This is a genomic window from Anaerolineae bacterium (assembly GCA_016931895.1).
GTDB lineage: Bacteria > Chloroflexota > Anaerolineae > 4572-78 > J111 > JAFGNV01.
Map to the genome: position 1 here is coordinate 1 of JAFGDY010000240.1, position 49,010 is coordinate 49,010.

Genomic DNA, 49,010 nt, shown 5'->3' on the forward strand with positions numbered 1-49,010 from the left:
GCCGGAATGGTGCCGCTGGCGATGTTCCACAGACGGGCATTGTCGGGATTAGCGGTTATAAACTTGGCAAAATCCCAGGCCACGTTTTGGTGTTGGCTGTTGGGTGAAACAACCAGGCCCCAGCCGGAATCGGCAACAAAAAGAGGCTCGTTGCCGGCCTGAGGCGGCAAGAAAAAGTAATCCCATTCGCTCTCGAAATCGGGGTAATTAGCGCGGCCTTCGGCAATGGCCCAGGCGCCCATTGTTCCGATGCCCACTTTGTCCTGGAAAAAGGCGTCAACAACCCAATTTTCAGAGTCGTTGAACAACACCGGGTCCACCACCCCGGCGTTGACCAGATCTACCATCGCCTGGAGCGTTGCTTTGGCTTCGGGTGTATTAAAGGTGAAGCCGGTCTGGTCGGCATTCCAATAATCGCCACCCCGCTGCAAGATACCGGCCAAAAAAGCAAACACAACCGGATCCATCGCGGTAAAGTGGAAGCCAGCCGTAGACATCATGCCGGCATCATCGTTTTTGGTCAGGGCCTTGGCGTCACTAACCACATCGGCCATGGTTTTCCACTGCGGCGGGTAAGTCAGGCCGGCTTCTTCGAATTTGGTTTTGTTCACCAACACCCCGCCGTATTCGCAGTTGAATTCTTGCGGCAGGCCGTACAATTTGCCATCGACAATATAACCACCCAGCGGAGCCGCGTAGAATAACTCTTCGGCTTCCGCAATTGACATGACGCTCTCCGGCAGGGGCGCCAGGCGCTCGGCGTATTCTGCCGTCCAGGTGCCAAATAATTGGATAACGTCGGCTTCCTGGCCGGCCGGCATTGAGGTTTGTAAGGTTTGAATGTAGGTGTCATAATCAAAGGTTTCAAGCTTAATCTCTACATTGGGGTGTTCTTGCTGGTAAGCTTTGATCAAGGTTTCAAAGCCGGCAATGAAAGGGGGATTCTGAAGCGCCCAAAACCGCAGCGTCACTTTTTCGGCTGGCGCCGGGGCGGCTTCCTCTTGGGCGGGTTCGGCTGGCGGGGTGGCTGCGTCGCCGCAACTAACTAATAACCAGGCGCTGATTATCAGTAAACTGATAATAAGGATGATATTTCTCTTCATTTTTTATCCTCCAGGTTATAATAAAAGACGAAATTGATTTTAATTGACCATCCTTAAATGAGTAAAAAATTATTGGGATTAACTCACCTCCTTTGATTGGCCTTGATCATCCTGTTATTAAAGGTTATACGGCCAAAAAATGGTAACTATGGGCCTGATCAACGCCCCCATCTTAACACTTGCCGGGCATTGCTATAATAAATTTTTTGCAACACCTCGTCGGGCAAAAACAAGCCGTAAATTCGCCAGCGACTCGGAGCGGGATTGTCGCCGGGTTCGTAGTTAAAATATTCGTCGTCGGTTTCAAGAAAACGATAATAGATACGATAAGTGTCCAGGTCGGCGCCCGCATCGGTGCCAAACAAAATCCGGTTGGCATGTTGAATAAAAAAGCGCCGGGCGGTGTAGGGTTGACGGCCTAATTCGTCAATGCGGGCAGAGATGTCAACGTAAAAATTGGGGCATTTATCCAGCAATTGACCCACCCAGTCCAGATTTTCGGCGTAGCAGCCTACATGCGCGCCGATAAAGGTGACGCCAGGGTGCTGCGCCACCAAATTCGCCAGTTGATTCATCAGAGTTATAAACGCGGGGAACGGCGGGCTGGGAAAATGCCAATCGGGGCGGGCGTGAAGCAAGGCCCAATGTTCGTTGGTGGCATCAAGGGGTTTAAAAAAGGCTACCGGGTCCGCCACATGAATCATCACCGGCAGATTTAACTCCTCGGCGGCTGCCCAAATTGGGTCCAGACGAGAATCATCAATAGGCACCAGCCGGTTATGGTGGTCGCGCACGTGCAGGCCCAACGGTTTCCAGATTTTTAGTCCTGCCGCGCCCCAGGCAACCTGCGCCCGCAGCCGCCCGGCTGCCCACTCGCCAAAACCGTCGCCGTGTTCAGACCAGGCTGACCAGTTAATCCCCCCAAACACGGCAAAGCGATCAGGCGCGGCGGCTTTGAGCTTATCAAGGTGCTGTTGAAGAACCTCTTCGCCCCAACCGCCATCCAGGTCTACAAAAAATCGCACGTTGGCTTGGGTCAGGGCGTCCAGCAGTTCAGACACGGGCCGGTTTATCCAGCCGTCGCCAAATTCTTCGCCTAGGTGGTTATGGGCGTCAATCACCGGATAGCGGGGCGTGGCAATGGGCGTGACGTTGGCGGTTAAAGTTGGGCAAGGGCGGTAGTCGCTCAATAACATCAAAAAAACTTACTTTCTATACCGCTAAAAAATCCTGACTTTTAGTGTCAAACCAATGTTTGAATTCCCGCCGACTATCCTCAATCAGGTTTAGGACAATTTTTTGTTCGGCTTGGTCGGGAGAAGCCACAGACCATAAGGGTTTTAGCCAGGTGGATAGGGGAATTGTTAAATCTAGTACAGTGTGGTTTATGGCCGAGCCTTGAGTAGACATGGTCAGCAGAGCGGCCACAACGCCCAGAGCATAACGACGCGGCGTAACTCGCTGTTGTAACGCCAGGCGGATTGTCCCCAGCAGGCGGTCGTCCCAACCAAGTTTCCGCTGCGGGTCGCGGGTCACCCGTTCTACCGTATCGCCCAGATAGGGGTTGGTCATCCGTTCCAGTAAATCATCGGCATATTGTTGGTAGCCGGCGGTGGTAAACAGAGGATCAAGATCACCATATTTGCGTATCAATGTCTGGCCCGATTCTTCGATGAAAGCGGCCCGCAGAAAATTCATTACCTTGGGATTAGCCCGTAAATCGGCTACGTAAGATACGCCCAGCACCGCGCCCAGGTAAGCGGCCAGGGCGTGGGTGGCGTTGTGGCCGTAGAGTTTGGCTTCCTCAAACGGCAGCAGGTTGGGCTTTTCTTCAAAAACCTCAATGCCACGTTCAAAACCATGCTCAAATCGGATATTTGAGATGAGAATGCGATTGAAACTCTCAACCAAAAAAGCATGGCTTGCGCCGGGGGTAATGGGGATCAGGTGGCGTTTAGAAATTTCATTCGGATCGCTCACAATGCCACTCATTTTGCCGATGACTGTGTTGAGAAAACAAACTCGGCTACAAACCGCTGCCTGTTCAACGTCCGGAATCTGGGCCAATATTGCCTCTTCCAGAATTTCGGCGGCATGATTGTGGTTTTCGGCGGTATAAACTACGGCCGGCGGGCCGCCATGCGCTGCTTTAAGCCGCAAGCCCTCGGCCAAAATATGATGCAAACTGGCCGGACCTTCCGAAAGGTAATAGGCTACGCCGGGAACAGCCGTGGCAATTTCTTCAGCCTCTGCAATGGCTTCAATCAGGCGTTGGCGGTCACGCTTGAGGGTGGGGTTTTCAATCTGAATGGGGCCGATGCCGGCTTGTTCCACCCGGTTGGCGTGGGCAATGTTCAGCGAAAAATGACCATTGGCTCGGCGAATAGCGCTAACAGCCTCCGGCTGCACTTCGGCCACCACCAGCCGGCCAAAATTGCCGGAGCGGAAAGCTTCACCAAGGAACAGGCCGGCCTGGATGGCGCCAAAGCCGAGGCCCACATAGATGCGTATTCCTGTTAGGGTCATTGCACCAAGTTCTCCCCTGCCAGATAACGCGGCGGCGTTTTTTAGCTAACCAGGAATTCCGGCAAATAGTCTCGTTCTGCGCCAACCATTTCGTCAAATAGCGCGCGGATTTCGGCCAGCGAGCAGACCGCCGCGGTGAGAGGGTCAACCATGAGGGCATGCACTGCCGCTTCGCGGTTCTGTTCCAAAATTGCCGTAGCCACCAGATCGTGGAAGGCCATATGCTGCTGATCCAGATTAGCCAAATGAGTAGGCAGCGGGCCAAAGTGGGTGGGCTGGATGCCTTTGCTGTCTACCAGGCAAGCCACCTCAACCACGCCGTTGCGGGGCAGGTTATCAATCAAGCCCGTATTGCCCACATTGCCGTAAATTACCGCCGGAACATTGGTGGTTATGGCCTCAATAATGTAAGAGGCAAATTCAAGGCCACGCTCCAGGGGGTATTCTTCTTTACCGGACAGGCAATCGCGGACACTCTGGTCGCCTTCAGCCCGTTCAAGGGGCCAAATGCGGGCATAACCACCACTTTCGCCCAGCAAATAGCCGGTACCCATATATTTTTCAACCAGGTTGGGCCGCTTGCGGAAATAGGCGGTATATTCTGAAACATGCCCGCTGGATTCGGTGGGGAAAGCGCCTAAATGGCGCATCATCTCAAAGCGCACCGGGTCTTTTTCGTAGATTTCGGGGATCTGGCAACGCTGGCGCAAATAAGGGTAAAGGTCCTGGCCGTCGTGCTCAAGCTTGACAAACCAGGCCAGGTGGTTAATGCCGGCCGCCCGCCAATCAATCTCCTCGTAAGGAATAGCCATATATTCGGCTAATTCGTGCGAGGTATTCTGAATAGAGTGACACAGCCCCACGATTGGCAGTGAGCAAGCCCGCAAGCCGGTTAGCACGGTCAGGGACATCGGATTGGTATAGTTCATCACCAGGCTGCGAGGGGCCAGGCGCTCAACATCACGCACAATATCTACCCAACTGGGTAAAGTACGCAGCGCTTTAAATAAGCCGCCCGGCCCTATTGTATCGGCAACCGCCTGGTCAATGCCGTATTTAAGAGGAATTTCGTAGTCGAGACGCACGTTGGGTAGGCCGGCTACTTCAATCATATTAATCACATAATCGCTGCCGGGCAGCATCTCGGCGCGATTGGTGCTGGCTTCAACCGTCCAATGCCGGCCGGTGCGCTCAATAAGAAATTCAGCCATTTGATGCGCCAATTCCAACCGCCCGGCGTCTATGTCTACCAGCGCAAACGTGCCTTGTTCCAGCGCCGGAGTAAGCAAGATGTCCTTCATTAATTCGGTTGAAAACACCATGCTTCCGGCGCCAATGAATGTAATTTTTACCATCGAATCATCCTTTCAAAGCAACAGGTAACATCAAGTCCAGAGAAGCATGCGTTGCTGGCTGCGGTTACAAAAGGTCAACAACTTCAAGTTCCAACTCATAGCGACAACTTTCACCGGGTATCAATTCAGGCAAATCGTTGTTGGCGCGGGCGGCGGCGCGGCCATGCATACCGCTGCTATTGGCCGGTTCTACGCCCAACACGTAGGTTCCCCGCCCCATCATCTTCCACTCAAACAAATGGGGCAGATTGGCTTTAGCGTAAGTCCAGCGTAATCCCAGCCCCAGAGCAGGGTTTTCTACCTCAATTTTGACCTGCCCTGCCGTATCGGCTGCCGCCGTATGGTGAAAAACCTGTTCCCGATACCCTTCGGTTGGCGGTTGAAAGTTCATCCAATCGGCCAGACCGCCCTCGGCCTCGGCGTCACGCGGAGCAGTTTTCTCTACTTCAACCCGCAAGTGGGCGGACTCGCTGAGCAAGGGAAAACCCAGATTAAAGTGGTATAAGATCATGTGCGGTTGGGGAACAAACCCTTCGTTTGCAACCACATCTTCAAGCCGTATTTTATTGGAATCTAACGCCGTTGTGATACGCCGCCGCAGCACAAGGTTTTCCCCGAACACTCGCGCCTGGCGCACCTCCCCGGTAATTTCCAACTCATATTGATCTCCCTGCCAGACGGCCCGATGGTTCACATAACGGGCGGGCAAATTACTGACCCGCCCGTGCAGACCGAATGTTTCACCTTCATCGCTGCAAGGGTAGCCAAACTGGTCCAGCCCGCCGGTTATCAGCAGCCCACCCTGAAAGGAACGCAGCCACCCTACGCCTTCAGGTTCGTAGTAGGCGGGGTGAACATCGCCTACCGGAGAGGCCCAGGCCAGGGAAATACCTTTGTAGTGACAGGCAGAGATGTCGAGCGCCCGGTCGGCCAGAACATTAAAGGACAGACCTGTGCCGGTCCACACCTGAAGCATACGGCTGCCGCGGGCCAAACCGTCGCCGGCCTCCATTAATTTAATTCCGGCCACCTGGTCGGGATGCCCCACATAGGGTAACAGCGCCGACCGGTGCAAATTAGACAGATATGACCGATTCATGATCACCTCCACTTTATAGAGCAATGGCCTTGATGTCGGTCAACTCGCAAAAAGCCAGTAAATCTTCATACAGATGAACTCCATAACCGAGGATGGCATACTCGTTACCCCAGGCTTGAATCAACTGGTCAATTTCACAGTGAACCGTCACAAAAGCGTGGGGCCAAAACGGAATGCCACATTCCCGGCGACGTTCTTCCAATTGTTCGGCTGGCGGCTCAAAAACAGAACACCTGGCTACAACCATTTGAAACTCGCCTTGATAGCGGCCCAGGTGAGCCAGTACTCCCTCACCGGGCTTGCACACCAACTTAACCGACAGCCCTCCCGCTTCCCCCTCGGTGGGGATACCGTGTTCGGCAAAACCGGCCGGGCCGGCCTTACCGGCCAGCGAGGGAGGGCATGTGCCGTCGCCAATGATCTTGATTTCTTTCCTGATTCGGTCAAAATGTTGCAGATCGCCGTAATAAACCCGTTCCTGGCTCAAGTCGGTGATAAGTTTTACAATCAAAAATGTGTTAAAGTCACTTAACGTAGAGGTGCCTACGCCTTGCTCCAGCATCAAACTCTGGGCCAGGCAAGTGGCGCTGTAATCATCGCCCAGGCCGGGGAAGGATTGAATGGTGTAACCTTCCCAACCTTCTTTTTTAACAATTTTCTTGACAGCCAGATAAAGCCGGATGGAGCGTTCGGCTGTTTCGTCATCAGGCAGGGGGTCTGCAAAAAGCGGCTGAATTTCCCGGCGGGCCTGCTCGATTTCAGACGGGGAAATTTTTTTAGCGGTTTCAATTAATTCGGTGGTATCATGGGTGTCAATATCTATGCCAAACATTCTCATCCATTGAGAGGGATCGGCCACGCCGCAAGTTTGGCCCATCCCGCGCCCGCCAAAAGCGCCAACCGTACTCATATTGAGTCGATTCTTTTCGTGGCCGGCCCGGCAATAGGAAACAATTCGGCCTATCTGTTCGGCATCGTTGCACACGCCATAAACAAAACGATGCTTAACGCCGATTTCCTTGAGCGCGCCGTGCATTACCAGGCCGCCCACGGGCCGCCACCCCTGCGAGCCGGGATGGGTCCAGATGACAATGCCTTTACCGGTCAGGGCAAAATCGCGCAGCGGTCCGGCCAAATGAGCCGCCCAAACCCATGTGCCCGAAAACAACACCAGAGCATCTACATCATCCATCTTTTTGAATTTAGAAAAGCAAGCCCTGGCCTCCAACCTGGAGGCGATAATGACATCGTGTTCAACCAATTCTAAGCCAGCCTGCCGCAATGCCTGCTTGGCCTGCTGAATGAGTTCATTATCAATAAAGGGCATCCCCAACGGGTCAAGTAAGCCATCTTTATGAACGCCATAAACTATAAAGCCAACTTTAGGTTTAATCATCACAATGTTCTCCTTGACTGGTACAATTTATGTTGTACTGCATAATAACAACTTCTTCGCCACGATATGAGGTATGTTCAAGAAATTGCCACCCCAAACGGTTATAAAAATTCATTTTGTTGGGGGTAAACAGGTAAATCCTGTCTAGCTTCAATACTGCTGCCTCTTGCATAACAGCGCGTACCAATCTGGACCCAATGCCTTTATGTCTAAATTCAGGCGCAACATATACGGCGGCCAACCACGGCGACAGGTCCGGTCGAGTGGTCATATCATGCGGATCAATACTGGCCATACCCACAAGTTGTTTGCCAACTACGGCGACAAAAGTTTCCGGAATGTGATGATAAAGGGTTCTTTTTTTAAAGGTTGAAACTATCATCTCAAAAGTGATTTCCGGTAACAGATGTCCCCATTCCTGTTGCGCCCAGCCCGCCAATAGGGGTATGGCCATTGTGTGTTCAGCCAGATGCTCTATTCTCACCTCGGCCAATTTTCTTTCCTCCAACGTTTTTATCTGTCAAAAACCAGATCCGTGTAAAAACGACAACGGTCGCCCCGCAAGAGGTTGGTCAGGTAGGCTGCCGGTTTATCTGCTACTTCAAAGGCAATATGCTCCACCCACAAGGCAGGAAAACCACCTTTGCTTCCCAATATTTTGGCTTCTTTGTCTTCTAAAATTACCGGCTCAAACGTTTCCCTTGCCCTGACAATTTTGACATCGTAATGTTTGGTTACAAATTTGTGCGGCTCTTCCAGGCCATCATAAGTTTCAAGCAAATCGGGAAAACGCGTTGCCGAAAAATAGGAAGTCTCAATCAAGATTGGTTCTTCATTAACCAGCAATAAACGTTGCAGCCAGACTGCTTGCTCTGTGTCAGCAAGGGCCAGTAACTTGGCAACATTTGGTGGTGGAACAATATATTGCTTACCTATTAGTTGGACATTGGGTTTCAAACCGTTTCTTTTGATAACATCCGAAAATTCCATCAAACGCAGCACGCCTTGCTCGATTTTTGGCGGGGCCACAAACGTTCCTTTTCCTTGCACCCGGTACAAAATACCTTCCTTAACTAGATTATCTATCCCCTGGCGTACGGTAGCTCGACTGACATTGAATATGTTCATCATCTCCCGTTCAGAGGGGATACATTGCCCAACCGTCCACTCGCCGCTTTGAATTTTGCTGCGGATAATATGTCCCAGACTATGGTAGAGCGAACTGGGGCTGGTATGCACCGCCGCAATTTCGTCCAATCTGATTTTTGCCTGTTGGCTCATTTTTATTCACCATCCTGTAGGGGTATTAGTTGTTTAATTGTTAGGTCATCAGGTCATTAGGTTGTCCGTACCAGTTATATTTTAGCATACTTGTATTTGGCTGTCAAGTCGGTTATTAGCCAGCAGTAATTCTCAATATGATTTTTTAGCGGGTATCAGGGTTGAGTTCAAGTTGTTGGATAATAAACTCCGGGAGGTGTTGCCAACTCTTGAAATAGAAGTAACGGGTTAAGACGCGGATATCATTGAAAAAGGTCTGGCGAGTAGCCAATTCTTGTCGTAACAAGTTAACGCATCCCATTGATTCTCAGCCGAAGTATTCGTACAATATTTGGCAATATGCCGAAATCTGGGGTAGAATACAACCAAATTCTATGCCCAAAAGGTATCATTGAAATGACCTCACAACTTCCCCCCCTTGCAGACATTCCCATTCCCGATAGCATCCCGGAGGATTCTCACTGGTGGTTTGCCAGCCGCACCCGCGCCCTGAATGCGGTGATTGAACCGCTATTGCCCAAAACGCCGGATTTCCGCTTGCTGGATGTGGGCTGTGGGGCCGGCAATATGATCCATCATCTCAGCAAATACGGCCGGGTCAAAGGATTAGAGATTGACGCCCGTCCGGTAAAAGTGGCGCGGCAAGAACGCGGCTACGATGTAGACCTGTTTGACGTGACCCAGCCCATGCCGTTTGATGATAACTCTTTTGACGCCGTGACCGCGCTGGATGTGATTGAACACAACGAAGATGATATGGCTATTCTGGCCGATAGCTATCGCATTCTCAAACCGGGCGGCCATATGATTATCACCGTGCCGGCTTTTATGTTTTTATGGAGCCACAACGACGACATCAATGCCCATGTACGCCGCTACACGTCGGATGAACTCAAACAGAAACTCGCCCAAACCGGCTTTGAGGTCAGCCGCGTTACCTACAACAACTTTTTTGTTTTCCCGCTGGCGGCGGCGCTCATTTTGCTGCGGCGCTCTTCCAAAGCCGAACCCGAATTGGCCTCGCATCACTTGAGTGAAGAAGAGTATCAGGTGGAAATGGAACCGGCCTCGCCGCCGGTCAACGCTGTGTTAACGGTTGTAGGCCAGGTTGAGGCCGGTTTGATCCGCTATGTCAATTTACCGTTTGGTACCTCGCTGATTGCGGTGGGCCAAAAGCCCAAGTAGTAACTGAGGAGGCGTAAAAATGGCTAAATTAAAAAACGGTCCCGTAGAAGATTTTGTACTGACCGATTGGCTCAAAGAAGGCGCAAAGGGAATGCACCACAAAATGGAAGAAAAGCGGGGGAAGATGAAGCGAAGATTCCAAAATCGTACCCGCAATTTTGATACAACTGAATTTCGCAGCCATCTGCGTCAAGCCCGTAAAGAACAGTTGCTGGCTGTGCGCAGTCTGGTTGATAGCGCTCTGGAATGCATCAAGGGCGAAGAGATTGGTCAGAAAGCGCCGCAGTAATCACACACTCAAAATTTTCTTCACCCACACCCGCAAATCTCTGATGCCCTGCACATGCATTTTATGCCCCACGTTGTACTCAGCGTAAGTCACTTCCGCCCCCAATTGGGTGTAAGTTTCACAGGCTTGCTGCGCCTCACTTAAAGGCACAATTTCATCGCGGGTTCCGTGCGCAATAAACACCGGCAACCCGTTCAAGGATATTGCTTGCGGAATCAACCCCGGCAACTGGAACCCCATTCCCAAAAGCAAAGCCACCCCCATCACCAATTCCGGCCGGGCCATCACCAGACTATTGGCTACGGCTGCACCCTGGCTAAAACCAATCAGCAGTAACCGGGAGGAGTCAACCGGATAAAGTTGGGACAAGCTGGTTAAAAAATCTTCCAATTTGGTAATGGCAGTTAATAGCGACTCCGGGTCTGTCAGGTGCAGGGGGTCGTCTCGGTAAAACCAGGCGTAGCCGCTATTTTTTAGTTCAAGTGGGGCGCGCGGCGTCACCACAGCCACATTGGGCGGCGGCACCTGCTTAAAAAGCCACATCGAACTTTCATCGCCGCCCCAGCCGTGCAGCATCACTATCACCGGCACGGGATGAGCCGAACTTGCCTCTTGCGGCAATCGCACACAGTGAACCAGGCCGCTGGTGGTGGATTCATGGCAGTCCGGTCCGGCCCAATCCACCGGGCCGGCGCTGGCGGGTAAGTCTGGTTTGTTTGACATTTCAGTCCACCCTAATGATCATCCAGTTGAAAGTAAAACCTTAAGCACGCCCGGCGCAGCGGCGCGTTCAAACGCGGCCACCGCCTCATCCAGGGGAAAGGTGTCGTGGATGAGCGACTCTACATCCACCAACTTCTGTTCCAGCAATCGCAGCGCCGGGGCAAACGGGCCGCAGCGCGAGCCGAGCAATTCAATTTCATCCACCACAACCATACTCATATTGAGCGATAGATCGCCATGATAGGTGCTTTTTAGAATCAACTTGCCGCGAGGCCGCACAAGCTGGCGGGCGGCGGCAAAACCTGCGGCGTTGCCGGTGGCCTCAACCACAATATCCGCGCCCGGTTCAAGTTTGTCATCCGTGGTTTGGGTACGAATGCCGCGTTTTTCCAAAATAGTCAATTTGTTGGGATACCGGCCCACCACCAGTAAATCGCAGCCGGTCAGTTGGAGCACTTGGGCAATCAGCAATCCCAACTTACCGTCGCCCAACACCACCACCCGGTCGGTGGGCCGAACGTGGCAACGCTCGGTGATTTCGCAGGCGGCGGCCAACGGTTCGGTAAATACGGCCCATTCATCAGGCAATGAGTCGGGCAAGGGGTACAGTAGGTGGGTGGGTAATGTGAAATAATCGGCAAAAGTACCGTTGCGCCGGTCAATACCCAAAGTGGTGCGCCGGGGACAATGGGTGGGGTCGCCCCGCCGGCAGGTGTCACACTCCCGGCAGTAGGCGTTGATCTCGCCCACAACGCGCTGCCCGATCAACTCTGGCGCATCAGCGGCGCGAATCACTTCGCCCACAAACTCGTGGCCCATCACGCCCTGAAAGCCCATATAGCCGCGCATGATCTCCAGGTCGGTGTTGCAGATACCGGCCAGACGGGTACGAATTAAGGCTTCGCCCGGCGGCGGTTCAGGCTCCGGCATATCCGCTCGATACTGCAAGGTTTGGTCAAAATAGAGCGCGCGCATGATCACCTCCCCATCATAAAGATTGGAGAGCAAACCGGCTCTCCAATCTTTTATCTCTTATTCGCCTACTTAATCTCAAGCAATTCTACTTCAAAAATCAAAGTGGCGTTGGGCGGAATAACACCCCCTGCGCCACTTTCACCGTAGCCTAATTCTGGGGGGATGACCAGTTGGCGTTTGCCGCCCACCTTCATCGTCGCCACCCCTTCATCCCAGCCGGGAATAACCTGCCCCATGCCCAGGTTAAAGTCAAACGGCGTGCCCCGGTCAAGCGAACTGTCAAACTTGGTGCCGTTTTCCAGCCAGCCGGTATAATGCACCACCACCTGCTGCCCTTGCTCCGGCGAGTCGCCGGCGCCTTCGGCAAAATCATAATATTTCAGGCCGCTCTCGGTGGCGGTGTAATCGGCTTCATCCACCTCGGTGGCAGCGGTAGGAGCGCCGGGCAAAATGTCAAGCAGTTCCACCTCAACAATCATGGTGGCGTTGGGCGGAATAAGGCCGGGCACACCCTCTTCGCCAAAGGCCAGTTCCGGCGGCACAACCAGTTGGCGTTTGCCGCCCACTTTCATGGCCGCGATTCCTTCATCGGTGCCGGGAATAAATTTTCCGGCCCCAAGCTGGAAGGTTATTGGCTGGGCTCTGTCCAAAGAGCTGTCAAACCGGGCGCCATCTTCCAGCCAGCCGGTATAATGAATGCTGACAATTTGCTCCATTTCACTTGTGTCGCCGCTGCCGGTTTTAAGGTCGTAATATTTTAACCCTGCCTCGGTAACCGTGTAATCCGATTCGGCGACTTCAGCCGGAGAGTCAGGGGCGCCGGGCAAAATGTCAAGCAATTCTACCTCAAAGTATAACCACGCGTTGGGCGGAATAACGCTGCCGTCGCCCTGCTCGCCAAATCCCAATTCTGGGGGAAGGATGAATTTGGCTTTGCTGCCCGCCTGCAATAAAGCAAACCCTTCATCCCAACCGGGCATGATCCTTTCTTCCCCTATTGGAAAAGCCAGGGGTTCGCCAAACTCGTATGAATTTCCCAACGAGGTGCCGTCGGCCAGCCAGCCATTAAAATGCACTTTAACCACTTCGCCTTTTTGCGGAGTGGGGCCAGAACCTTTGCTGACAATCATATATTGCAAGCCGCTATCGGTGGTGATCATGTCTGCTGCCGGGAAATTGGCTTCTATTTCGGGGTCGAGCGAGATTTCTGTTGACTCATCAACCGGCGCTATGGTTGCCACCGACTCAACCTCGGCGATTGCGCCGGCTTCTTCGGTGGGGGCAATCGCTTCAGTGGCTACATCCGGGGTGTCTGTTGGCTGCAATTCGGCTGTGGCCGGCGCGCCGCAGCCCGCCAGTAAAACAGCCAAAATTACAACAAGATAATAAAATTTCATAACAATCTCCTTGTGAAGTTAAAACATCCAGAAATAATAGCGGAAGGGGTCAAATTATCCAAATGCGTTTGACCCGAATCATTCTTCGTTCAGGCGCGCTTTTCAATTGCAGGCCGATTGAGGGAAAATGTTCAATTGGGCCATTGGTCAGGCCGCAGCGGCTATGGCCGGTGAAAGGCTAAAACAAACTCATCTGCTCCGCGTCGGCCGTGTCTGGTTTTTCAGACTGGCGGGCAATTGTTATTTCGGCCACAAGTTGGGGTAATTTTTGAAAATCTTCGGTGATCAGGGGACGCCACTTGGCCTGGTGCAAGGCTGCGGCCGGATGGAACATAGGCACCACCAGCCGGTTGCCGACCCGCCGGGGCTGGCCGTGAAGCTGGCTGATGGAAGCGCCGGGGAAATAACGATACATTGAAAAGCGGCCCAGGGTGACAATCACTTTGGGATCAATCAACTCAATCTGTCGATCCAGGTAATCTTTACAGGCCGCCAATTCTTCGGGCTGGGGATCGCGGTTGTTGGGCGGGCGGCATTTGACCACGTTGGCGATAAATACATCCTGGCGTTGATAGCCGGCGTCGTGGAGCAACTGGTTAAGAAATTTACCCGACGCTCCCACAAAAGGCCGGCCTTGTTTATCTTCGTGAAAACCCGGCCCTTCGCCAATGAGCATGATGTCGGCCTGGGGATTGCCTTCGCCGGCCACGGCTCGACTGCGGCCCTGTTGACTCAAAGGGCAGCGGGTGCAATCGTGCACGGCGCGGGCTATTTGGAGCAAATCCATTTCAGACACCGGCGGCAGGTCAGTCGGGTCTACCAGGGCGATGGGATAATCTCGCACCCATTCTTTGCTGCCGCTGGCTTGCCGAAACCACTCGCCCGCGGGGCTGAGCATCCAGGTATCGCTCCATTCATCTTTTAACTGCATTTTGCGCAGCGTAGCATCCCGCTGCGCCTCGGTGATTTCACCGTTGGCGCAACGGGTTTTGACTGCTTCAACCTGGTTTTGAAAGTCAACAAACAAATTGGGCATGAGGCAAGTTAGGGCCTAACCAGTGAAATTCTTGCACAACGAACAAGAATTCCCAATAGCACTTTCTTTTTGGTTCCGGCTTTGTCCGGGTTAGGAAGATAAAAATGGGAAAGTTAGAAGCGTTGGGGCCAACAACGCCAGGCAGAATAAAACCAACCTTCTCATTTCAAACTGCTTATGTTTATTGTTTGGCCCCACATTCCGGGCAGAATTTGGCCCCGCTTTCCAATTCGGCGCCACATTGGCTACAGAACTTTTGGGTTTTAATTGGCGCGCCGCACTCGCTACAGAATTTGGCGTTGGGTTTAAGCGTGGCCCCGCAGTTGGGACAGCCGGCGCGCCGGTCGTCGCCCTCGGTGTACTGACTCACGTCATATTGCCGCTCGGTGACTTTTTGGCGCGACTGGTCGGCGATGGCCTGGGCCTGGGCCTGGCTGGCGGTAACGGCTGCATCGGGGGCGCAGTTCAAGCATAAACCCCGGCTCTCATTCCAACAGCGTTTGCGGCAAACCCATTCGTTGCAGGCGGGACACTGAAGAAAATATTTTCGGACCTCGGTGATGGCATCCTTAAAGCCCTGGTCGTGCGCTCGTTCCCAGGCCACCGAATGTACCCGGTCGGTGGCCTGGGCAATATTGCTCACCAGCCCGCCCAAAAAACTACCGGCCACATCCATTGCTTCTGATAAGAGGCCGGTTTCAGAGGCGTCAAAGTGGGAGCGATAACCGCTATGGCAGCGCTCGCAGTAAAATTCCCATTGAAAGCCCCGGTCGGTGCTCAGGTCTCGATAGTTGCTGGTAAATTCAATCAGCTCGGTCATGGTTCGTCCTCATAATCGTATAACATGAAAAAATATATCAGTATCCAGATTCTAATCCAATTCTTCTTTTTTGTCTATCTTGATTTGGGCCAAATGTTGGCCCAGCGTAGCCTGGCGTTGGCTAAGCATGGCCTGATAGTCAAGCGAAGCCAGGGCAGAGGTAGTTAAAATAAGAGCATCTTCGTGATTATCGTCATAGTAACGGGGCCGGCGCCCGACCTCTTGAAAATTGTATTTGTGGTACAGCGCCAGGGCAGTTTGGTTAGAGGGGCGCACTTCCAGGGTGGCGACGAGGGCGCCCAAGGCTTGCGCTTTTTTCAGCAAAAACAGCAGCATCCACTCGCCCAGGCCCAACCGCCGCCAATCCGGATGGATAGCCAGGGTCATCAGGTGCGCTTCATCGGCCATGAGCCAAAAACCACCCAGGCCGATGAGGGTTGTTTGGGTGGGGACGGGAGGACGGGTACGCAAGACAAAATAATGAGCTAACTTGTTTTGCTCGAGTTCGTAGGCGTAGGCTTTGCGGGGCCAGGGCATGGTGTAGGCGGCTTGCTCCACCGCCATTACCTGGGGAATATCGGCGGGGCGCATCGGCTCAAGGCAAAAGGGTAAGGCTTTATCACGCACAACCGGCCTCACGGCGACGACAGGTAGATAGGGGCCAGCGCATCGGGATCGTCCTGGAAACTTTCCTCCAGGCGAGCGGCGGCAATTTCGGCCAGGTAACCGGCTCGCCGCAGCCGGGCGGCCGGTGAGACCACCGTGGCTTTGTGTTGGGAGTCGCGCCACAAAATTTGGGCGGCCTCCTGGTCAATCTCGCCGGCGCATAGGGCTTCTTGGTCAATTTGCCGGGCCAGGGCCGCAAAATTGGTCAAGCCCGGTTCATCAAGCGCCTGCCAATGGTCGTCAACGCGGGTATAACAGGCGGCCAGAATCCGGCCTCGCCCGGCCTGGACAATGGCCCATACCGGCAAATTGTCTGCGCGGAATGGATAGGCCACAATCTCCAGGGTAGGTACGCCCACCACTGGCAGTTTGTGGGGCAGGGCCAGGCCCTTGGCCACGGCCAGGCCAATGCGCAAGCCGGTAAAAGACCCCGGCCCCAACGAGACGGCCAGCGCCGTTAGATCGGCCACTTTGAGATTGGCCAATTTTAACATGCGGGCCAGACGCGGCATCAACTCAACCGTGTGCTTGCGGCCGGAAAACCACGACTCTTCAGCAAAAATACTGTCGGGGTTGGCCAGGGCCAAACTGGCATATTGGGTGGCAGTGTCTATGGCCAGGATCATAAATACAGTTCTTTTGGACTATTGGATTTTAGGGCAGAACAAGCTATGATGTATAGTGTTGCGCAAAAGCAGTTTCCTTAAAAGCGGCCAGTACGGTGACAAAACGTTGGCTGTGCGAACGCAAAACAATGCGGCGCTTGGTTTCTTCCAGGTGATGCAGTTCCACGGTCAGGTAGTCATCCGGCAGAAAATCCTCGGCCCGGTCGGCCCATTCAATCAAGGAAACTCCGGCGCCATACAGATAATCTTCCAAACCAAAGGTAAAAACTTCGGTAGCCTGGTCAAGACGATAGAGGTCAATATGATACACAGGCAGCCGCCCCTGATACTCATTGACCAGGGTAAAGGTAGGCGAGTTAACCGGGTCGGTGACGGCCAGGCCCTGGCACACGCCCTGCGCCCAGCGCGTTTTGCCGCTGCCCAATTCGCCCTCCAAGGCCAACACATCGCCAGGCTCCAGAAATTCGGCCAGGCGCGCGCCCAGGCGGCGCGTTTGCGCCTCGCTATGACTGATAAAATCAAGCGTATTTTGCCCAAAAATTGGCGACATGCGGCAAATTTCCTCATTGGGCATTATACTCTGATTGTTAGAGAGGGACAAAGGCTTTGGCAGAATTATATGAATATGGTATTATTTAACAGTAGCATCCCCAACTGGATGCCTCCCAAATTTTGGGACAGACCTATCTGAGCAAAAGAGGTTTTTCATGCGTTGTCTCCTCATCTCCGATATTCACGCGAACTTGGCTGCTTTTGAAACCGTTCTGAAAGATGCTGAGGGGTTATACGATAAAGTCTGGTGCCTGGGCGACATGGTTGGCTATGGCCCGGACCCTAACGAGTGTGTAGAGTTATTGCTGACCCTGGATCACCTGTGTATCGCCGGTAATCACGATTGGGCCGTGCTGGGTAAACTTGATGTTGACGACTTCAATCCCGACGCCCGTTTTGCCACGTTGTGGACCAGAGACCAGTTGACCGATAAAGTGCGCGATTATCTGAACAACCTGCCGGTGGCCTCTGTTGAGGAGAGCTTGTATACCCTGGTCCACGGCAGTCCTCGCCATCCAATTTGGGAATATATTCTCTACCCTACGGTGGCCCAACCCAATTTCCGGCAGTTCAACACGCCCTACTGTTTTGTGGGACATACCCACAGCCCGATCATTTTTCAAGAGGCCGAAGAACCGGGCGAGATGTGCGAGGCCCTGGTACCAGAATTCAATAACAGCCCCCTGCCCTTGGGCGAACGGCGTTTGATTATTAACCCCGGCAGTGTAGGCCAACCTCGTGACGGCGACGCCAGAGCCGCTTATGGTATTTTAGACGTGGAGACCAACACCTTTGAACATCGGCGCGTTACTTACCCGGTAAGCGTTACTCAGGAAAAACTAAAAGGGTACGATTTTCCCGAACGTCTTTGGAAGAGATTGGCGTTTGGCTGGTAACAGCAACAAACTCTCTTATTTTTGCCAACGATATTCCCAAACAGATATATGGAGAAAAAATGAGAACCACTTTGACCGATTTTGTTAGCTTTCGTTTTCGGGGGATAGGGCTTTTGTTAATTTTGGCCATCTTTTCCGGTTTGACCACGGCCTGTGGCGCAGCTCAAATGTCTGCTACGCCTATGTATGACAGTGTGGCTGAAGAGGCTCCGGCTGCCCCGCCCCCGGCGGTTGAAAGGGGTATGGTTGAACCGGGTTATGCTGGCGAAACAGGCGGCGCAACCTATGGGGATAGCACCGCTCTGGATGACATTTTGACCAACGCCGCGGCTCAGGCCCAGGCGGAAACGCGGGTGATTATTTACACCGGCAATATGTCGTTGGTGGTTAAGGATACCCAAGAGGCCATTAAGGCTGTTACCAACCTGGCTGAGGAAAAGGGCGGCTACGTATCCGGGTCCAATATTTACCAATCTGGCCCGGTGCCGCGGGGGAACATCACCATTCGCGTGCCGGCGGAGCTTTACCAGGAGACGGTGGCCGATTTGCGCGCCCTGGCTATTCGAGTGGAGCAGGAAAGTTCCAACTCGCAGGACGTCACCGAAGAGTACACCGATTTGCAGGCCCGCAAAACCAACCTGGAATATACCGAAGAGGCTTTGCAAGAGTTGCTCGACGAGCGAAAGCGCACCGGCAGCACCAGCGATATTTTGGAAGTGTACCGCGAGTTGACCAACATTCGCGGCCAAATTGAGCAAATCGAGGGACGCTTGCGTTACCTCACCAACCAGGCGGCGCTTTCAACTATTAGCATTGAGCTTATCCCCGATGTATTGTACCAGCCGGTCAGTGTGGCCGGGTGGGAGCCACAGGGGGTGGCCAAAGAAGCGGTGCAGGCTTTGGTGGTCACGCTCCAGGGGTTAGCCAATCTGTTAATCTGGTTCCTTATCTTTTTACTGCCTTTGCTCATAATCTTTTTAATCCCTGTGGTGGTGATTGTTTTGATTATCCGCTGGTGGTGGAAACGACGCCAGGCCAAAAACAAAAGGCAGGCGCAGGCCGAAAAAACAGGCTGAGATTTATTCTCGTTATAAGCCGGTCAAAGCTCCAAATATTAAGGGGATGTTCACCAGCGAACATCCCCTTTTTTGATTTGGGTATGTTAAAAATGGGTCGCCAGCATAGATGAATTAGGGTAGGTTTGACGGTTGTTGCCCCAGGGAAACAAGCCCCTTGGCGCTGGCTTTCTCCAGGAGATGTTGATACTCTGCAAATACTCTCAATAAGTCACGGGTAGTGGCGTCCCGTCTTTGCTCGCGTTCTCTTTGCTGCACCAGCACCATGCGGTTGAAAATTTCTTGCTGCACGCTGCTGGGATTGAGAACCTTTTTAAAGGTGAAAGTATCTTTGGTGCCGGCAGTTTCAATGATCACGGTACCCATATTAATCAAAGCGCTGAAAAGGTCGGGAATTTCGTAGGTGATATTTTGAATATCATCCAGGTTGCCTTCGCTGCGTATTTCGCCGCCCAGGCCAAAGGGACTGCTGGTCACATCTAAGATACGGTTGCGCGTAACCTGGTAAATATCTCTGCGCCAGCCGTCATAAAGCCACAGATACCACAAAAAACTGACCGCCACCGCTATGCCCAGCCCTATCTGGATAAATGGGCCGGCTACCACTCCAAATGGGAACCACACAACTAGGGTGGCCAAAAATAGATATAAAGAAACCAAAAATGCCAGCAGCGGCAAACCAACAGTTTGCAAATATACCCAATAATGTTTGCGCCAGGTAATGGTGACGCCGTCCGGCTCAATGTTTTGCACCCTGGGCCAAAAATAATTTAATACGCCAAATGATGAGCGATACGATTCAGGCCGGGTGGTCATACCTCCCTCTGTTTCGGCGATGGCCAGAATGGTTTCCTCAAGGGTTTCTTCCCAATTCAATTCCTGGGCCAGTAATTGCCGGATGGCCGCTACATGCGCTGCCCGCACCCGCGCCAGGGCGCGTTCTTTTTCTAAAAAAATTTGATCCTTGATTTGCTGGGCCTTGGTAATGCCTTTAATTCTAATATCGCCGGCCCCGGCTGTTTTTATGCGCAAGTGAAAATAATCAAACCGATCCAGGAAACCGGGATAGGCCAACCAGACATCTTGAATGCGGGTCAGCGGCGCTTCGTCCCGTTGCTCGCCATAAAAAAGCCTGCGCTCAATGTGGATAAAACGTTTGGTGGTAAGAATAAAATCATCGTTACGCCAATCAATATAGTGATAAACGGTTAAACCTACGGCCAGGAGGATAAAGGGCAAAATAGCTAAAACCATCAAAAGCAGGTCGCCGGAGGTAACCGAAAAAAAACGGATCCCCACTAACTCCGCAATAATCAGAAAAATAAGGGGCAAAATCAGCAACGTCAAGGGTAAGGAGAGTTTGGCAATAAAGGCCAAAACATGCCGCTTGGTGGAAGCCACCACCACTTCATCCCATTGCCGGCCAGGAAAATCTATGAGCGCGCGTTTAGAGAACTCACTTTCCAAATTCTGGAAATAGGTTTCTATTCTGGGCTGGCGATGAAGCAGCCAATCCCAATCGCCCTTATCAAAAATAGCCACCCGGGCGTCAACCACCACTTCCACCGTAGCCGCCCGCCGTTCATTGGTAAGCAGGGCGCGGGCGCCAATGATGTGGCCGGCATCGTGGTAGTTCAACAGGCGGGGAGGGTCATAATTTACGTCAACAGCCCGTAATTGACCGTTGAGCACCACAAAAAACTCGTTCCCCCGTTGCCCCTGTTCAATGATCCGGGTTCCCTGCTCGCAGAAACGGAATTCGGCTGCCTCGGCAAACCGGGCAAGTTCTTCATCCGAAAAATCGGTAAAAGCCTCTTGGCCTCTGAGAATAGGGAACAGCAAGTTAAGATAGTGTTGTCGGCTTAAATTTGGCATCACTCAACCCATTGGGCACAAATAAACAAAAAATGTTGCCTCAAACCATCTGCGCTAAATAACTGATGATATTTTACCACACATTATCAAAAAAGGGAACAGGTGAGCTATTAACATAATCATAGCGCAACTCTGATTGGTACACCCGCCTATTCCACCGTAATCGGCCAACTATCCAAAAGTACATGGTCTTTAACTATTTTTCCCTTCTCTACCACCGGCAATCGCCCAAAATTGTTGGCGTCATACAGGCCAATTGCCAGCCGGTATTGGCCGGGGGGGGTAGCCGCCGGGACAAACAAGTTGTAACCGTCGGTGATGTACTCGTTGGGAAGCCAGCCGGTGGTGGGGAATTGGCCGCCGCCCGGAAGTTGGTCCTGTTGGGCGATGATTTGACCATCATCATTGAGCAGGTGGACAAAAACAGTCCAACTTTTCTCAGGCGTGGCCAGAGCCTGCCAGTAAAGAGTCAGGGACAGCCACTCGCCGGCCTTGAGGTGGGGCTGGGGCAGGTCCAGGCCGACCAATTGGGCCTGGTGGCTAAAATTAACAGCCAGCTCAATTTGGGGTTCAGGCGCGGCAAAGGTGTGGGGGCGGTCAATGGTGGTGATGGTGGTCAGAAGCAACTCATCCTGACCCTCAACTTTCAACGGCACTTGCGCGGGCGTAGAAACACTGATGACTAAATGATAATCGCCGGGCGGGAGAGTTGGCGGCAAGGATACATCTTGGGGGTCGCGCAGCAATGTGCCCTGCCGCCAATCTGTGGTGGGGCGGAGAGGTTCTTTTTGCTGAGAGAAAACAAACCGGCCGGCCGCATCTTGCAGGTGGAGGGAAAGGGTCAGCGGGCCGGGGTGGTCGGCCAAGGATTGCCAGAAAAGGGTGAGGGGCAATGTTTCGCCGGCTTTAAAGGGGCCGGAACCCAGGCTGTAGCCAACCAGTTTTATCTTCTGGCCAAATAGGGCCGTGGTGATAAATTGGGCCGGCAGAACAGCCGGGTCAATAGCCGGGTGAGGGTCAACCACTTCTATATGGGCCAGGAGCAATTCCACGCCAAGGGGTTGGCCGTTGATGTCAAGCAAATTAAGCGGATGGGCATCGTTGACGCGGCGCACGCTCAACAGCAGGCGGTATGAGCCGGGCGGGGTTCCGGCGGGGATGAGCAGACCATGCCGGTCAATGAGGGTGTCGCCAACGGCCAAATCTGTAAAAAATTCCTGCCCGGCGCAAGGATGGCTGTCGCGGACGGCCCAGGTGCGGCCCCCGGCATCGCTCAGGCGCAGGCTGACCAGGTGACTGCTGCCCAGGCTCTTTTCCTTGCGCCAGGTCAGTTCAACCGGAACAACGCCCCGCCCCGCTTCGTATTTCTGATTGCCCACCCCGGCCACCAGTAAGGTGAGCCGGTTGGCAAAATTGGCCGAAGGGCCGTTGGTAAAGGCGGAAGGAGGCGCTCCGGCCAGAGTCAATTTGGTTTGGGGACTGTACCACTCTAACAGCGCCGGATAGCCCAGGCCGGCAATGGCTGCTTCGGCCTGATCTTCCCAGAGATGGCCCAGGGTTTGATGCGCCGGAAACCAAAGCCGCGGCGACGCGGCAAAGATGCCGGTCAGGTCTTGGACAAGCCGGTTATGGCCGGCCTCCCCGGCCCAATCTTTGCCCCAGCCGGGCACTGAAAAAAGGCGAGGACGAGGGGGAGATAGATAAGCATAATAAAAACCAAGCTGCCACTGGTAACTGGCCAGGAGGGTGTCTTCCGGCGTGGCCCGCCCGGCGATATTTTGAAGCAGGGGGCGATAATCTTCTTGGGGATAGCGGGGAATGCGGTAAAAACTGATCAAACTGACATTAGTGACCAGAAGCATGGCCAGCACAAAGGTGCCAACCAGAATATATTGGCGATCCCACAAAAAGATAATACCGGCGGCAATGAGCAGCCAATAGGCCGGGGCGGCTAACAGGAGCGTCCGCTCAAAGAAGCGCGGCGTAAAGGGAAAGGTCAAGTTAATCAGATAGCCTGCTACCAGGGGGGTAAAGAGATAAAGCGGGAGGAGATAAGATTTGGGTTTTTGAGAGGTGACAACGGCAATAAAACCCAGGGCAGCCATAAAAACAAAGGGCAAAGCCGTCCAGGTGTATTGCTGCAAATAATCGGGCAGATGGCCGATACTGAAAGCAATCAGGTGGTCACCAAAAAAGCGGATGAGGCTGAGCGGCGCATAGCCTTCAACTTCACGCTTGTTGGCAATGTAGTTTTGCAGGCGCGGCCCCAGGTAAATGAGCCAGGGTAAATAAAGCAAGCCCATGTAGACAAAAGGGACCAAGGAGGCCCAAATAGAAGCCCTGGTCAGATATTTTTCATGTCTGCGGACAAAAATGAGTAGGACGTACAATCCTTGGGCCAGGATAATGAAGGCCGCGTAATAATGCGTATACAGGGCTGCGGTAGTGGTCAGGATATAGGCCATCAACCACCACCGGCGCGGCTGCCAACGCCCCCCGAAAAAATTTAAAGTTTTTGACGTTTTTATATTGCCGGGCGTATCATCCGGCCATCTAGTGAAGCAGTAGGCCGATAAGGCGCCCAATAAGGTAACCAGTTCATACATTCGCACTTCTTGCGAATAGTAGATGGCCAACGGCATCACCGCTCCCACCGCCGCCCCGGCCAGGCCAATACGATAGTCGCTGAAAAGACGCCGCCCTAACCCATAGAGGATAGGAATTAACATTACGCCGGTTATTACAGACCAGAAACGGGCCTCTTCTGGCCCTATCCCCACAATAAAGAGCCAAAGTTTTAGCAGGATGTAATAGAACGGGGGATGGATATCAATGGCCGTGAGGGCTAATAATTGAGAAAACGATTGCCCGACAAAATAAAAACTCCACCCCTCGTCGCCCCATAGAGGTTGGAAAGTGAGATGATGCAAGCGCAGGCTAAAACCAAGCAGCGTAAAAAGCAGCAGCCAGTAAATAGGGCGTTTTTGCAGGCGGACGGCTGGTAAACGGGCCAAGATACTCATAATGTTAGAAAAATCTGGGCTGAATTTACCTGATTGTAGGGTAAGAGCGGGGGCTTGTCAAAGGTGAGCGCGGGGAAAAAGAGAGCCTGCCAAAATTCTGGCAAGCCGTTTTAAATAAGCTAGTATTGGATGGAGATTTTGGCAAACGTACTTATTTTACAACACACACGCTTGTATTATTCGCCAGCCTATTTACATCACTGAAAACTGTATCGGTCCAGATAAATTTTTTGAAACATCAATTTTTTGGTTAAAAATCTTTCAACTTTTTCCATCAAAACAGAGGGTCGGAAAGGTTTGGTGATATATTCATCGGCGCCGGCAGCCAGGCCCATTTGAATGTCCTCTCTCTGCCCTCTGGCCGAAAGCAGGATAATGATAATACCGGCCGTAACCGGGTCGGCTTTAATCCGGCGGCAGACCTCTAGCCCATCTATTTTGCTGTTGGGCATCATAATATCCAGCAAGATAATGTCGGGCTGTTCGGTACGCGCTATTTGCATAGCCTGCTGACCATCATCAGCAAATAAGAGGTTGTGGTCGTCCAATTCAAGGGTGATTTTTAGTAATTCTTGCACTTGGGGCTGGTCGTCTACGATCAAGATTTTTTTCATTATGGGGAAAAACTCCTTATCAGGTTAGGATACTGCGCCTTTTAACTTCACTATTTCCTCTCCTCTTTTTTTCTTGAAGTTGATTTGAAAAATGAATTGAGCGGCGCCCAAAACCAAACACAGATCACCCCCGCTCACCGCATTACGTCGCCAGGGTAAAGTGACCGGAATAATATCGGACAAAAGCCGTAAGTTGGTTTGATTATAGGGCAGGATAATGTTTTTACTGCTTGGTGGTTTGGAATATAGCTCAACCGGGCGGCCAGGATGAACAAACTGATAGATTTCTGGCGTAACCGGCATCCAACCCCCATTGGCCACCATCACCGCAGTGTTAAGAATAATTCCCAACACAAACAATTTAATTCCCGGCACATGCCGGTTCAAGAGCAAAAGAAATACCAGGGCAAGCTGCGCCCCAATCAAAAGCGCCGCCTGCCAAACAGCTTGCCCTGATGTATAGATAATGAGTGTGGCTTGCAATATGAATAAAGCAATAACCCCTATGATCACGCTCCACCCCCCGCGATAAGGCAGACGGGCGATAAGGCTTAAATCGCGTTTAAGGAGTAGAGCCAGGATAATCAGAAAAACTATGGCATCAGTTAAAATCATAAAATTGATTTCCAACACCCCAACGAGAATCGCGTAGAGTGGCTCGCATCGAGATCAAGCTTCCAAGAGCCTGTCTGAAAGGCCCGACATAGACTCCATGTTATTTCGAGCGAGATTCCGGGGATTTCTCGGCCTATGGTCTCGAAATGACATATTTTTCAGACGGCTTCAGTTAGAAATTAACAGTCAGGAGATGCGTAAACAAAAGCTGAAATGGGATAGGATGAGGCAACACCTTGCTGACTGCTATAGGGTCTGTCGTCATGAAGATCGCTGACCAACAGCCTGGCTTTAATCTGGCTGGCATAATCTTTTAGATTAGCGGCGCGAATACCTGTCAAGATTGCGGCATCCTCTGGCGGTATATCCAACTCTGCCAAAACCTCCTCCTCGCCGGATAACAACTTGGTACGGAATACAATGTTGGCATTGGCTTTAATTAATATATCTGAGATGGCTGGACGATAGGGTATTTTGGCCATTGTTATGCTTTCCTCGCGAGCTGTTGAGATTTGTCTCATCCCCCATATTCATGGGGCGCACCACCTGCTAAAACAGCCAGTACTACAGTAACCAGAATGAACGCCACCTGCACCTTTGGATTGTTAGCCAACTGACTCACCGCAAGTTTAAATTTTGGTAACACTGGAATCCTCCTCTTCCAAATATCATTGATCTTTTATTTTTCAGCCGGTGAAATGCTCTCGCTGAGAGTAAACCACCCGACCATATCACCAGTGTACCAAATAGGCTCTGATGGTTTTCGGAGGAATATTATGTAAAATTTATTTTTGCAGTTAACAGTTGTTTGTACAGTTGTTGGGTTTCTGGCGCAGGCGGTTCCCCCAGTTCCTCTTTAAAAAATTTGTTTATCTCGCGATAATAGTCTTTTAAATCATCATACAAGCCCAACTGAGCGTAGGCCCTCAAGGCGTTACAGTGTAAATCTTCCCGAAAATTATCCCGGGCCAGACCTTTATTAATCACGGTCAGAGCATGTCTGGGATCACGAGCTTCGAGTAATTGCTCGCTGGTAAGGTTGATCATTTGCAAAAACTGAATTTCATACTTTGTACGGTACGTTGCGCCCCACTCTTCCAGCTCAAAGCTGGCCAGGAACTCACCTCGATACAGATCTATTAATTCCAACTGTAAGGCTAATTTCTCTTTAGGCGGGGCAATACTCGCTTCTTGAAAAAGGGACTCAAAGGCCAGAGCGTCACACCATTCCAGATAATCGCTATTTATCCGGTAAATATCGTTTTGGACGGTGATGTAATCTGACCTTCCAAAAATACTACTTCTCAAACGCTTCAGGACGTGGTGAAAACTATCCGAAGCTTTCTCCGGTTCTATATCCGGCCAGAGCGCCACGCTAATGTCATTCCAGCGACAACCTTCTCCCCGGCCTTCCAAAATCAAATAGAGCAAAAATTCGGGCATTTTGTGAACACTGCCGCGCATACTGAGAAAGTGCTTATATTCACCAGCCACAATTAACGAAGCCGGGCCAAAAGCAAATACTTGCAGGCTTGGCCGTGAGGTTTGCAGGGTTGATTGCTTTTCTTCCAGCAAGGCTCTAATACTGTCGCGCACTCCGGGCGAGGTATCAGCGTGGTGCCGGAAATGCAATAATAACTGTTGAGTTTCCCCTACCGTCGGCCCCAACCCCACCCGCAATTGATCCATGGTCAGCGCCAGGCCAATGGCTTTTTGCAACTGCTCAAAAGCGGCTTTAGCCTTACAATCGAGTAACAGGCTATAACCCCACCAAAGCCTGACCCTGGCTTGTTCCAGGATGTCACTTTGGGCAAAAGAAGTCAGGGCTTCTGCAAATAAACTATAACTATCTCGATATCTGGCCCGACGAACGTAGATTTTGGCCTGAAGCGTACAGGCCAATCCTTTTTCAAAATTTAAACCGTTTTCCGCAGCGTGATGTTGCGCACTAATAGAGAGGGACAGGGCTTGATCAAGCTGCTGTTGTTGAAAAAGACATTCGCCTTGTTTGACTACATTATAAATCTCAAGTGATTTCGCCCCTACTTGCCGGGCCAGTTCAGTTGATTTGGTGAAAGCCTCATCCGATAGTTCATATTTCTGACAGGCCAGATAAACATCGCCGATACTGGCCTGGGCATACGCCGCCCGGCTTATGGCCCCAATCCGCAAGGCAATCTCTATACTTTCATTAAATCGCTCAAGCGCCTCATCATAATGGCCAAGCATTTGTAGAGACACACCCAAACTATTTAAAGAGCGAGCCAGATCATTGCCGTTTCCTAAAGTTTCCCAAATCTGAATAGCCTGCCTGAAGTGGTTAATGGCACCATCTACATGTCCCTGCCGTTCTAAAGAAATGCCTATGTCATGATGACATATCCCAATGTTATAGGTATCGCCAATACGCTCAAACAAGGCTAACGCCTGGTACAAGTCTGATATCGACTCCGGGACCTTGCCCGAAACCCCATAGGCAATGCCTCGATATCTGGTAGCCCAGGCAATTACCCGTTTTTCCGCATCCAGCGCGTCCAATTGCGCTAACCCTTTGGAAACTAAAGCCAAACTTTCTTCAGCTTGGCCCATCATCCTCAAACTTACCGACTGCCACACTTCTGCCTCCGCGGCGCCAATCAAATCATCTTGCCGAGAAAATTGTTGAGCCGCTTGCTTAAAAAGCGTTTGCGCCGCTTCTGGCTTACTCAAATCATTGGCCAGTACCCGGCCTTGCAGCAACAGCAGCCGGGGACGCTGGTTTAGCTCCTGTTTGGGAATCTGGGCCAGCCAGTTGTGCAGAGTCAAAGCTCGACCCGTATCGTAAAAGAATCCCCCTCGATTTTCTAGCAGGGTTACAGTTTCATCCCAAGCTTGCACCGACAGGTAGAGAGCTGCCGCCTCTTCAAAACGAGAACGGGCGGTTAAAAGGTGGCCCGCTTTTACCGAAATCTGACCATAAAGTTGTTCATCCTCGGCCAACTTGGTTTGCAGGAATTCGGCAAAAAGATCGTGATACCGAAACCCCACGCCTACCTGGGTAATAAATAAGTCTCTGCGAATAAGCTGCTCCAGGTAAGTATGAGCGTCGGTTATTTCTAATAATTCATTGCATAACTCCGCAGTCATCTCAGGTAAAATAGCCGTACGCAACATAAAACGTTGCAGTTCTGGCGGCTGTTTGTCAAAAACTTCTGTGGCCAGGTAATCGTAAATCACTTCCCGGTCATCGCCCAAACGCTGCCCTAACCGACCAAGTAACTCATCGGCATGCATGAGATGGCCGGTCAGCAAAATTTGAGCAATGTTTCCATCGGTGGCCTGGGCAATTTCCGCGGCTGTGGCCAAATCAATTTGACGGCCAAATCGTTTGCGCATCACCCGCTGTAATTCTGCCGGGGTAAAGCGCAACTCTTCTTCAGAAAGGCCGGTGGCCTGTTCTGCTATGAGCAGATCAATGATCTGGCCTGTTTCCAGGGCCATATCCCCCCGGGCGGCCACGATCATGGTGCTGGTGGAGGGCAACTGCTCCAAGAGTCTATTAAGGGCCAGGGTCATCCCGGCGCTCACGGCTTTGTGATAATCGTCAATAATGATCAGGTGCGGGCCAACGTTGGCCAACAGGTCGGCCAGATGGCGAATGCTAACCTGGGTGTCACCCTGTTGCACTACCTTGAGCAATCTGTCCGGTTCAATTTCGTGGAAACGATCGGTGATGCTATAAGCGAGGAGTGTTAAAAAAGAGGTGGGGTCACGATCCGCCGGCTCCAGCGAGCACCAGCACACCGGCAGGTCCGTGGTTTGGGCAAAATCTGCCAGCAGAATAGATTTGCCGTAACCGCCGGGCGCGTAAACCGTGATCAGGCGATAGTGCGCCTCGATAAATCCGGCCAACGTATCTAACAGGCGCGCCCGGCGATGAATTAAATTAAGGGCGGGGAGGCGAATTCGATCTTCTAAGGCCATTACTCATCATTTCAAACTTCTACACATTACTCAAAAATCAGTCTACCACAACCTTGCCAGGAATCATAGAAAGCGGCGATAACAAATTTCATACCCTCTACTCATTTGGCCACGTTTCTATCTTGGCCGCCACATGAATTTGGGCAATACGCCTGGCATCCGGGCGTTGGGCGATACGGATGGTTATGAAATTGCTCTTCAACCGGCAAAAGATTTGCGGATGAGCCAGTGATTAAAGGTGGTTTCCGGAATTTTTTGGACGATTCGAACCAGGAGAAAAATAACCAGAAGGGAGAATAAAACCCGCCCCCATAGAACACCCGATAGATGCCCGCCAACGACCATCATCAGCAAGGTATCTTCAATGACACTATGACAGATGCTCAATAACGCCAGGGCAAAAAAAACGTCGTGGTTGGATAACTTCCCGGAACGGGCCTCTTGAATAATAAGGCCGCCCCCATAACTCAAACCCAGCGTCATCCCGATGATGGTAGTGGGGACCACGGCCTGGCTCATGCCCAAAACCGAGAGAACCGGCTTTAATACTTTGCCCAACACTGCTGTGACCCCCAGCCATTCTAACCATCTGATGATGAACAGCAGCACCACAATAATCAGAAATATGGTTAATAAACTTTTCACTTCGGCCTGCGCCCAACCCAACCAGGAAGAGCTGCGGGGAGACGGATTCCAGAGGGCATAATTGGGCGTTTGCAAAAAATCACCAACAAGATAAACCCGGTTCAACAGCCAGCCCAATGTCAGGGCACAGGTAATGCGCAAACAGGCCATTGACCACAATCGGAGCCCGGCCACCTGTGTAATCCGCACCTCCACAGGCAAACCGTGCGCAATCAGCATCATTGTGGTTAGCACCGTAACTTGAGCCGCCGTCAAATTCTCGGTAGGGGCGAGCGAGGCAAAAACGACCAAGGCCCCATAAATGTTCGTCACCATGGCTGTGGCCCAAACCAACCCCATTGAGCCGGGCAGCCCCACCCAGGCCATAACCGGGCTGAGGGCCATGCCCAGGTAGGCAGTAATGCCTCTATCGGTGAGCAGTTTGGTGAGAATACTCAGCGGAATGATGATTTTGAAAAGATCGTAACTGGTCTTGAGCGCGTCACAAAGTAATTGGCGGCTGCCGGCGGCGAGCGATTTCATGAATTTGTTTTAGTGACATATTTGGCCATCAATTTTGGCATCAGCTAAGTTGACCTCGCCTCCGAGTAGGGATGCTTTGCCAGATTTGCCACGGTTTTGACTTTTTTCATAATGTTCCCTGGATTATATGTAATTTTGCAAATATTCCGCCACTCCATCCAAAAGCATTTGCACGGCAATGAGGATGAGCAGCATGCCCATTAAACGTTCTAAGGCTCTCACCCCCCTGCGTCCCAAAAATTTGAGAATAACCGGCGAAGCAACCAGGATGATGGTGGATATACTCCAGGCCAATAAAAGGGCTAACCCCCACTCAAAAATACGTTCCGGCGCCGAAGTGGCTTGCAACATTAAAATGGTGATGGTGGACGGCCCGGCCACCAGGGGGATGGCCAACGGCACAATAAAGGGATCGCTATGGTCCTGGCCAACGCCCAAGGCCTTCATGGCAAAAACCATTCTAATGGCGATGAGAAACAGCAGAATTCCCCCGGCAATATTAAGCGTGGGCTGCGTTAAACCCAGGAAATTTAAAATTTTGGTGCCGGTGAATAAAAAGATGAGTAAGATAATTAGAGAAATCAGCAACTCGCGGATGATAATTTTCATGCGGGTTTTGGCGGGAAACTCTTTTAAGATGGAATGAAATACCGGGATATTGCCAATAGGGTCCATAACAAAAAACAGAGTCACAGCGGCGGCAAAAATGTCTATCCAGATTATTTGCTGAAACATACTGGGCATTGCGCCAATTTCTCCGGGGTGATCACGTTAAAGGCAGAGGGCAACTTATCCAAATTTTATTTTAATCCCCGCCAACCGGCATGTCAAAAGAAAAAGCCCGCCAGAATTACCCTAGCGAGCTGAATTTTTAATAATGAAGCCAAAACCCTAATGAAGATTAAATAATTATGTCGGTAATCTTAGGGACAGCGCCTTGTGCCTGTCCTCCGGGGCGACCACAAGGGTACGCCCCTACATTACCGGGTTAATTTCTAAAAATTCATAAGGGTTTTGAATTCTTTAGGGTTTATTTATTACCCTTGCACCATCTTCTTCACTTCTTCAACAACTTCGGGGTTGGCCAGGGTGGTGATGTCGCCTACATCGGCCCGGTTGGTGATGGCGGCCAGCACGCGGCGCATAATTTTACCGGAACGGGTTTTGGGCATATCGTGCACAATGTATACTGCCGCCGGCCGGGCGATTTTGCCGATGGTGTCGTCCACCGATAGTACCACCTTTTTCTGAATTTCTTCGCTGGGCGAAAAGCCGGGCTTGAGCGACACGAAGATCACCGGCACCTTGCCCCGGATTTCATCGGCCATCGGCACTACCGAAGCCTCAGCCACCTCTTGCACCAGCAGGCAGGCTGATTCGATCTCTTTGGTGCCCAGGCGGTGCCCGGCCACATTGATCACGTCGTCAATGCGGCCCAGAATGCGGTAGTAGCCATCGGGGGCTTGCATAGCGGCGTCGCCGGTGAGGTACGGCCAGTCTTGCCAATCTTTGCTATTGGGATCCTTGCAGTAGCGCTCGTAATACTGCCGAACATAGCGATCGCGGTCGCCCCAGATGGTTTGGAAGGCGCCAGGCCAGGGGTTCTGGATGCAGATGTTGCCGGCCTTGTTGGAACCGGCGGGCACCTCGTTGCCGTCTTCATCGTAAATAATGGGATGGATGCCGGGTACAGCCGGTCCGGCGCTGCCGGGTTTCATGCCATGTAGGGCCGGGATGGTGCTGCACAGGAAGCCGCCGGTTTCGGTTTGCCACCAGGTATCTACAATGGCGGCCTCGCCCTTGCCCACCACCTCGTAATACCAACGCCACACGGCCGGCTCAATCGGCTCGCCGACGGTGGTCATGTGCTTAAAGTGGTAATCATACTTTTGTGGCTCGTCGGGACCGGCCTTGCGCAGCATGCGCACGGTGGTGGGCGCGGTGTGGAAGATGTTGACGTCCAATTGCTGGGCAATGCGCCAGGCCCGGCCGGCGTCGGGGTAGGTAGGTACGCCTTCAAATATAACGCTGGTGGCAGCCAGGGCCAGGGGACCGTAAACAATGTAGGAGTGGCCCGTAATCCAGCCGATGTCGGCCATGCACCAGTACACGTCTTCGGGGTGAATATCTTGGACGTATTTTGAGGTGCCGGCCACATAGGCCAGATAGCCGCCGGTGCTGTGCTGGCAGCCCTTGGGCCGGCCGGTGGTGCCGCTGGTATACATCAAAAAGAGCGGAGCTTCGGCGGGCACTTGCACCGGCTCAACCCGCTGGCCCCAATACTGCTTGAGCACGTCGTTAACAAAGAAGTCTCGGCCTTCTTGCATGGGCGTTTTGGTTGACGACTTACCGGGATAGCGTTGCCACACCAACACCTTTTCCACGGTAACGCCTTCGTCGTCGGCCACTTTTACCGCCTCGTCGGCCTTTTCTTTGTGCTCTAACAACTTGCCGCTGCGGTAATAGGCGTCCATTGTCACCAATACTTTGCTGCCGGAGTCGCTAATGCGCTCGCCGCAGGCCCGGCCGCTGAAGCCGCCAAATACCACGGAATGAATAGCCCCCAACCGGGCACAGGCCAGCATGGTAATGGGCAATTCGGGCACCATGGGCATGTGGATGGTCACGCGGTCGCCGGTTTTAACTCCGGCAAAATCGCGCAGCAAGGCGGCCATCTCGTTAACGCGCACGTATAGCTCTTGATACGTGATAGCTTGATGGGCTTCTTCTTCCGGTTCCGGCACATAAATAAAAGCGGCCTTATTTTTGTATTGGTCCAGATGCCGGTCAATACAGTTATAAGAAACGTTGATTTTGCCGCCCACAAACCATTTCCAGCAAGGCGCATCGCTGGTATCAAGAGTTTTTTCCCAATACTTGTACCAGGTCAACAGGTCGGCATATTCTTTAAAACAATCGGGGAAGTTGTCCAGGCTAAAGCGGTCAAAAATGCCCTTATCGGTCATATTGGCCTGGGCAATGAATTCGGTTGAGGGGAAGAAATACTCCTCTTCTTGCCAGTGTACGGCAATCTGCGCTTCGGTAACTTCTAAAGTTTCATTGTTACTCATAATACACCTTTCTTTGTTAGATGGATTCTTTGATGATATTTTATTAAACTTCTACCAGCCAAGCTGACAGATTTGTTGGCTTCGGTTTGACTTTCCCTCTAACGCGGTGTTTTTCCCAACCACGTTGATTGGGTAAGTAGAAATAAAAATTTACTTTTTAGGATTAATTGGTTAAACTGGAGATATATTTTTCTAGTTACTACTCAACCCCATGCCAATTCGAGGCCGGAGGCCGAGGAATCTCCTTCTTAGGGGTACGGCTTTAAGGAGATTTCTCCTGTAAGCGTAGCGGCGTCGAAATGACATGCTTGAGCAGTTACATTTTTTAGAAAAAGAATTTATGTCTCTCATTGAATGGAGAGAGAGTATTACCCTCTTTCCATCCCAAAACATTATTTGAATATGTAAAGAGGGGAATTTTACACCCGCTACAATTAGGCGGATAATAATATACAACCCTTTATTTGTCAACCGCTTCTATTTTCCGCCTACAGCCAAGGCTTATTGTAAAACGATTGTCTGCATTGGGTAAGTGACATTTGTCCTTGTTGCCGCTGACAAATGTCACCAATCATTTTTCTTCCAACGTCAAGGTGTCAATTTTTCAAGTATGGACGGTATTGGAGGGCGCGTCCAGAATTTTTGGAAAGCACAGAGGGGAATTGGGGGGACGTCCCCCACACCCCCTGGTCCTCCTAAAGTGCCGGACAGACCCGTATTGGACGGTTAAAAACTTAAGGCTTATAATAAGTGTCATCTGTCCATCTTTTTTGTGACATTTATCACTAAAAATATTTCTGGCTATGGAGTATAGTTTTGTATTGGGCAACTGGAGTGTTGCCAGAAATCGGTTGGTGAACCATGAACAGAAAGTTTTTAGACGAGTTAAAACAAACCTACCCGGATAAATTTGCCCCGGAAAATAGAATATTCAAAAACATCCGCCGGGGCGATAGAATTTTTATCAGCACCGCCTGCGGGGAGCCGCAATACTTGGTGCAGGCCCTCATCAACTACGTAGAATCCCATCCTTCCGCCTTTTTTGACACCGAAGTTTTCCACGTGTGGAGCCTGGGGCTGGCCCCCTACGCCGACGTTAAATTTAAGGACCACTTCCGGTATAACTCCTTTTTTGTGGGCGATAGCACCCGGTCAGCCGTTAATGAGGGTTTGGCGGATTATTCGCCCATATTTTTATCCCAAATTCCCAACCTGTTTTATCGCCGGCTGGTGCCCATTGACGTGGCCCTTATCCAAACCTCTCTGCCCGACGCGCATGGTTATTTGAGCTTGGGCATCAGCGTAGATATTACCAAAGCCGCCGTGGAATGTGCTAACAGGGTTATTATCCAGATCAATGCCAATATGCCTCGCACCCATGGCGATAGTTACATTCACATCAAAGATGTGGATTTTGCCATTGCCCACGACGAACCCATCCTGGAATTCAAGGCTAAAGCAGAAAGTGATGAGGTGGCTCAAGAAATTGGCAGATATGTCGCCCGCCTGATTCAAGATGGAGATACTATTCAGGTTGGCTACGGCAGCATTCCCAATGCCATTATGGACAATCTTTACGATAAAAAACACCTGGGGGTGCACACCGAACTGCTCTCCAATGGGCTGGTAAAGTTAATCAAGGCCGGTGTTGTGGATAACTCTCGTAAAACGGTCAACCGCGGCCAGACCATTGCCACCTTCTGCATGGGTTCCAGAGAAACGTATGAATTTTTACACGACAACCCCGCCGTAAAATTCAGGCGGGTAGATTACACCAACGATCCCCTCCTGATTGCCCAGCAATACAATATGACCGCCATCAACAGCGGGTTAGAAGTTGATCTGACCGGCCAGGCCTCGGCTGAATCTATTGGGTCAGTATTCTACAGCGGCATTGGCGGACAGGCCGATTTTATGCGCGGCGCGATTTTGGCCCCTGGCGGCAAAACTATTCTCACCTTGCCCTCTACCGCCGATAACGGCAATGTTTCCAGAATATCGCCTTTTCTCAAAGAAGGGGCCGGCGTCACCCTCAACCGGGGTGATATTCATTATATAGTCACAGAGTATGGCATTGCCTATCTGCATGGCAAAAATATCAGGGAACGGGCCATGGAGTTGATTGCCATTGCCCATCCCAAATTCAGGCCCAAATTAATTCAAGAAGCCAAACAGTTGAACCTGATCTATCAAGATCAAGCCTTCATTCCCGGCAAACGAGGAAAATATCCCGAAGAGTTGGAAACTTATCGCACCACCAAAGGCGGGGTTGAAGTTTTCATGCGCCCGGTAAAAATTAGCGATGAGCCTCGTTTGAAAGAGTTTTTCTATGCTCTCTCGGACAAAAGTTTGTACCGCCGCTTTATGTCGGTTTTCAAAAGCATGCCCCACGAACGCCTGCAAGAATTTGTAGTGATAGATTACACCACCGATATGGTTATTCTGGGCATCATGCAGGAAGATGAAAAAGAAACTATTGTGGGGGTGGGCCAATACGGCATTCACGAACAATCCCATACCGCCGAAGCAGCCTTTGCGGTACGAGACGATTATCAAGGCCTGGGTATTGGCCGCGAGCTTGTTTCTTATCTTACGTACCTGGCCCAGCGGCAAGGTTTGCTTGGCTTTACCGCCGAAGTATTGCAAGAAAACAGGCACATGCTTTATCTCTTTGAAAGCGCGGGGTTTGACCTGGAAAAGAGAACAGAAGAAGGTGTATATCACCTGAAGATGGCTTTCAGAGGAACGTAAAAAGATGAGTTTTAACAACCACCTCCCTATCAAACATCTCTTCGAACCACGAGGGGTGGCCGTTATTGGCGCCTCCGCTCAAGAAAACAAAATAGGTTATACCATTGTTAAAAATATTGTAGAAGGCGGGTACACGGGGAAGGTGTATCCCATCAACCCCAAGGGCGGGGAAGTGTTGGGCTTGCCCATGTACAAAAACCTGGAAGAAGTTGACGGCGAAGTAGACGTAGCCTGCATCGCCATTCCGGCCCCCTATGTTTTTGACGTGCTCAAGGATTGCGCGGCCAAAGGCGTTAAATATTTGCCCATCATCACCTCCGGCTTTTCCGAAGTGGGCAATACCAAAGGCGAAAAACAAATTGTAGCCTACGCCCGCAAGCACAATATGGGCGTGTTAGGGCCAAACATTTTTGGCATCTATTCCGCCGCAGTGTCGTTAGACGCCACCTTTGGCCCCGGCAATATTATGGCCGGCAACGTGGCCATTATCACCCAAAGCGGCGCCCTGGGCATTGCCATGATTGGCAAAACCGCCACCGAAAGGATTGGCCTGTCGGCCATTGTGTCGGTGGGCAACAAGGCCGATGTGGATGAGGCCGACTTGCTGGCCTATTTGACCCAACACGAGGGCACTGAAGTTATCTTGATCTACATTGAAGGCATCAAAGAGGGCCAAAGATTTATTGAGGCGCTTAAACTGGCTACGCAAAAAAAGCCGGTGGTGGTGATCAAATCGGGCCGGTCAAAAAGAGGAGCGGTGGCGGCGGCCTCGCACACCGGCTCGCTGGCCGGGGCGGACGAAATTTTTGACGACGTAATGCGGCAGTGTGGCGTGCTCCGGGCCGAAAATTTGCAAGAAGCCTTTAGTTGGTGCAAATTTCTGGCCGATGCGCCTATCCCCCGCGGCGAAAACACCGTTATTGTTACCAATGGCGGCGGCATTGGGGTGATGGCTACCGACGCCTGCGAAAAATATGAGGTCAAACTTTATGACGACCAGCCCACGCTCAAAGAAATTTTCTCGCTGGTAACACCCAGCTTTGGTTCCACCAAAAACCCGGTAGACATCACTGGCCAGGCTGCGCCGCAAGATTATCACGACGCCCTGGGCGCCGCCCTGCAAAACAAAGAGATCAACTCGGTGATTGCGCTATATTGCCAAACCGCTGTTTTTGACGCCGATAGTCTTTCTAATATGATTAAAACCAATTATACTAACTACCAGGTCGGTCAAAAACCCATTATCTTTTCTATTTTGGGCGGCGAGGTAATTGAAGACAGCATTATTTCGCTCAGAAAAAAACAGGTGCCCGTATTTTCCGATGTCTACGAGGCCGTTTCATGCCTGGGCGTCACTTACAAATACCGTCGTTATCTGCGGGATTATTCCAACGAGGTTGACACGGTAGACCTGAACATCCAAACCATCGAACAAATTGCCCAAAACGCCCTGGCCGAAGGCCGTTCTTTTTTGCTGGCCCACGAAGGCCAACAGGTCATGAAAGTGGCCGGTTTGCCGGTGCCCCAAACGCGCGTGGCGCGCAGCCTGGATGAAGCGGTCCGGTATGCCGAAGAAATTGGCTACCCGGTAGTGATGAAGGTGGTTTCCAGAGACATTCTGCACAAAAGTGATGCCGGCGGCGTGGCCCTGGACCTGGACGACAAGGCCGAAGTTATTGACGCCTACCAGGCCATTATCCAAAATTGTCGCGCCTATAATCCCCAGGCCATTATCCAGGGCGTTGAGGTGGCGGAAATGGTCAAACCCGGCACTGAAGTTATCATTGGGGCCAGAAGAGATAACGCCTTTGGCCCGGTAGTGATGTTTGGCCTGGGCGGCATCTACGTGGAAGTGATGAAAGACGTTTCTTTCAGGGCCACTCCCCTGAACCGCCAGGAAGTGATGCGCATGATCAAAGAAATCCGCTCCTATCCGCTGCTGTTGGGCGTGCGTGGCGAAGGGGCCAAGGATATTGAAGGCATTGTGGATACCATCATCAAACTGGGCGCAGTGATCCAACAATGCCCCAGTATCACCGATATAGAAATCAACCCCTTGATGGTATACGAGCAAGGTCGCGGAACCAAAGCCGTAGATGTTCGCATTCTAGTTTCAAATGCTGAGAAAGGTGACACATAATGGATAAGCTAATTATTGCCTCAACAAGTCAAAATGCCGGAAAAACCAGCCTGATTGTGGGCCTGGCTAAAGCATTGCGCAAAAAATTTGGTTACATGAAACCCCTGGGCGATAGGTTGCTCTATCGTAAAAAACAACTCTGGGATTACGACTCGGCCCTGGTTACGAATATCTTTGGCTTAACCGATGACCCCATACACATGAGCCTGGGCTTTGATCACTCCAAACTAAGATACATGTATGACGAGGCGGCCACCAAAGAAAAGCTGCTTGAAGCCGTGGAGAGTATTGGCCAGGACAAAGAACTACTTTTTATTGAAGACAGCAAAGATATTGCCTACGGCATCTCCGTTTATCTTGACGCCATCTCTCTGGCCGAGTATACCGGCGCTAAACTTATTGTTGTGGTCAGCGGTGATGAAGCGGCCATTTTTGACGACATCACGTTCATCACCAAACACATAGACATCAGCCGGGTTAATTTTGGCGGGGTTATTGTTAACAAACTGCACGACCTGGAAAACTTTGAAGAAACATACCTGCTTGATATTGAAGAGATGGGCATCAAGGTAGTGGGCATGGTGCCCTATGAGGCCAGGCTAACCTATTTTGCCATTGACTACCTGGCCGAGTATCTGTTTGCCAAAGTGGTTGCCGGCGAGGGCGGAGTGACCAACGTGGTTCAGAACGTTTTTGTGGGAGCGGCTTCGGTTAACGCCGCCCTGAGAAGCCCGGTGCTCAAAAAAGAAAAAAGCCTGGCCATCACCAGCGGCGACAGAACCGATATGATTCTGGCCGCTTTAGAAAGCGATGTGGTGGGTATGATTTTAACCAACAACATCCTGCCGCCGCCCAACATCATCGCCAAAGCCTCCGCCCGCAACGTGCCTTTGTTGCTGGTTTCCGCCGACACGTACGAAATAGCCCGCAAAATGGATAATCTGCAACCGCTCCTGACCAAAGATGATGCCGTAAAGATTGAGCTGCTGGAGCAGTTGGTTAAAGAACACGTGAATTTGGCCGAAATAACGGGCTAAATATTGAACACCTGCCCAACACAAGGCCCGACAAATCGTCGGGCCTTGTGTTTTTTTGTCTTTGTGTAGGATTGAACACCTGACAGGTTTTTGAAACCTGTCAGGTGTGGCCCCCTCGCAGCGACAGCTCGCTCCAAAATCCGAACACGCCCGCTCCACGCTTGATTGTAGATTTTGCTTATGTTATAATCCTTAATTGACTTGGACGAGGAGTAAACTTAATGCACGTATTACACGCCCATTGGCATTTTCCCACCGCCCCCACCGAAAGCGGGGGGATGCTTTTTTGGGCGGAAACCTCTGAAACTGAATTAATTCCCAAAAAAGGCAAAAGAAGCAAAGCCGCCCGGCCCCATCCCTTTTGCGCCGATCCCGAAATCACCACCCGCCTGCTGCATACTTTTAAGTTGGCAGCAGATGTGAGCCAGATCAATTGGGTCAATCTTCTGCTGCCCACCCGCAAAGCCAATCCCCTGCCTTCGCCCCAATTGGCGCACAATTGGGATCTTGACAACGACATTTTGCCCACCTTAACCGCATGGACCGTCGCCGGGGCCTGGCTGTCGCCGGTTGATGCATTCCGATTGCTCACCGGCCTGCCCGCGCCGCAAGATTTGCCGCCGGCCCTGGCCCTGGGTAGCGAATTACGTTACTGGCAAACGGCGGCCAACCTGGTGCTGGAAACCCTGGCCCAGCAAAAATTTTTGCCCGTGCTGGCCCAACCCGACCCCGCCCGCCTCGCCTATGACGCCCGCTGGCTGCCCGTGCTGGATGGTCCCCAGGATGGGCCACGGCTGGCCCGTTTATTGGAAGCTATGCCGCCACTCTGCCGGGCCGAAGCGGAAACGTCCGAAACTGCGCCCTCTCCCCGCGCCGTTCTGGAGACCTTTCTTAACACCACCACCGATGCCCTGGCCCGCCGCTGGGGAGGCGCTTCGCCGGCCGTCTTGCCATACCGGGAGGACGAAGCGGCTTATAGCTGGTTGAACGCCCTGTTCACGGCCGACCCGCGTTTGAGCGGCTCGGCGGCCCAACTCAAACGCCTGCGCCAAAGCCATCAACTCTGGCTGCGCAACCTGCACGTAGCGGGCGACAAAACCTTCCGGGTGGCGTTTCGGCTGGAAGCGCCCGCGCAGCAAAGCCGGGAAGCCGCCCGCAAAAACTGGCAGCTCCATTACCTGCTCCAGGCCCGCGACGACCCCAGCCTGCTGGTCCCGGCCCCCCAGGTGTGGCAAACCAGGGGCAGCGTGCTCAAGGCCCTCAATCGCCGTTTTGAGCAGCCGCAGGAAAAACTGCTGGCCGGGCTGGGCCACGCCGCGCGCTTGTTTGAGCCGCTGCGGGCCGGGCTGAAAACGGCCAAACCCGTGGCCCTGTCTATGTCTGGCCAGGAAGCGTTTGACTTTTTGCGCGAAAGCGCGCCCCTGCTGGAAGCCAGCGGTTTTGGCGTGCTGGTGCCGCCCTGGTGGAACAAGCCGGGCACGCGCCTGGGCGTCCGCCTTAAAATGGCCTCGCCCAAAGGTCCTCCCGCCGACGCCGTTCCCAAGAGCAAAATGACGTTTGACAATCTTATCCGCTACCAATGGGAATTATCCATTGGCAATACCACCCTCACCCGCGAAGAGTTTGACGCGCTGGTGGCGCTCAAATCGCCGCTGGTGCAAATTCGCGGCCAGTGGGTGCAGCTAGACCCGGAACAAATTGAAGCGGCCATCCAATTTTGGAAAAAGCAGAACCTTGAGGCGGAAGTCAATATGCAAGACGCCCTGCGCATGGGCCTGGGCGCCACCGACGCCATCAACGGTCTGCCGGTAGAGGGGGTTGAATTTGAGGGCTGGCTCAAAGAGTGGATGGAGCGTTTCACTGGCCAGGAAAAACTGGCCGAACTGCCGCAACCCCAGGGCCTACAGGGCCAACTGCGCCCCTATCAGCGTTACGGCTATTCCTGGCTTGATTTTCTGCGGCGCTGGGGCATGGGGGCCTGCCTGGCCGACGATATGGGTTTAGGCAAAACCATTCAAACCATTGCCGTGCTGCTGCGGGAAAAAGAAACGGTTGGCTCACTGCCCGGGCCGGCGCTGCTGGTCTGCCCCACCTCGGTGGTGGCTAACTGGGAACGGGAAGTGCATCGTTTTGCCCCGGCCCTGACCACGCTGGTTCACCAGGGCGGCGACCGGCTGCGCGACGCCGCCTTTGTTGAGCAGGCCAATGCCACCGATATGGTGCTGACCAGTTACGCCATTGCCCGCCGCGATGCCGAGACCATGCAAAAGGTCAACTGGTTTGGCGTGGTCTTGGATGAAGCCCAAAACATCAAAAACCCCGAGGCCAAACAAACCCGCGCCATTCGCCAACTGCCGGGCCAATTCCGCATGGCCCTGACCGGCACGCCGGTGGAAAACCGGCTGTCGGAGTTATGGTCTATTATGCATTTTCTCAACCCTGGCTATCTTGGCTCGCGGCAGCACTTTAGGCAAAATTTTAGCCTGCCCATTGAGCGTTACGGCGATGAAGACGCGGCCCAACGCCTGCGCCACATGGTTTCGCCCTTTATCATGCGCCGGGTTAAAACCGATCCCACCGTTATCCAAGATTTGCCCGACAAGCAGGAAATGAAGGTGTATTGCAACTTGAGCGAGGAGCAGGCCACGCTTTACGAGTCCGTGGTGCAGCAATCTATGCAGGAAGTGGCGGAGGCCGACGGCATCCAGCGCAAAGGGTTGGTTTTGAGCATGCTGATGCAGCTTAAACAAATCTGCAACCACCCGGCCCAATATTTGCACCAGGTGGGCGAGGGCGCGTTATTAGATGTGACCAAAGAAACGGACCGCAGCGGCAAACTGGCCCGCCTGGCCGAGATGTTGGAAGAGGCCGTTTCGGTGGGGGATCGGGTGTTGATCTTTAGCCAATTTTCCGAAATGGGCCAGTTCCTCAAACAACATCTACAGGAACGCTTGGGCGTGTCCACCCTATTTTTGCATGGCGGTGTGCCGGCCCCTAAACGGGCGGCCATGGTCGGCCGGTTCCAGGAAGACCCGCACGGCCCGCCCATTTTTATTTTATCGCTAAAAGCCGGCGGCACCGGCCTGAACCTGACCCGGGCCAACCACGTGTTCCATTTTGACCGCTGGTGGAATCCGGCCGTGGAAGACCAGGCCACCGACCGGGCCTTTCGCATTGGCCAGACGCGCAACGTGCAGGTGCATAAATTCATCTGCGCGGGCACCATGGAAGAGATGATTGACAACATGATTGAAAGCAAAAAAGCCCTGGCCCAAAGCATTGTGGGTGGTGGCGAAAATTGGCTCACCGAGTTGTCTACCACGGAACTGCGCGATCTGGTGACGCTGCGGCGAGGATAAATTGACCGCCGACCGCCAAGGCCGATACTTCAGCGGCCGTTTGGAAGGAAGTGTTCAATGAGTCGTTATTACAATTATTACAGTTATTTCAAACCCAGCCAGCCCATCGAAACCGACCAGGGCATCAAGGCCCGCAGCAAACGGGGCGATTTTGCCAAAAATTGGTGGGCCAACCGCTGGATCAAGTCGCTGGAAAAATTGGTGGATGCCGGGCGGCTGCGCCGGGGGCGCACTTACGCCCGCAAAGGCCAGGTGCTTTCTATAGAAGAAAGCAAAAGCGGCATCGAGGCCAAAGTGCAGGGGTCGCGCAAAAGGCCCTATAAAGTGACCATCAACATTGACCACCTGACCGATAGGCAGTGGGAACAGGTTATTGACGCGCTGGCCGAGCAGGCCATTTTTACGGCCCAACTGCTGGCCGGGGAGATGCCAGACGAAGTTGAACAGGCTTTTCGGGCGGCCAGGGTAAGCCTGTTCCCTGAAACCGAAGTGGAGTTGATGACCAACTGTAGTTGCCCGGATTGGGCCAACCCTTGCAAACACGTGGCCGCAGTGCATTATATTTTGGGCGAGCAGTTTGATGAAGACCCTTTTTTGCTCTTCCGGCTGCGGGGCCGCACCCAGGAGCAAATTCTGGCCGCGCTGCGGGCGCATCGCGCCGAAACGCTTGGCCCGGAAGATGAGCCGGAGGAAATGGCCGAAGTGACCGTTCCGCTGAATGAAACCGTTGAAAATTTCTGGGACATAGGCCAGCCCTGGCCCCATTTTAAAACCACCATCAAACCGCCGGTGGCTGAATTTCCCATCCTCAAACGTTTGGGGCAGCCCAACTTTTTAGACGAAGACTTGCTCAAAATCCTCGGCCCCGCTTACCGGGCAATTACCCAGGCGGCGATGAAGGCTGCTTTTGGTGAACAGGTCCCAAATATTGATAGGGAAGACTAAAAGGCCCACAACCTTTAGAGGTGGGGTTTTTGCAAGATGGAGCTTTCAGAAATACTCTATAGTTACACCAATGACCACTTGCAGCGATTGGCCGGTTTGTGCAATTGCCGGGGCCATACCCGCAAAGACGATCTGGTGCGGTGCATTCATCGCGCGGTAATGGTTCCGGAATTGTTGCGGCAGTTGTGGCAGCAAATGGACGATCTCTCCAAAAAGGCCATCGCCGCCGCTTATCACAACGACGGCGAGTTCAACCAGCGAGCCTTTGTGGCCCAATATGGCTCGCTGCCGGAACGCCCCCAAAGCGGCTGGGGCTGGCGCTCAAACCCCATCCTGCTGGACCTGTTCCTGCACAACGGACACTTGCCTTCAGACCTCGTACCCCTGCTGGCAAATTTGGTGCCACCCCCCGATAAATTCCAACTCACGGGCGTGTCCGAAACACCCACCACCCTGGCCGAAGAGGGGTATTCGCTTGACCTGATGTGTACCGAAACCGAACAGGCCGGGCTGCACGACCTGCTGGCCTACCTCCGGCTGGCCGACCAAGGCCAGCTAAAAATTGGCGGCAGTTCCGGCCGGGCCACCAAAGGCAGTATCCAAAAAATCATGGCCGGCTTATTGGCCGGCGATTTCTGGCCGCCGCCTGCTGATTTTCGGGCCGATCAAACCATTCGCCCTTTTGGCCTTGATGTTTTTGCTCAAGGGGCCGGCCTGGTGGCCAAAGCGCGGGGCCGCAACCAACTGCAATTGACCGCCCCTGGACGCGAGTTTTACCAAACCCAAAACCCTGCCTTATTGCTGGAAGCTTTTGAAACGTGGGTAGCGGATGGCTCTTTTGATGAATTGAGCCGCATTTCGGCCCTGAAAGGGCAGCGGTCGCGCCGCACCCGTTTGACCCCGCCATCTGTTCGCCGCGAAGCCGTAATTGAGGCGCTTTCCTGGTGCCCGGTAGGCGTGTGGATTGACCTCCAGGATTTTTACCGGGCGCTCAAAATATGGCACTTTGATTTTGAGGTGGAAACAACCCAAACCAGCAACCTGTACGTGGGACACCCCGAATACGGCATGCTCTACGGCAACGACTATTGGCTGATCGTTAAGGGTTTGTACGTGAATGTGGTGTTATGGGAGTATTTAGGCTCAATGGGGGCGCTTGATTTACTCTTTACCGATCCCGCAGATGCTAATCCGAAATTTGAGCATTTTTACGCAGATGAGGCTTTGAGTTTGTACGACGGCCTCAGATATTTTCGCATCAACAACCTGGGCGCGTATTTGCTTGGCCAGGCCGAGGCGTACACTCCCCAAAAACCGCCCCACGAGCCGCTGTTTGTGGTTTCAGCCGATTTACACATCACTCTGATTCAGGGCCACGACTTAACGCCAAATGAACAAAATATGCTGGCGCAGTTGGCTACGCCGGTGCAAAAACACCGCTGCCAACTCGATACCCGGCAATTGTTAAACGCCCTGGAAGAAGGCGCCGATTTTGATCGCCTGGCCGGCTTTTTACACCAACGCCACAACGGGCCTTTACCTCCTGCCGTCACTACCTGGCTAGAGCAAGTTCGGCAAAACAGCCAAGCCTTCCGCAAAGGCGAACCGGCCGTTTTTGTCAATGCCGACACCCCTGACCTGGTGGAGATGGTGCTGGCCGACCCGGTTTTGCAAAAATTTTGTTATGCCATGAACCAATCAACCCTTATCATTCCCGTCCGCCGCGAAAAAGCCTTCCGGGCCAGGTTGAAGGAGTTAGGATACATCCTCCAGCCATGATCATTCTTCCGGCAAGCGCATCCCCCCAAAATCCGCTCTTAACCACCAAACTGCACATTCCCCCTCCCCGTTGTAGCCAGGTTTTCCGCCCGCGGCTGACCGCCCGGCTAAATCAAGTTTGGGAGCACGCCCTTACCCTCATCCTGGCCCCGGCCGGTTTTGGCAAAACAACCCTATTGAGTGAATGGGTCCAGCCCCTGCTTCAAGAGCAAGAACCCCAACAAACAACCGCTCAAAAAAATGTTCCTCCCGCCAAAATCGCCTGGCTCTCCCTTGACGAGAACGACAACGACCCGGGCCACTTTTTGTTGTACCTCCTCGCCGCCTGGCAAACCATTCAACCCGGACTGGGTGAAACCGGCCTGGCCACGCGCCGGCCTCAAACCCCGCAATCAATCTCTAATCTCGCCTCTGGAAGCGCGGAGGATCATGAGGCATTTTTAACCGCGCTTATTAATGAAATCGCCGCTACAGGTTCAGGTCATAAATTCGCCCTGATTCTTGATGATTACCACCTGATCAACACCCCGGCCATTCACCACATTCTGGCCTGCCTGCTCAACTACCTGCCGCCGCAAATGCGCCTCATTATCGCCAGCCGCGCCGAACCGCCCTTACCCCTGGCCCGCCTGCGAGCGCGAAACCAACTGCTTGAGTTGCGAGCAAACGATCTGCGCTTTATGCCCGCCGAAGCTGCTACCTTTCTCAACGAGGTAATGGGCCTGGAGCTTTCAGCCGTAGATGTAGCGGCCCTGGAAACGCGCACCGAAGGCTGGATTGCCGGGCTGCAAATGGCCGCGCTTTCGATGCGGGATTGCCAGGATATCCCCGCCTTTATGGCCTCGTTCACCGGCAGCCAGCGTTATATTTGGGACTACCTGGCCGAGGAAATCTTGCAGCAACAGCCCCAACCCGTGCAAACCTTTTTACTGCAAACTTCCATTCTCAATGGTTTGACCGCCCCCCTGTGCGATGCTGTGCTGGATTCTCCTCGCCTGGCCGGGGAGAAATCCAGCCAACAGACCCTGGCCTATCTGGAAAAGGCTAATCTCTTCATTATGCCGCTTGACGACCACCGGCAGTGGTATCGCTACCACCATCTCTTGGCCGATTTTTTACGCGACTATCTCCAACGGCAGGTTGGCGCGCCGGGCGTAGCCGCCCTGCATCGCCGGGCCGCAGCATGGTACGAGCAAAACGGTCTGGCCGTTGAAGCCATGAGCCACGCCCTGGTGGCCGCCGACGTTGAGCGCGCGGTGCGGCTGGTGGAACAAAGCGGCGGGGCGCTGCTGCGACAAAGCGAGTTGGCCACGCTGTTCAAATGGCTAGAAGCGTTGCCCGCAGAGTTGGTCCGCGCCCGGCCCCGGCTGTCTCTCTTTCACGCCTGGGCCATGGTTTTTGCCGGACAATTGGCAGAGGTTGAAACCTGGCTGCAAAACAACCAACTTGCCCCAATTGCGGATGAAGGTGAAATCCCCGGCGAGTTGACCGCCATTCAGGCCAGTGTGGCCTTCTTTCGGCGGAACATTCCCCAGGCCATAGAATTATATCGCCTGGCGTTGGCCCGGTTGCCAGAGGAAAACCTGTTTTTGCGGGGAGCGGTCGCCTTGAGTTTAGCCACGGCCTGCAACCTGCACGGCGACATTGCCGGGGCTAAATGGGCCTTTGCTCAGGCCAGCGCCATCAGCCAGGCCAATCACAATCTCCCTGTTGCGTTGATCGCTATCGGGAATTTGGCCCAGTTACACCTGGAACAAGGAGGCTTGCGCCGCGCGGCTGAACTCTACCGGCAAGCGTTGGCTTTGGCGGCCCGGCATGTTGAACGAGGGGGACCGCTGCCGCCCCATACGGGCCGGGTGCACGTTGGGCTGGGGGAGGTATTGTATCAATGGAATGACCTGGATGCGGCCAGTGAGCACCTGCAAGAGGGTCTCCAGATGGGCCAGCAACACGGCGAGGCCATCACCCTGATGAAGGGCTACCTGGCGCTGGCCTGCCTTCACCAGGCCCGATCCAACCCAACCGCTGCCTTTGAAGCAGTAGGCCAGGCCGAAGCGTTTGCCCAAAAACACCAGCTACCCAGTTGGCGCGTCCGGCTGAATGATTGCCGCGTGAGGCTGTGGTTGGCGCAAGGTGATATAGAGGCAGCCATTAATTGCTTAAAGCAAGAGCGCTCCGGCCCCAATGACGATAACGCCCGCGCCGACGACTCCGCCGGTTATCCCGACGAACTATCTCGGCTGGAACGCCTGACCCAGGCCCGGCTTCTGATTGCCCAAAATAAGCCGGATGAGGCCCTGGTTTTGTTGACTTCCCTGCATCAGGCTGCCGCAGCGTCGGAGCGTACCGGCTGGGTTCTGGAAATTTCGACTCTCCAGGCTTTGGCCTATCAGGCTTCCGGCGACACGCCCGGCGCCGTAACTACCCTGGCCGAAGCCCTGGCCCTGGCCGAACCGGAGGGCTACATTCGCCTTTTTGTTGACGAGGGAGGCCCGCTGGCAGACTTGTTACCACAGGTCACAGCCCCCAAGGTAGCCGCGGGTTATGCCAAAAAGTTATTGACCGGTTTGCAAAGGGTAAATCTGGTAGAGTCGCTCAGCGACCGCGAGCTTGAAATTCTGCGTCTCATTGCCACTGGCTTGTCTAACCAACAAATTGCGGCCGAACTGGTGCTGACGGTGGGCACGGTAAAGTGGCACCTAAGTAATATCTACGGCAAACTGGGCGTCAACCGCCGCACCCAGGCCGTGGCCCGGGCCAGAGAAATGCAACTGTTATAGCCTGACCATGGAGAATAATGATGACCCATCAAGAAGCGCAAGAGCTACTTAAAAAATTCATTCAGGCCAAAGATAAAGACGACCTGCAACAACTGATCAGCGTTAACGTGAGCCGTTGCGATAGCGTTTTTTTTGCCGAGTTGGCAGCCAGAGTGGAGCAATTCCGGGCCAAAGGCGATGAAAGCAGCGCCGTCAAACTCAAAGAGTTGGGCGATTTTATGGCCCGGCTGCGATTTATGATTTAGACACAAAGTACTCTGGCACTCTGTTTTAAAGTTTGATAAACTGAAAGCAGCTTAATTTGTGCCATCATTTGATGGCAATCTGTACTTTAAAAAACTGTTTGCGTGTTTTGATGATGGCCGGATGAAAATGTTAACGCCCTTTATATTGTGTTTTGCTTCTCTCCGCAGAACAGGGGGCGTTTTTTATTTTCATCGGGAAAATATCGGCTTGACAAACTAGAACATTTGTACTAATATCTCGATTTGGAGAAAAAATGGAGAAGAAAACTACTCTACAGTTTGAATACCCAAAAACAACCGACGGGCCAAAAGATTGCCAGGTTATTTTGCAGCCCATTGCTATGACCATTCCCAATAGTCACGGGGTTTATTGTCCCTGTCAATTATGGCCCCAAAAGGAAATGAGTTGCGAGGAGTTTCTGAGACGATACGCTGATTATCCCCGGAAAATTCGGGTTTGTCTTGATAAGATTTGTTCCGCAAAAGATTTGCTTCAAAAATCAGAGTTCGTGACGGCTTATGGCTTTGGCTGGGATTGTTGGTATATTATTACGAAAAATAGGGGATGGTTCATCTCTTACGAATAGTTAAGTTGACACTTTTCAAATAGGCGAAAATCTATATGAGTGTTAATCCAAGAAAATA

38 protein-coding genes are annotated in these 49,010 nt (G+C 52.6%); 12 read left to right on the forward strand and 26 right to left on the reverse strand.

The annotated features are described in order from the left end of the window. The 9 genes from JW953_18265 to JW953_18305 form a co-directional block, all read right to left on the reverse strand. Positions 1–1,103: extracellular solute-binding protein (locus JW953_18265; GenBank protein ID MBN1994650.1), on the reverse strand; the 1,103-nt coding region annotated here is incomplete at its 3' end. A gap of 158 nt (positions 1,104–1,261) precedes the next feature. Further along, positions 1,262–2,302, reverse strand: a complete 1,041-nt coding sequence (locus JW953_18270; GenBank protein ID MBN1994651.1) for an amidohydrolase family protein — start codon at positions 2,300–2,302, stop codon at positions 1,262–1,264. 13 nt (positions 2,303–2,315) lie between these two features. Next, positions 2,316–3,629 carry a hypothetical protein gene (locus JW953_18275; protein MBN1994652.1) on the reverse strand — a complete coding sequence of 438 codons (1,314 nt, stop codon included), beginning with the start codon at positions 3,627–3,629 and terminating at the stop codon, positions 2,316–2,318. Positions 3,630–3,670: 41 nt separating this feature from the next. After that, positions 3,671–4,984 (reverse strand): alpha-galactosidase, encoded by a 1,314-nt coding sequence (melA, locus tag JW953_18280; GenBank protein MBN1994653.1) that lies wholly within the window; start codon positions 4,982–4,984, stop codon positions 3,671–3,673. 64 nt (positions 4,985–5,048) lie between these two features. Next, complete coding sequence (locus JW953_18285; protein MBN1994654.1) at positions 5,049–6,083, reverse strand: aldose 1-epimerase family protein; 1,035 nt, start codon at positions 6,081–6,083, stop codon at positions 5,049–5,051. Between the two features lie 13 nt (positions 6,084–6,096). Further along, on the reverse strand, positions 6,097–7,482 hold the full coding sequence (locus JW953_18290; GenBank protein ID MBN1994655.1) for a hypothetical protein: 1,386 nt from the start codon (positions 7,480–7,482) through the stop codon (positions 6,097–6,099). Then, positions 7,472–7,972: a GNAT family N-acetyltransferase gene (locus JW953_18295; protein ID MBN1994656.1), complete on the reverse strand. Its 501-nt coding sequence runs from the start codon at positions 7,970–7,972 to the stop codon at positions 7,472–7,474. The genes JW953_18290 and JW953_18295 overlap by 11 nt, the downstream gene beginning before the upstream one ends. Before the next feature lie 20 nt (positions 7,973–7,992). Then, entirely contained in the window at positions 7,993–8,760 is a 768-nt protein-coding gene (locus tag JW953_18300) for a GntR family transcriptional regulator (GenBank protein MBN1994657.1), read from the reverse strand. A 145-nt stretch (positions 8,761–8,905) separates the two neighbouring features. After that, the gene (locus tag JW953_18305) at positions 8,906–9,046 is read right to left on the reverse strand and encodes a hypothetical protein (GenBank protein ID MBN1994658.1); all 141 of its coding nucleotides are present in this window, start codon (positions 9,044–9,046) and stop codon (positions 8,906–8,908) included. 110 nt (positions 9,047–9,156) lie between these two features. On the opposite strand from JW953_18305, the gene JW953_18310 reads away from it, so the two are divergent. Both JW953_18310 and JW953_18315 read left to right on the forward strand, forming a co-directional pair. Continuing rightward, a complete protein-coding gene (locus tag JW953_18310; protein ID MBN1994659.1) occupies positions 9,157–9,945 on the forward strand; it encodes a methyltransferase domain-containing protein in 789 nt (262 codons plus the stop codon). 19 nt (positions 9,946–9,964) lie between these two features. Beyond that, positions 9,965–10,234, forward strand: a complete 270-nt coding sequence (locus JW953_18315) for a hypothetical protein (GenBank protein MBN1994660.1) — start codon at positions 9,965–9,967, stop codon at positions 10,232–10,234. On the opposite strand, the gene JW953_18320 is transcribed toward JW953_18315, so the two are convergent. The 8 genes from JW953_18320 to tsaE form a co-directional block, all read right to left on the reverse strand. Further along, positions 10,235–10,957, reverse strand: coding sequence for a hypothetical protein (locus JW953_18320; GenBank protein ID MBN1994661.1), 723 nt, complete (start codon positions 10,955–10,957; stop codon positions 10,235–10,237). Between the two features lie 18 nt (positions 10,958–10,975). Further along, positions 10,976–11,932, reverse strand: a complete 957-nt coding sequence (locus JW953_18325; protein ID MBN1994662.1) for an alcohol dehydrogenase catalytic domain-containing protein — start codon at positions 11,930–11,932, stop codon at positions 10,976–10,978. 65 nt (positions 11,933–11,997) lie between these two features. After that, on the reverse strand, positions 11,998–13,329 hold the full coding sequence (locus tag JW953_18330) for an FKBP-type peptidyl-prolyl cis-trans isomerase (GenBank protein MBN1994663.1): 1,332 nt from the start codon (positions 13,327–13,329) through the stop codon (positions 11,998–12,000). Between the two features lie 178 nt (positions 13,330–13,507). Beyond that, on the reverse strand, positions 13,508–14,116 hold the full coding sequence (locus JW953_18335) for a uracil-DNA glycosylase (protein ID MBN1994664.1): 609 nt from the start codon (positions 14,114–14,116) through the stop codon (positions 13,508–13,510). Positions 14,117–14,546: 430 nt separating this feature from the next. Beyond that, positions 14,547–15,185: a zinc ribbon domain-containing protein gene (locus JW953_18340; GenBank protein MBN1994665.1), complete on the reverse strand. Its 639-nt coding sequence runs from the start codon at positions 15,183–15,185 to the stop codon at positions 14,547–14,549. A 51-nt stretch (positions 15,186–15,236) separates the two neighbouring features. Continuing rightward, positions 15,237–15,812, reverse strand: coding sequence for a ribosomal protein S18-alanine N-acetyltransferase (gene rimI / locus JW953_18345; protein MBN1994666.1), 576 nt, complete (start codon positions 15,810–15,812; stop codon positions 15,237–15,239). Positions 15,813–15,820: 8 nt separating this feature from the next. After that, positions 15,821–16,477 carry a tRNA (adenosine(37)-N6)-threonylcarbamoyltransferase complex dimerization subunit type 1 TsaB gene (gene tsaB, locus JW953_18350; GenBank protein ID MBN1994667.1) on the reverse strand — a complete coding sequence of 219 codons (657 nt, stop codon included), beginning with the start codon at positions 16,475–16,477 and terminating at the stop codon, positions 15,821–15,823. 43 nt (positions 16,478–16,520) lie between these two features. Then, positions 16,521–17,027, reverse strand: a complete 507-nt coding sequence (tsaE, locus tag JW953_18355; protein MBN1994668.1) for a tRNA (adenosine(37)-N6)-threonylcarbamoyltransferase complex ATPase subunit type 1 TsaE — start codon at positions 17,025–17,027, stop codon at positions 16,521–16,523. A 157-nt stretch (positions 17,028–17,184) separates the two neighbouring features. Between tsaE and JW953_18360 the strand changes: the two genes are divergently transcribed. Then, positions 17,185–17,925 carry a metallophosphoesterase family protein gene (locus tag JW953_18360; GenBank protein MBN1994669.1) on the forward strand — a complete coding sequence of 247 codons (741 nt, stop codon included), beginning with the start codon at positions 17,185–17,187 and terminating at the stop codon, positions 17,923–17,925. Between the two features lie 59 nt (positions 17,926–17,984). Next, the gene (locus tag JW953_18365) at positions 17,985–19,001 is read left to right on the forward strand and encodes a DUF4349 domain-containing protein (GenBank protein MBN1994670.1); all 1,017 of its coding nucleotides are present in this window, start codon (positions 17,985–17,987) and stop codon (positions 18,999–19,001) included. A gap of 114 nt (positions 19,002–19,115) precedes the next feature. Here JW953_18365 and JW953_18370 read toward each other — a convergent pair whose 3' ends face one another. From JW953_18370 to acs, 9 genes are all read right to left on the reverse strand, one after another. After that, positions 19,116–20,876 (reverse strand): cyclic nucleotide-binding domain-containing protein, encoded by a 1,761-nt coding sequence (locus tag JW953_18370; GenBank protein MBN1994671.1) that lies wholly within the window; start codon positions 20,874–20,876, stop codon positions 19,116–19,118. A 149-nt stretch (positions 20,877–21,025) separates the two neighbouring features. Further along, positions 21,026–23,890 (reverse strand): glycosyltransferase family 39 protein, encoded by a 2,865-nt coding sequence (locus tag JW953_18375; GenBank protein MBN1994672.1) that lies wholly within the window; start codon positions 23,888–23,890, stop codon positions 21,026–21,028. 206 nt (positions 23,891–24,096) lie between these two features. Then, the gene (locus tag JW953_18380) at positions 24,097–24,513 is read right to left on the reverse strand and encodes a response regulator (protein MBN1994673.1); all 417 of its coding nucleotides are present in this window, start codon (positions 24,511–24,513) and stop codon (positions 24,097–24,099) included. 24 nt (positions 24,514–24,537) lie between these two features. Then, complete coding sequence (locus tag JW953_18385; GenBank protein MBN1994674.1) at positions 24,538–25,128, reverse strand: DUF5317 domain-containing protein; 591 nt, start codon at positions 25,126–25,128, stop codon at positions 24,538–24,540. A gap of 179 nt (positions 25,129–25,307) precedes the next feature. After that, complete coding sequence (locus tag JW953_18390) at positions 25,308–25,610, reverse strand: hypothetical protein (GenBank protein MBN1994675.1); 303 nt, start codon at positions 25,608–25,610, stop codon at positions 25,308–25,310. A gap of 292 nt (positions 25,611–25,902) precedes the next feature. Continuing rightward, a complete protein-coding gene (locus tag JW953_18395) occupies positions 25,903–29,091 on the reverse strand; it encodes a tetratricopeptide repeat protein (protein ID MBN1994676.1) in 3,189 nt (1,062 codons plus the stop codon). A gap of 198 nt (positions 29,092–29,289) precedes the next feature. Continuing rightward, positions 29,290–30,258 carry a hypothetical protein gene (locus tag JW953_18400; protein MBN1994677.1) on the reverse strand — a complete coding sequence of 323 codons (969 nt, stop codon included), beginning with the start codon at positions 30,256–30,258 and terminating at the stop codon, positions 29,290–29,292. Between the two features lie 123 nt (positions 30,259–30,381). Beyond that, positions 30,382–30,993 (reverse strand): NAAT family transporter, encoded by a 612-nt coding sequence (locus tag JW953_18405; protein ID MBN1994678.1) that lies wholly within the window; start codon positions 30,991–30,993, stop codon positions 30,382–30,384. Between the two features lie 302 nt (positions 30,994–31,295). After that, positions 31,296–33,329 (reverse strand): acetate--CoA ligase, encoded by a 2,034-nt coding sequence (acs, locus tag JW953_18410; protein ID MBN1994679.1) that lies wholly within the window; start codon positions 33,327–33,329, stop codon positions 31,296–31,298. Between the two features lie 861 nt (positions 33,330–34,190). Here acs and JW953_18415 point away from each other — a divergent pair. The 8 genes from JW953_18415 (at position 34,191) to JW953_18450 (ending at position 48,365) form a co-directional block, all read left to right on the forward strand. Then, on the forward strand, positions 34,191–36,080 hold the full coding sequence (locus JW953_18415; GenBank protein MBN1994680.1) for a GNAT family N-acetyltransferase: 1,890 nt from the start codon (positions 34,191–34,193) through the stop codon (positions 36,078–36,080). A gap of 4 nt (positions 36,081–36,084) precedes the next feature. Beyond that, positions 36,085–38,220: an acetate--CoA ligase family protein gene (locus JW953_18420; GenBank protein MBN1994681.1), complete on the forward strand. Its 2,136-nt coding sequence runs from the start codon at positions 36,085–36,087 to the stop codon at positions 38,218–38,220. Beyond that, entirely contained in the window at positions 38,220–39,257 is a 1,038-nt protein-coding gene (locus tag JW953_18425) for a phosphotransacetylase family protein (protein ID MBN1994682.1), read from the forward strand. Before JW953_18420 ends, JW953_18425 begins: the two co-directional genes overlap by 1 nt. Before the next feature lie 632 nt (positions 39,258–39,889). Beyond that, entirely contained in the window at positions 39,890–42,616 is a 2,727-nt protein-coding gene (locus JW953_18430; GenBank protein ID MBN1994683.1) for a DEAD/DEAH box helicase, read from the forward strand. 57 nt (positions 42,617–42,673) lie between these two features. Then, a complete protein-coding gene (locus JW953_18435) occupies positions 42,674–43,561 on the forward strand; it encodes an SWIM zinc finger family protein (GenBank protein ID MBN1994684.1) in 888 nt (295 codons plus the stop codon). A 36-nt stretch (positions 43,562–43,597) separates the two neighbouring features. After that, positions 43,598–45,340, forward strand: coding sequence for a helicase-associated domain-containing protein (locus JW953_18440; GenBank protein MBN1994685.1), 1,743 nt, complete (start codon positions 43,598–43,600; stop codon positions 45,338–45,340). Beyond that, positions 45,337–48,120: a tetratricopeptide repeat protein gene (locus JW953_18445; GenBank protein ID MBN1994686.1), complete on the forward strand. Its 2,784-nt coding sequence runs from the start codon at positions 45,337–45,339 to the stop codon at positions 48,118–48,120. Before JW953_18440 ends, JW953_18445 begins: the two co-directional genes overlap by 4 nt. A 17-nt stretch (positions 48,121–48,137) precedes the next feature. Continuing rightward, positions 48,138–48,365, forward strand: coding sequence for a hypothetical protein (locus JW953_18450; protein ID MBN1994687.1), 228 nt, complete (start codon positions 48,138–48,140; stop codon positions 48,363–48,365). Positions 48,366–49,010: the final 645 nt, after the last annotated feature.

Excerpts from the sequence above, each read along its gene's own strand:
- JW953_18275 (MBN1994652.1), bottom strand. The coding sequence starts at position 3,629 with ATGACCCTAACAGGAATACGCATCTATGTGGGCCTCGGCTTTGGCGCC.
- melA (MBN1994653.1), bottom strand. The coding sequence starts at position 4,984 with ATGGTAAAAATTACATTCATTGGCGCCGGAAGCATGGTGTTTTCAACC.
- JW953_18285 (MBN1994654.1), bottom strand. The coding sequence starts at position 6,083 with ATGAATCGGTCATATCTGTCTAATTTGCACCGGTCGGCGCTGTTACCC.
- JW953_18300 (MBN1994657.1), bottom strand. The coding sequence starts at position 8,760 with ATGAGCCAACAGGCAAAAATCAGATTGGACGAAATTGCGGCGGTGCAT.
- JW953_18310 (MBN1994659.1), top strand. The coding sequence starts at position 9,157 with ATGACCTCACAACTTCCCCCCCTTGCAGACATTCCCATTCCCGATAGC.
- JW953_18315 (MBN1994660.1), top strand. The coding sequence starts at position 9,965 with ATGGCTAAATTAAAAAACGGTCCCGTAGAAGATTTTGTACTGACCGAT.
- JW953_18320 (MBN1994661.1), bottom strand. The coding sequence starts at position 10,957 with ATGTCAAACAAACCAGACTTACCCGCCAGCGCCGGCCCGGTGGATTGG.
- JW953_18325 (MBN1994662.1), bottom strand. The coding sequence starts at position 11,932 with ATGCGCGCGCTCTATTTTGACCAAACCTTGCAGTATCGAGCGGATATG.
- JW953_18330 (MBN1994663.1), bottom strand. The coding sequence starts at position 13,329 with ATGAAATTTTATTATCTTGTTGTAATTTTGGCTGTTTTACTGGCGGGC.
- JW953_18335 (MBN1994664.1), bottom strand. The coding sequence starts at position 14,116 with ATGGATTTGCTCCAAATAGCCCGCGCCGTGCACGATTGCACCCGCTGC.
- JW953_18340 (MBN1994665.1), bottom strand. The coding sequence starts at position 15,185 with ATGACCGAGCTGATTGAATTTACCAGCAACTATCGAGACCTGAGCACC.
- tsaB (MBN1994667.1), bottom strand. The coding sequence starts at position 16,477 with ATGATCCTGGCCATAGACACTGCCACCCAATATGCCAGTTTGGCCCTG.
- tsaE (MBN1994668.1), bottom strand. The coding sequence starts at position 17,027 with ATGTCGCCAATTTTTGGGCAAAATACGCTTGATTTTATCAGTCATAGC.
- JW953_18360 (MBN1994669.1), top strand. The coding sequence starts at position 17,185 with ATGCGTTGTCTCCTCATCTCCGATATTCACGCGAACTTGGCTGCTTTT.
- JW953_18365 (MBN1994670.1), top strand. The coding sequence starts at position 17,985 with ATGAGAACCACTTTGACCGATTTTGTTAGCTTTCGTTTTCGGGGGATA.
- JW953_18370 (MBN1994671.1), bottom strand. The coding sequence starts at position 20,876 with ATGCCAAATTTAAGCCGACAACACTATCTTAACTTGCTGTTCCCTATT.
- JW953_18380 (MBN1994673.1), bottom strand. The coding sequence starts at position 24,513 with ATGAAAAAAATCTTGATCGTAGACGACCAGCCCCAAGTGCAAGAATTA.
- JW953_18385 (MBN1994674.1), bottom strand. The coding sequence starts at position 25,128 with ATGATTTTAACTGATGCCATAGTTTTTCTGATTATCCTGGCTCTACTC.
- JW953_18390 (MBN1994675.1), bottom strand. The coding sequence starts at position 25,610 with ATGGCCAAAATACCCTATCGTCCAGCCATCTCAGATATATTAATTAAA.
- JW953_18395 (MBN1994676.1), bottom strand. The coding sequence starts at position 29,091 with ATGGCCTTAGAAGATCGAATTCGCCTCCCCGCCCTTAATTTAATTCAT.
- JW953_18400 (MBN1994677.1), bottom strand. The coding sequence starts at position 30,258 with ATGAAATCGCTCGCCGCCGGCAGCCGCCAATTACTTTGTGACGCGCTC.
- JW953_18405 (MBN1994678.1), bottom strand. The coding sequence starts at position 30,993 with ATGTTTCAGCAAATAATCTGGATAGACATTTTTGCCGCCGCTGTGACT.
- acs (MBN1994679.1), bottom strand. The coding sequence starts at position 33,329 with ATGAGTAACAATGAAACTTTAGAAGTTACCGAAGCGCAGATTGCCGTA.
- JW953_18415 (MBN1994680.1), top strand. The coding sequence starts at position 34,191 with ATGAACAGAAAGTTTTTAGACGAGTTAAAACAAACCTACCCGGATAAA.
- JW953_18420 (MBN1994681.1), top strand. The coding sequence starts at position 36,085 with ATGAGTTTTAACAACCACCTCCCTATCAAACATCTCTTCGAACCACGA.
- JW953_18425 (MBN1994682.1), top strand. The coding sequence starts at position 38,220 with ATGGATAAGCTAATTATTGCCTCAACAAGTCAAAATGCCGGAAAAACC.
- JW953_18435 (MBN1994684.1), top strand. The coding sequence starts at position 42,674 with ATGAGTCGTTATTACAATTATTACAGTTATTTCAAACCCAGCCAGCCC.
- JW953_18440 (MBN1994685.1), top strand. The coding sequence starts at position 43,598 with ATGGAGCTTTCAGAAATACTCTATAGTTACACCAATGACCACTTGCAG.
- JW953_18445 (MBN1994686.1), top strand. The coding sequence starts at position 45,337 with ATGATCATTCTTCCGGCAAGCGCATCCCCCCAAAATCCGCTCTTAACC.
- JW953_18450 (MBN1994687.1), top strand. The coding sequence starts at position 48,138 with ATGATGACCCATCAAGAAGCGCAAGAGCTACTTAAAAAATTCATTCAG.